The sequence below is a fragment of the Hydrogenophaga sp. genome, from assembly GCF_050182545.1.
Lineage (GTDB): Bacteria > Pseudomonadota > Gammaproteobacteria > Burkholderiales > Burkholderiaceae_C > Hydrogenophaga.
Genome location: NZ_JBFXCD010000013.1, coordinates 54,087 through 107,492 on the forward strand (window position 1 = coordinate 54,087; position 53,406 = coordinate 107,492).

The window sequence follows — 53,406 nt, forward strand, 5'->3', positions numbered from 1 at the left end:
GGAGATGGGTCCGTACAGCAACTGACCGGCCCCCAGCGACAGGAAGAAGGCGGTGAGCGTCCATTGCACGGCACCCACGCTGGCCCCCAGCGTGCTGCCGATGGCCGGCAGCGCGGGAAGGTACATGTCGATGGCGAAGGGGCCGATGGCCGAGAGCAGGCCCAGAATCAGCGCCAGTTTGAAGTAAGGGGTGAAGAACATCCGGCGATTGTCGCCAGACGGCAATGGCAGCGCTGGCGCGGGGTCGATGCCCTGGAAGCACGACACGCTGGCGTGCGTCACAATTTCGCCTCCCGGACCCCGCCCCATTTCACTGGAGAAACCCATGGCCGTTGAAGGCAGCGCAGGCGACCTGCTCAAAGTCGTGACCCTTCTTGGCGCCGCCGTGGTGGCCGTTCCCCTGTTCAAACGCCTGGGCCTGGGCTCGGTGCTGGGCTACCTGGCCGGCGGTCTGGTCATCGGCCCGTTCGGCATGGGCCTGATCAACGACCCGGCCACCATCCTGCACATCGCCGAGCTCGGCGTGGTGATGTACCTCTTCGTGATCGGGCTGGAGATGCAGCCCTCGCACCTGTGGAGCCTGCGCCGCGCCATCTTCGGCCTCGGCAGCCTGCAGGTGGTGGTCTGTGGCTTCCTGCTCACCGGCGTGGGCCTGGCCTTCGGCTTCCCGCTCGGGGTGTCCTTCGTCAGCGCCATGGGTTTCGTGCTCACCTCCACCGCCGTGGTGATGCAGGTGCTGGGCGAACGCGGCGACATGGCCCAGCCGCGCGGGCAGAAGATCGTCGCCATCCTGCTCTTCGAGGACCTGCTGATCGTGCCGCTGCTGGCGGTGGTGGCCTTCATGGCCGCGCACGAACCCGGCGCGCAGGCGGTGGCCGAACAGACCTCGCGCTGGGCCACCATCGGGCTGGCGCTGGGCTCGCTGGTGGCGCTGGTGGCCGTGGGCACCTGGCTGCTCAACCCGCTGTTCCGCGTGCTGGCCCGGTCCCGCGCGCGCGAGGTGATGACCGCCGCCGCCCTGCTGGTGGTGCTGGGCGCGGCGCTGCTGATGCAGCTCGGCGGCCTGTCCATGGCCATGGGCGCCTTCCTCGCGGGCGTGCTGCTGTCCGAATCGACCTTCCGCCACCAGCTGGAGGCCGACATCGAACCCTTCCGCGGGCTGCTGCTCGGCCTGTTCTTCCTCAGTGTGGGCATGTCGCTGGACCTGGCCGTGGTGGCGCGCAACTGGCCCCTGATTGTGGGCGGCGTGCTGGCCATGATGGTCGTCAAGGCGCTGTGCATCTACGCCGTGGCGCGCTTCGCGAAGAGCTCGCACACTGATGCGCTGGACCGCGCCGTGCTCATGGCCCAGGGCGGCGAATTCGCCTTCGTGCTGTTTTCGGCCGCGCTGGGCGCGCGCGTGATCGACGCCACCGTCAACGCCAACATGACGGCCATCGTCGTGCTGTCCATGGCGCTCACGCCATTGATGGTGCTGGTGCACAAGCGCTTCGCGCACAAGGACGCGGGCGTGTCCATGGACGGCATCGAGGCGGTGGACGGCCAGCACAGCGCCAGCGTGCTGGTGATCGGCTTCGGCCGCTTCGGCCAGATCGCCAGCCAGGGCGTGATCGCGCGCGGCGCGAGCATCACCATCATCGACAACGACGTGCAGATGATCCGCGACGCCGAGGCCTACGGCTTCAAGGTCTACTACGGCGACGGCTGCCGCTCCGACGTGCTGCACGCCGCGGGAGCCCACACCGCGCAGACGATCCTGGTGTGCCTGGACAACAAGGAGGCCGCCACCCGCATCGCCGCGCTGGCGAAGACCGAGTTCCCGCAGGCGCAACTGCTGGTGCGCGCCTTCGACCGCGAACACGTGCTGGACCTGCGCAAGGCCGGCGTGGACTACCTCGTGCGCGAGACCTTCGAGTCCGCCATGGCCATGGGCCACCAGGCCCTGCTGACCATGGGCGCCGAGCAAGAAGAAGCCAGCGCGGTCATGGAACACCTGCGCCAGCGCGACGCCGAGCGCATGGACCTGGAAGCGGCGGGCGGGATGTTCGCCGGGAGGGCACTGGTGCTGGGGAACCAGGTGAAGAAGGCCGCCGCGCAGCAGGAGGCGCAAGCGCCGGCTTGAAGTGTCAACGAAGAACGTTGTCAGGGCCGCCTGGGGCCTGTGGTGTGAATCGCCTCTATCTGGTGCGACTGGGCGTGGGTGATGCCGGCGTCCATGAGGACCTAAAACCGCGCTTCGTCATTCGCGTACCCGCCAGAAAGCGGCGCCCGGTGAGCTGCGCGGCCTGCGGGTCGACTGCGAGCTGGCCGAGCAGGTGGAATGGCGTCCTACTTGAAATCTCGAAGTCGCAGGATCGTTTCTGCTTCCAAGAAGGCTTCCAAATTTTCGAGTGTCTCGAAACAATGAGGTAATTCTGTTTGTGCGCCATTCACCGTTTCGAACAGGGTTAGCTGAAAGCAACCTTCGACGTTCCGAATTTCACCATCTACCCTGCACGATCGGTCCGCACTATCTATCACCACCGATGCGGTGATGGAACGCGATGCTACTAAGGGAGAGTATCTGTTGATTTTTCGCAATTTCTGGGCCTTTTGTTGTCTTGGGGCGTGAATGCCGAAAAGCACGCAGGTCGCGCCAAGAATGAGAACCCATCCGTAAACACCGCCACGGCGTCCGTTCATGTGCAAGGTAGTCATGAAATCGATGAATGTCTCAAGCATGACGAGTCCGCCTATGAAATACAGTCAACTGACGGTCCTCAGCACTGGCATCAAGATTCAGTCGGCGCATGCAATTGTGGTCAGCAGAATCAAATGGGCTGCTGAGGCGGTCATGGATTTCCCAGAGGGTAGAGAGTTGTTCTTTGGCTCTTTGCATCCCAAGAGAATCAGGCTGGAGTTGCCGAATCGGCCAGACCCCAAAACTTGTCAAGCAGCGACAAGTTGAATTGAATGTCCATAGGGCATGTTTCTGCCTTGAACAAGTTGGCCGCTTCGTTCGACCAAAAATTTGATGGGCCGAAGAAATATGGGCCGATCGCAAGCTCTAGGCCTCCCAAGAAGCCCTTTCCTCTATCGCTGGGCCCAATTGAGTATCGTATTACATGACGTCTGTCGATTAGAAACTCCCATGAGTACCACCCTTGACTCTGGTCAAGAGGCTTCGGGGTGATCGCGATATCGAACACCGATCTACCACGATCTTTGTAGTAGCGAAGAATAAGCACCCTTAGTTTTTCGAGATCTTCTCGTGAATTACTTAGCTGCATAAAATAATCCTTCACTTTCCTTGAAATTGAAGCCCTGCTCAATGAGATAATTGTACTCCTTTGAGCCAAAGGTACCTGTTGGAAACTTGGATGGATCGGAAGTGAATATGAAACTCTTGCTTTTCTGAATTTGTTGATCGAGGAAGGCCTTGTTGATTTTTCACATTTGACCTGAACCAATAATTCCGGAAACCTCATCCCAATCGGGCATTTGAAAGTAGGTGGCGCCCATTCGTTGTGCTACCTGCTCGTATGAATTGACATTGTCAGGCAGATAGCGGCCAAGAACCACCACCGAGCTATGGGCATTGTTGGTTGAATTTTTGGCCGCCTCCTGAAACATCCTGGAAACGTATTCAGGGTCGCCTCCGTCGCGGTAGACATTGTTCCGCATGACGGCTGCAATGAACTCTTCTGAAGGTTCTGCAAGCTTCCTGATTGCACCACCTGCCAGAGGCACCACGCCCACGGCCGCCCAGAAACGGCTGACCTCTTCACCGGTGAGCGTGCTCTTGCCGGTGATCAGTTGCGCAACCGACTCAGCACTGCCGTAGATTGGCAGCAATTCGGTGGTCAGTTGTGCAAACTGCTGGCCCTGTTCGGGTGTCAGCCCGCTGTGCCGTGCGATCTCGGCGAGGTTCCCCGCGCGCTCCAGCGTGGCCACCTGCTGGTCGATGCGGCGGAAGTCCTCCGCGGTGCAGGCTGCACCGCAGGCGTTGGTCAATCGCGCGTTCTCCTGGCTGACGAGCTGGCGCACCCGGGCATACGGGCTGTGGCTCACGTAGTTGAGCGCGGTCTGGTTGAGCGAGGCGGCTGTACCCGCCGTGCCACCCGTGGCCGAGCCCACAACCGCGCCCGCCACCTGCGTCAGGCCCTGGCGTACAGGCTCGGGCAAGTTCATGCCGGCGATGGCCTCGCCGATGGTGGGGATCACTGCCGCGCCGGCGCCCGCGCCGACGGCACCGGCCACGCCGCCACCGAGCGCGCCGATGGCTGTGTGCATGGCCACGCGGTATTCACCGCCTTCGTCCCACTTGCGGGCTTCGGCTTCGTTGCCTTGACGGCGCAGCTCAATGGCTTTTGAGTCCGCGAACTGCGCACCCGCCTTGACCGCCTGCTGCCCGAATGCCTTGGTGATGACGACCTGCGCCTGGACTTCGTCGCGCACCTTGTCCTTGTCGAAGATGGTGGCGATGCCGGTTTCGGCATCCCCGGTGCGCGCGGAGGTGTGGCCTGCGATGCCGGAGATGGCGGCGACTGTGGTGCTGCGGGTCGAGCCCTTGTCTGTGCCAACGCCCGCACCGCTGTTGCCCAGTTGGCTGCCCACACCAGCGCTCACGCTCACGCTGCTGGCCTCGAAGCGGGCGTTGTTCTGTACATCGGCGAGCGTCACGCCGCCCTCGCTCTCGAAGCGGTTGCGGTTGAGATCGACGGCCACCTGTGTGCTGGTGATGGCGCCGCCCTTGAGTTCGGTCTGGCCTGTGACCTCGACCTGGAAGCCGCCGTCGCCGGCGCGGATGCCGCTTTGCTGAGCGACCGAGCTGTGTTCGGCCTCGATCCTGGTGCGGCTCGCGTTTGCACTGGCACCGCCCGCGCTGCTGGCCGAGCCACCCTTTTGTGAGCTCGCTTCGCGCCACACGCTGGTGTCTTGCAGGCTCTGGATGCGCAGGTGGCCACCCACCGTCGCCTTGACCGTGTCCGCGGCCACCACCGCGCCGGCGAGGGCTGTGTCGCCACCGGATTCGAGCTGGACGAGTCGGCCCGCTTCGATGCGGGTGTTGTGGTGGCTGGCCTCTTGCCCGTCGCCCGCGCCTTGGCCCGACTGCGCGCTGGCGCTGAAGGACCAGCTGCCGTTGTAGGTCGCGCTCACGCTGGCGCTGCTGTGCTCGCTGCGGCTGCGTTCTTGCGCGGTGTTCCTCGCCGCGCTCAGATCGATGTCGCCGTCTGCGCTGAGGAGGACGGACTCAGCGGCCACTTCCGCCACTTTTTCTGAGCCAGGTGTCGCAGGGCGGCGGTGATGGTCACGTCGCCGCAGTTACGAAACTCTGTCAAGCAGTTCGTTGGCCTATCCAGATGACATTGACTATGGCAAGTAGGATCAAGCAAAGGGTAGCCAAGTATGTACGCGCGGCTTTATCACCACCAGCGGAGAAGTCGATTTTGTAGTTCATTGGAGGAAACATCCTTCTGCCATTGAGAAAAGCATAGAGGTTCCAGGTCAGATACATCGATACGCCAATAAATCCACACAGTTCATACTCGTTGGTCGATGGGAATAGTGCAACGGAAAGCATACTTATCACAGCAGCAAGCATGTACAGGTGCTTCATTTCTCTTCCTCCAATCGAAACAAATCTGCTTTTACGCGCTTCACAAACGCATCCCATCCACCGGCAAGTTCAATGAGAGCAACGGCTCGCGTAGCATCAGTTGTCGGATATTGCAGCACGTTCTCGAAGAACCATTGCCCACCACGCTGTGACAGTTCGCTCAGCGACTGGTCAGTCAGGGAACTGCCTGTAAGGGCTTCACCAGCACTGGCAATCAGCCCCACTCCTCCAAGCACCGCCCCGGCACCCCCACAGGCGTCACCAACGACCCCACCGTCGCCCCCTTGCCAATGTCCTTGAACACCTGTTTATCCAGCGCCTTTACATAAGCCTGCGACGACGGATCAGCCATGTCGAGGTTGGCGCCCGTACGAATGCAATCGGTGGTAGCACACGGGTGGTATTTCGGCTCATATACCTTGCCATCCAGCACCACCGTCTGGCTGTAGCGGCCCTGGTCATCCAGCGGCCGGCCCGTCAGGCGATCTCGCGGAATGTTCGGGTCGTTGGCGATGCCACCGCGTGATGGCGTGTACCAGTCATAGGTCTGACCGGTGTTCTGCCTGATGTAGACGACCAGTTCCGCATCGGGTTGTGGCGGGAGCACCTGCACCAGCGTGCCGCTTTCTCCCACCGTCCACACGGCGCCCTTGTCGTAGATGGCGTCTCGCTGCGCTGGGTCCACCACCATGCCGGCGACCACGCTTTCTCCGGTTTGGGTGTTGCCCGCGTTGCGCAGCGCATTTTCGATCTGCTCAGCCGTGTACCTGCCCTTGCTCTTCTCGGCCAACTCCTGGGCGAGCTTTCTCTCATCCGGATGCAGTTGCCGGTTGTTGGCATCGACCGATGCACCCGTCGCCGCGCCGGCTCCGCCACCGACGACAGCACCCATACCGGCGGCCGTGAGCGCGGTCGCGCCTTGCGCAATGCCCTTGGCCAGCGCGCTGTTGACGCCCAGGTCTTTCAAGCCTTGTTCGATGCCGTCCTGCAAATCCCCCAGCAGGTTGGCGCCTGCGCTGCTGGCGGCCGCACCCATCGCGCCACCGACGCCACCCACCAGCGCGCCGGCCACGGTATGCAAGGCCACGCGGTATTGCCCGCCTTCCTCCCACTTCGTGAGCTCGCTTTGCAGTTCGGCCCGCCTGGCCGGATCGGTTTCGGTTTCAAGTGCTTGCTTGATCGCCCGCTCCTGGCTGCCCGCGTAGCTGGCCACCGCTTTGGGTGCGGCCTGGGTGAAGGCCAGGGTGATGGCGACTTGTGCGTCGACCTCGGCCTTCACGCGCGCCTTGTCAAAGATGGGCAGCAGGCCGGTTTCGGCATCCCCGGTGCGCGCGGAGGTGTGGCCTGCGATGCCGGAGATGGCGGCGACTGTGGTGCTGCGGGTCGAGCCCTTGTCTGTGCCAACGCCCGCACCGCTGTTGCCCAGTTGGCTGCCCACACCAGCGCTCACGCTCACGCTGCTGGCCTCGAAGCGGGCGTTGTTCTGCACATCGGCGAGCGTCACGCCGCCCTCGCTCTCGAAGCGGTTGCGGTTGAGATCGACGGCCACCTGTGTGCTGGTGATGGCGCCGCCCTTGAGCTCGGTCTGGCCTGTGACCTCGACCTGGAAGCCGCCGTCGCCGGCGCGGATGCCGCTTTGCTCCCGGACCGAGCTGTGTTCGGCCTCGATCCTGGTGCGGCTCGCGCTCGCGCTGACCCGCCCGCGCTGCTGGCCGAACCACCCTTTTGTGAGCTCGCTTCGCGCCACACACTGGTGTCTTGCAGGCTCTGGATGCGCAGGTGGCCACCCACCCTCGCCTTGACCGTGTCCGCGGCCACCACCGCGCCGGCGAGGGCTGTGTCGCCACCGGATTCGAGCTGCACGAGTTGGCCCGCTTCGATGCGGGTGTTGTTGTGGCTGGCCTCTTGCCCGTCGCCCGCGCCTTTGCCCGCGCTGGCGCTGGCGCTGAAGGACCAGCTGCCGTTGTAGGTGGCGCTCACGCTGGCGCTGCTGTGCTCGCTGCGGCTGCGTTCTTGCGCGGTGTTTGTCGCCGCGCTCAGGTCGATGTCGCCGTCTGCGCTGAGGAGGACGGCCTCACCGGCCTTGACCTGGCTGCCGCGCACGAGGATGTCACCGGCCGCGGTGGGAGGCTCTTGGACAAGCTCAGGGTGAACGGTGGGTCCGCGGGCGATCAGGCGCACTTCGCCAGCGGCGCTCAGGGTCGATCCGCGGGCGTTGTCCTCCTCGCGCTCCAGCGTGTGCTGGCTGCTGCTCGAGCCGAGGGTGAAGGTGATGCCCACGGCGCTGCCGGGGTCGGCTGCGATGGCGGCCCCGGCGCTGTAGGCCTGCATGCCGGCGGCCGTGGCGCCCAGCGCTTTCATGCGGGTGCTCTCGGTCTTGTCGGTGGCCTCCAGCGTGTTGCCGACGCTTTGGACGGCCTCGACGAAGGCGCCGCCTGCGCCCACGCTGATGCCGCTCTGGCGGGCTTTGTCTTCCCGGCGGCTGCGCTCGCGGGTGCGAGCTTCGGTGATCTGGATGTGCTGCGCGCGGATGTCGATGTCGCCCTGCGGCGAGAGCACGTCCGAACCCACCTGCTGGTAGCGCTGGCCCGCGGCGATGCGCACGTCGCCCTCGATGGCGCCGACGGTGGATGCGGCCGCACCCAGCGCGCTGCGTTGCTGTTCGCTGCTGTGTTGCTGGCTGCCCAGCATGAAGCCGCCATCGGTGTCCATCAGGCCGCTGCTTTTCTGCTGCCGCAACTCCGTGCTGCTGGCCGTGGTGGGCGCGGCGCTGATGCGCACGTCGCCACCGGCTTGCAGGTACGTCCCTGCGTCGCTGATGACGTTCGAGCCGTGCACCGTGAGGTCTTGTGCGCCGCGGATGTCCACGGTGTGCCCACCGAGTTCGCTGGCGATGGCATCGCGGGTGTTGATGGTGCTGCGCGTGGTGAGGCTGCTGCTGGAGAGAAAGCCGCTGGAGCGCTTGTGGTGGGCGTCGGCGAAGTCCAGGGTCTGCTCACCCGCGCTCACCTGCACGTCGCGCCGCGCCTGCACCGTGAGGTTGCCTTCGCTTTGCACGTTCGCGGCGTGGGCGCTGAGGTCGCGCCCGGCCTGCAGTTGCAAGACCCCTGCGCTGTCAATGTGGGTGCCGACGTCCCCGGTGCGCGCGGTGCGCTGGCGGTTGTCCGGGTTCCAGTGCAACTCGTCGGTGGCGCGGGTGCGCACGGTGTCCAGACGGAGGTCGCGCTCCGCGATGAACCGGGTGCTGCCATCGCCCGCGTCGCTGGTGATCTGTGCGGCGGTGAGTGTGATGTCACGACCGGCCTGGGCGAGGAGGACGCCTGCATCTGCACTGACGTGCAGGCGGGCCACGCGCTCGATACCGGTGCGCTCGAAGGCGTTGACACCCACCTGCGTGGCTGTGGTGCGGGCCGTGCTGGCGACCTGCAGATCGCGCCCGGCCTGCAGCCCGATCGCGTCGCTCGCGCGAATCTCACCGCCCCGCACGCTCAGGTCGCGCCCGGCGCTCAGCAAGGCTGCGCCTTCGGTGGTGACGGTTCCTCCGTGGCCGATGTCGCCCCCGGCGTCGATCTGCACCAGTTGCCGCGCGCCCAGGGTGCCGCTGTTGAGCACGTCCCCGCTCACCTTGATGTGCAACGCCTGGCCGGCCATGAGCCCGCCGCCCGGCGCCAGGTCGCCCGCGCGGGGCGCGAGGTACACGCGCGGCACCAGGGCTTGCCGGGTGCCGCCGTCGGGCAGGGTGATGGTCTGCGTGACCAGCCAGACGATGTCGCTGGTGAGGGCGGCGACTTGTGCGCTCGAGAGCGCGATGCCCGGGCGCAGCTCATGGGTCTGGGCGAAGGTGGCGCCCGCGTTCATGAGGGCGAGGAACTGGGCTTCGTCGTCGTGGTACGCCCCCAGGAAGCGCCGCCCCGTGAGGCGGCCCACCTGCTCGCGGATGAGGCGCTGTTCGTAAAAGCCGTCGCCCAGGCGTTTGTGCACACTGCCCGGCTCCACGGCCAGGGCGTTGAGCAGGTAGTCCGAGCCGAGCCACTGGCGCAGGTCGGCAAAGCGCGGATCGGTCTCGATCAGGTAAGCCGACTGCGGGTCCGGGCTGGGCTGAAACAGGCCGGCGCTGTCCAGGGGCGCGATGGCCTGCCCGCCTGCGCTGCGCGCGACGTTGACGGGCTGGCCGCGCTCCTGCGCCGCCTGGTAGGGGCTGTGGTGATAGTGGCGGTCGTCATTGTTGAACAAGCCGTCGTCGTGGTATTGGCTGAGCACCGCCTGGCCGCTGAGTTCGGTGCGCGCGATGACGTCGCTGCCGCGGTTCTCCAGCGCCGCGCCCGAGACGTTCAAGGTGCCGCCGGCGAGGATCTCGCTGTTGTGGTTCACAAGCTCGGTGCCCACGCTCAGCCGCATGTCGCCACCGGAGACGATCTGCCCGGGCGCGCTGCTGACCACGTGAGGGATGTACTCGGTTCTTGTGGCGTCGATCACGACCCAGTCCCTGAGGGTTCGCGCGCGCACGCTGGCGTTGTAGGCCTCTATGCGCTGGTCCAGCGCGTTCTGCTGCTGGTATTTGTGCGCGTTGTACTGGGCCAGCTGGATTTGCCAGGCCGCGTATTCGGCCCATTGCGGGTGTGAGCAGCTGGCGTTTTCGTCGTTGCAGTCGGCTCCCGTGTACACCGGGGCCGAACCGGGCGGGGCCACGCCGAAGTGCTGCCAGATGGCGTGGCTGGGGGCGTAGGTGTCGCGCTCGACGGGGTTGCATTCGGAACAGGGTTGTTCCTGCGTGCGGCTGAGTTGGACTTCGAAGTGTTCAGCCCAGTTGCCTGCGGGCACGGCCCACAGACGGGCCAGCGCGGGGTAGTCGGCAAACGGGTAGTCGGCCGAGGGCAGCAGCACGCGCCAGCTGGCCACGTCGGCGTAGTGGTCCAGGCGGTCGAAGTTCAGGCCCAGCTCGTGCTGCTCGTAGTCCCTGCCACCGTGGCGCAGGCGCAGGTAGCGCTCACCGGGCTGGGCAACGAGTTCGGTCTGGAAGTGGTCGTTGGCATTGACGAGCACCGGGGTGGCGATCTCCAGCCCGCCCAGGGCTTCGATGCGCGCCGAGCGGTTCTCGATGCGCTCGCTCGCCAGCAGCTCCATGCCGCCCAGGCTCAGCAGTTCGGCGCCTTCGGTGTTGTGGATCTGCGTGGCGTCGATGGCCAGATGCTGGCGCGCGGCGATGACCGCGCCGTTCTCGTTGCGCACGCCCTGGGCTTGGAGGTGGATGTCATCGCCATAGACACGCGCGCCCGGGCCCTGGGTGAGCCAGCCATTGGTGTGCAGAAAGAGTTGCGTGTCGGCGGCGAGCGTGCCGGCGTTGTTCACCCCCAGCCCCGCTTCGCTGCCCACGAGGTGGATCTTGCCGGCGTACATGCCGCCCAGGGCCGCCACGTCGAGCATGAAGCTGGGTGCCGGGCCGGCGCCGGCGATGGGCGTGGGCTGGGGAACAACCGCACCCGCAGCGGCTGCAGCACCGGTGCTGGCCGCAACGCCATGGGCGCCCGCCACCACCGTCAGCGCCTGCGCCCAGATGCCGGCGTTGACCTGCACCGCGCGCGCCAGGATGCTGGTGTGTTCGGCCGTGTGCGTGTCCAGCCCCAGCCCCTCAATCCGCACCTGGCCGCGCTGCACCCGAAACGATTCCAGCGACCCGGCGTTCATCACCGGCGCGCCGGTGGTCAGCGTCACGCCGCTGGCGTTGATGAAGCCGCCGCCATTGACCTCGATGCCCGCCGGGTTGGCGATGACCACTTCGGCGCGCTGGCCACCCACTTCGACGTGCCCGCCAAGGTGGCTGGGCTGGCTGCTGTTGACCTCGTTGAGGATCACGCGCGCGCCGCCGGTGGCCAGCCAGGGATTGCCCTGCACCCAGCCGCCCAGCTGGGTGGCGGTGTCGGTGCGGCTGTTGTTGAGGACTGCCCCCTGGGCGTGCACGTCGAACTGGCTGTAGGTGTTGCGCGAGACGCCGGCGGCGCTGGGTGTGGTGATGTTGACCAGCGGCACACCGTTGGGCGCGGCCAGCACGGTGGGGCGTTGGGTGCCCGGGGCGCTCGGGTCGGCCACGATCTGGGCCATCAGCGGTGGGGTGAAGAAGCCCACGGCAGCGCAGACGGTGGTGGTGGTGGCTTTGCCGAACGAGCGCGCGCACTCGGCCACGGCCACGCGCAGCCCGCGCGCGGCGTTGAACACCACGCGGTGACGCTTTCTGTTCATGAAGAACTCCCTGGAGATTGTTGTGATCAGCGGGCATCACAACCGAGGCTCGGCCCCAGGGAAATACTTCACAAGCACTATATTTTTAGAAGCCCGGGACACCGTCTCGGGTTCAGGGGCCTAGGTCACATGCTCACAAGCATGATTTCAGCCGCTCCCTTCGCAGAAGGTTTATCCCCAGTCCTCAAACAAGGAAGCCGTGCCCGAAGGCCGTGCACCTTCGATCGCCAACATGCGCAGCTTGGTCGCCACACCGCCACCCGCAGAAAAGCCGCCCGCGCGGGCACCCGCCGCGAGCACCCGGTGGCACGGCACGATAGGTGCGAACGGGTTGTGGCCCAAGGCCTGCCCGACGGCGCGCGACAGGTTCGGGTCGCCGAGTTCGTGCGCCACCTCGCCGTAGGTGCGCGTCTGTCCGGGCGGTATGGCGCGGGCGATGGCATACACGGCGCGCTGGAACGGCGTGAGCTGGCGCATGTCGAGTTCGATCTCGCGCAGGTCGCTGCGCGAGTGGCCTGCCAGCAAGGCCTGCACGCCCTCGATGGCGGCCTGCACGGGCGCGGGCGGCCGGGCCACCTCGGGCAGCGGGGGCAGGCCTTTCAGCAGGCGCGCGCGGGTGCGGGGAGCGTCGGCCTCGGGCAGTTGCACCGCCACGATGCCGCGCGGCCCCCAGGCGATGCCGCAGTCGCCGATGGCGGTGGGGAACAGGGTGTGGCCGCCCTCGCCCATGGTCGTGTCATGCGCTGTTCAGGCGGCGCTCAAGCGGCGCGCAGGGCCGCCTTCAGGCCGATGCCGATTTCCGGTCGCTCCAGGAACGGGTCGGCCGGGTTGGTGATGTTGACGATGCCTTCCATGCGCGCGCGCACATTGCCCAGCGCGCGCGGGTGGCTGAAGATGTAGAAGCGGTCGGCGCTGATGGCGTCGAAGACGAGCTGCGCCACGTCGGCCGCCGAGACCTTGCCCGAGCTCACGGCCTTGTCGCTCATGGCCTGGCCGATCAGCTGGCTTTGCGTGGGCTTCTCGTCGGCCAGTTCGGCGGGCTTGTTGCGGTGGCTCTGGCTGATGCCCGTGGGCACGAAGTACGGGCAGAGCACGCTGGCGCTGAGCTGGTCGCTCACGAGCTTCAGGTCCTGGTACAGCGTTTCGGTCAGGCTGACCACGGCGTGCTTGCTCACGTTGTAGATGCCCATGTTGGGCGGCGTGAGCAGCCCGGCCATGCTGGCGGTGTTGACGATGTGGCCGCGCCAGGCGGGGTCCTTCTTCGCGGCCTCGAGCATCATGGGGGTGAACAGCCGCACGCCGTGCACCACGCCCCAGAGGTTCACGCCCAGCACCCATTCCCAGTCCTTGACCGAGTTCTCCCAGATCAGGCCGCCCGAGCCCACGCCGGCGTTGTTGAAGACGAAGTGCGGCGCGCCAAAGGTCTTCTGCACGTCGGTGGCCAGGGCCTCCATTTGCGCCTGGTTCGACACGTCCACCTTGCGCGAGAGCACGCGCACCCCCGCGGCCTCGATCTCGGCCGTGGCCTTGTCCAGCGCGTCCTGCTGGACGTCGACCAGCACGAGGTTCATGCCCCGTTGCGCGCCGATGCGCGCGCATTCGAGGCCGAAGCCCGATCCGGCGCCGGTGAGCACCGCCGTCTTGCCCTTGAAATCCTGAATCATCGGTGTCTCCTGTCGTTAAAAGTCATTCATGCCACGCGAGTGCGAACACCTTCCAGCGCACACCGCGGAACCGGCTTCGCCGGGCCCAGGTGTGGTCCCCCTGGGGGGAAGGCGCGAAGCGACGCAGGGGGGTGTCATTGCCTCACCATCTCGATGTGGTCGATGCCGTCTTCCAGATAGATCTCGCCGTCGGGCTCGAAGCCGTGCTGGCGGTAGAAGGCCTGCAGGCGCGCCTGCGCGCCGATGCGGATGGGCTGCACGCCCCACAGGCCATGCAGGGCCTGCACCGCCTCGCGCACCAGCACATGCCCCAGGCCTGTGCCGCGCGCGCGCGCGTCGGTGATCACGCGGCCGATGCTGGCCTCTGCGAACTTCAGGCCGGCAGGCACGAGGCGGGCATAGGCCATCAGCCCCTGCGCGCTCTCGCCGAGCAGGTGAAAGCACTGTGCGTCGGCACCGTCCATGTCCTGGAACAGACAACCCTGTTCCATCACGAACACCTGGGTGCGCAGTTGCAGCAGGGCATAGAGCGTGCGGGCATGCAGGGCATCGAAGGGCAGGCAGCGCCAGGTGATCGGACTCTCTGCAGGGCTCAAGCGCGCACTTCCCTCAACACGTAGCCGATGCGCGGGAAGTGCACGTGCAACAGGCCGGCGCGCTCGTCGGTGCGCTCCAGCGTGTAGCGGGTGCGCGTGGCCGCGCGCAGGATGCCCTCGGTCGGCTCCTGGCCGAACGACTCCGCCGCCACGGTGACGCGGCTGCCCAGCGCGATGTCGTGGTCGTCCTGGAAGGTGTCGTCGGTCAGTGCCGCGGGTTCGGCTTCCGCGGCGATGGCAATGGCCTCGGTGGCGCTGAGCTTGGCCATCCGCCCGTGGCCGATGGCGGCCATGCGGTCCATCCACTCGATCACGTGCGGCGTGGCGTCCAGGATGCCGGCCACGGCGGGATTGACCACGCGGCTGAACCACAGCGGGTGGTAGGCGGCGAAGTCGGCCACGCAGGGCGCATCGCCCAGCAGGAAGGGGTGCATCTCCACCATGGTGGAGAGCCGGCGCAGGTAGCTGCGGTAGGCCGAGGTGGCATCGCCGGCGCGCAGGCCGGTCATGCCTCCGCGCATGGCGCCGCGGTCGGCCGCGAAGGCCTGGGCCGCTTCGGGCGGCTGGCCGGCAAACATCGCGGCCGCGCCCTTGGGGCTGAGGTTGTAGCCCATGGCGGCCCAGAACAGGGTGCTGTCCGCCCACTGGGCGAGCACCCGCGCCATGCCCTTGAGGTGGGCCGGGTACAGCGTGGGCTCGGGCTGGCGGTGTTCAAGCACGTCGCAGATCAGCGCCGTGTCGCAATAGATGTCGGCGCCGACCTGCAGGAAAGGCGTGCGCCGGTAGCCACCGGTGAGCGCGACCACGTCCGGCTTGGGCATGATGCGCGGGATGTTCACGCTCTGCCAGGCCAGGCCTTTGTGGCCCAGGATCAGGCGCACCTTCTCCGAGAACGGCGAGGTGGCGTAGTGGTGCAGGATGAGGAGGGACATGCGGTCTCCGGTGTGCAGGTTCAGCGGTGTGCGGGGTCAGTGTGGCAGCGCACGCTGGATGATGGCGTCGAAATCGGCACCGGCGCCCAGCGAGCCGAAGCTGTGACCCCACTGCCCGCCCAGGCGCGAATCGCAGAAGGCGCCGAACACGGCCGCTGGCGCGGTCTGCGCCAGCAGCGCGGCCTGCACCGCCAGCGCCACGTCCTGCGCCAGGCGCCGGGCTTCCATCTCGGTGGCCATCTCTTCCACCCTCAGGGGCAGGCGCTCGGCCAGGTGGTCCAGTGCCGGGTGCATGCCGCGCGCGGGCGCGAGCTCATGGGCCAGCGCAGCGGCCACATCGGCCTTGCGCAGCGCGCGCAGCAAGTCCAGCGCCATGATGTTGCCCGCGCCTTCCCAGATCGAGTTGAGCGGCATCTCGCGGTAGATGCGCGCCATGATGCCCTCGCCACCCTCCTCCACATAGCCGTTGCCGCCCAGGCACTCCATGGCTTCCTGCGCGAAATGGCTGCCGCGTTTGCAGATCCAGAACTTGGCCACCGGGGTGAGCAGGCGCGTCATCACCTGCTCGTGCGGATCGCCCGCGCGGTCGAAGCTGCGCGCCAGCCGCAGGGCGAGCGCGGTGGCTGCCTCCGATTCCAGCGCGAGGTCGGCCAGCACGTTCTTCATCAGCGGCTGGTCGACGAGCAGCTTGCCAAAGGCCTTGCGCTGCGTGGTGTGGTTCAGCGCGATGGACAGCGCCTGGCGCATCAGGCCGCTGGTGCCGAGCGCGCAGTCCAGCCGCGTCATGGTGCCCATGGCCAGGATCTGCGGCACACCACGCCCCTCTTCGCCAACCAGCCAGGCGCTGGCGCCATGGAATTCGACCTCGGAACTGGCGTTGGCCTTGTTGCCCAGCTTGTCCTTGAGGCGCTGGATGCGGATGGCGTTGATCGTGCCGTCGGGCAGCACGCGCGGCAGGAACAGGCAGCTCAGGCCGCTGGCGGTCTGCGCCAGGATCAGGAAGGCGTCGCACATGGGCGCCGAGAAGAACCACTTGTGGCCGGTGACGCTGAAGCGCTGGCCCCAGGCGTCGGCCCCGGCGGGCTCGGCGCGCGTGGTGTTGGCCCGCACGTCCGAGCCGCCCTGCTTTTCCGTCATGCCCATACCCATGGTCAGGCCGGGTTTGTCGCGCCAGACCTTGAGCTCGGGGTCGTAGGCGCGGCTGGTCAGACCGGGCGCCCAGTCCTGGTAGATGGCCGGGTTGTCCTTGAGCGCGGGTGCGACCGCGTAGCTCATGGAAATGGGACAGAGGATGGAGGGCTCGAGCTCGGTGAAGAGCATGAAGCCGGCGGCACGAAGAACGTGCGGGCTCGGGGACCCCCCTCCCCAGGGCGTTCCATGCAGGCCCGCACCCACCGCCTCGTTCATCAGCGCGTGGTAGCTCGGGTGGAACTCCACCTGGTCAATGCGGTGACCGAAACGGCTGTGCGTTTTCAGTTGCGGCGTGTGCACATTGGCCAGCCGCGCGTGCACCTGCATGTCGCCACGCCCCACCACGGCGCCCAGCGCATGCAGCGGCGTGGTGTCCAGCGCGGGTGCGTTGAACGCCAGCGCCGCCTGCATCGCCCGGTTGGTGGCGAACAGGTTCACGTCCACCAGCGGCGCGGGTTGATTGAACACCTCGTGCGTGGTCGACATGGGCGCCTCCTGCGAAAACGTCAGATCAGTTTCACGAGCTGCTTGCCGAAGTTCTTTCCCTTGAGCAGACCGAGGAAGGCCTCGGGTGCGGACGCAATGCCCTGTGCGATGGTCTCGCGCGGGCGCAGCTTGCCCGTGCCCACCAGCGTGCCCAGCTCGGTCAGGGCCTCGGGCCAGACCTCCATGTGTTCGCTGACGATGAAGCCTTCGACCTTGAGGCGGTTCACCAGGATCAGCGCGGGGTTGGCCAGTGGCAGCGGCTGGCCGTCGTAGCCGGCGATCATGCCGCAGACGGCGATGCGGCCGAAGGCGTTCATGCGCAGCAGCACCGCGTCCAGGATCATGCCGCCGACGTTCTCGAAGTAGCCGTCGATGCCGCTGGGGCACGCTTCCTTGAGTGCCTTGGCCAGTGAGTACATGTCCTTGTGCACCTTGTAGTCGATGCAGGCGTCGAAACCGAGTTCCTCCACCGCATACTTGCATTTGTCGGGCCCGCCGGCGATACCCACCGCGCGGCAACCGCGCGCCTTGGCCAGCGCGCCAAAGGCGCTGCCCACCGCGCCCGTGGCGGCACTGATCACCACCGTGTCACCCGCCTTGGGGTTGATGATCTTCACCAGGCCGTACCAGGCCGTCACGCCGGGCATGCCGACCGCGCCCAGGTAGTGCGAGAGCGGCACGTGCGTGGTGTCCACCTTGCGCAGCGCGCCGGGTTGTCCGGCGTCGACCACGCTGTATTCCTGCCAGCCGCCCATGCCCACGACCTTGTCGCCGGCCTGGAATTTGGGGTGCTTCGACTCGACCACCTCGCCCACGGTGCCGCCAATCATCACCTCGCCCAACGGCTGCGAGGCGGCGTAGCTCTTGCTGTCGTTCATGCGCCCGCGCATGTACGGGTCCAGGCTCAGGTAATGGTGGCGCACCAGCACCTGGTTGTCGGCCAGGGCGGGCGTCTGGGTGGTGACCAGCTTGAAGTTGGCCACGGTGGCTTCGCCCTGCGGGCGGTTGTCGAGAAGGATCTGCTGGTTGGCGGGCATGGTGAGTCTCCGTTGGGAAAGAGGGTCAGTCGGTGGCAATGCGGTTGAGGGGCTGCGTGCTGCCCGGCCCGGTGGGCAGGCGCGGCACGAACTTGAAGGTGCCGGTGGCGTGGGCGCAGAGCTTGCCGGCCGCGTCGAAGAGGCTGGCCTCGGTGAAAGCCATGGTGGCGGTGCGGTGCAGGAGCTTTCCCCGGGCGGTGAGCGGTCCGCGCGCCGCGCGCATGAAGCTGGTCTTCATCTCGATGGTGACGCAGCCCATGTCGGTCTGCACCGATCGCGCCGCATGCGCCATGACCACGTCCAGCAAGGTCATGCTCGCGCCGCCGTGCACCACGTCAAAAGAATTCAGGTGTTCGCCCGTGGGCGTGAACGTGATCTCGGCCTCGCCCGCCTCCATGCGCTGCAGCTCGAAACCGAGCAGTTCGACAAACGGGATGCGGACGGAAAACTTCATGGATGGATCACCCTCCAGTGATGACCGAAACACCACCGTCCACGGCCAGCCACTGGCCGGTGATGTGCTTGCCCGCGTCGGAGGCGTAGAGCACGGTCAGGCCCTTGAGGTCTTCGTCATCGCCCAGGCGGCGCAGCGGCGCGTGGGCGGCGAGCTTGTCCTCGCCCATGGCCTTGAGCGTGCCCACCGTCATCTTGCTGGGGAAGAAGCCCGGGCAGATCGCGTTGACCGTGATGCCGTACTTGCCCCACTCGGCGGCCAGCGCGCGGGTGAAGTTGATCACCGCGCCCTTGGACGTGTTGTAGGCAATGGTGTTCATGCCCGACGGGTTGCCGCCCAGGCCGGCGATGGAGGCGGTGTTGATGATGCGGCCGCTCTTGCGCGCGATCATGCTGCGCCGGGCGATCACCTGGCTGAGGATGAAGTAGCTGCGCACGTTGAGGTTCATCACCTTGTCCCAGGCTTCCACCGGATGGTCCTCGGCCGGCGCGCCCCACGCGGCGCCTGCGTTGTTCACCAGGATGTCGATGTCGCCCAGGCGCTGCAGGCTCTCGTCGGCCAGGCGGTGGATGTCTTCCTCCTTGGAGCAGTCGGCGGCGAACCAGCGCGCGTCGATGCCGGCGGCCTGCAGTTCCTTCGTGGCGCTCTCCAGATCTTCGGCCTTGCGCGAGCTCACCAGCACGCGCGCGCCGGCCTCGCCCAGCGCATGGGCCATCTGCAGGCCCAGGCCGCGCGAGCCGCCGGTGATCAGGGCCGTCTTGCCCTTGAGGTCGAAGAGTTGGGGAATGGTTCGGGTCATGGGGTCTCCTGTGAAGTAGCTTGTGTGGTAACGAATCTAAACCACGCCGAAGCGCGGCCGGCAGCGCATGAGAGCGCGCCCACCAGGGGCATCAAGGGTCCGGCTCCGCCGGCCCAAGATGCCGTCCCCCTCCCAGCCGAAGGCGCCAGAGAGGGGGAAGCCGCGCAGCGGCGCAGGGGGTGCGTCATGTCTCGTAATCCATGCACTGGCGTTCCAGCACCACGGCACGCATGAACGGCTTGAGCGCCGCATGCGAGGGGTGGCCCTGGTAGGCGGCGAGCGCGTCGCGGTCGGTGAAGCTGCTGTTGAGCACCAGATCGTAGGTGCATTCCAGACCAGGCTGGGCCGTGGCCACCTCGAACTTCACGATGCCCGGCACGAGTTGTGCGCAGGCCTCGAGCAGGCTTCGGGCCTTGGCGATGTTGGCCTCGCGGCTGCTGCCGTCGGCGCCGGCCTTGATCTTCCACATCACGATGTGCTGCAGCATCAGAAGGCCTCCTCGGGCAGGGCCGCGCAGGTCTGGTCGCGGCTGCTCACCACCTGGAGCCAGGCGCCGATCTTCGGTAGCTCGTAGTGGAAGAAGAAGCGCATGGCGGCCAGGCGGCCAGCGCGCGCGGCGGATGCGGGCGCGACCTGCGCGGCCAGCGCCACGTCGAGCCAGATCCAGGCCAGCACGGTGTGGCCAAAGGCCTGCAGGTAAGGCACGGCGTTGGCCAGCGCGTCGGTCGGCTCGCCGGTGGCCCAGGCGGCCTTGGTGGCCGCACCGACCTGCGCGAGCGCCTGGCCCAGCGCATTGGCGTGCGCAGCCAGTTCGGGCTGCTGGATGGCGCGCTCGATGGTGGCGTTGATGCGCCCGGCCAGCAGGCTCAGGCCCTTGCCACCTTCCATCAGCACCTTGCGGCCCAGCAGGTCCATGGCCTGGATGCCATGCGTGCCTTCATGGATCATGTTCAGGCGGTTGTCGCGCCAGTACTGCTCCACCGGGAAGTCGCGCGTGTAGCCGTAACCGCCGTGAATCTGGATCGCCAGGCTGTTGGCTTCCAGGCACCACTCGCTGGGCCAGCTCTTGGCGATGGGCGTGAGCACCTCCAGCAGCAGGCGCGCGTCGTCTGCCGTGGCAGCATCGGCCGTGTGTTGCTCGTCCACCAGGCGCGCGCAATACAGTTCGAGCGCGAGCGCGCCTTCGCAGTAGCTCTTCTGCGCCAGCAGCATGCGCTTCACGTCGGCGTGCTCGATGATGCGCACCGGCGGCTGCGCCGGATCCTTGCCGGCGGGGCCCATGGGGCGGCCCTGCGGGCGGTTCTTCGCGTAGTCCAGGCTGGCGTGGTAGCCGGCCATGCCCAGCATGGTGGCCGCCATGCCCACGCCGATGCGGGCCTCGTTCATCATGTGGAACATGCAGTGCAGGCCCTTGCCGGGTTGTCCCACGAGGTAACCCACCGCGCCCGCCTCGCCGTTCACCGGGTACTTGCCCTCGCCAAAGTTGAGCAGCGTGTTGGTGGTGCCGCGCCAACCGCACTTGTGGTTCAGCCCCGCCAGCGCCACGTCGTTGCGTTCGCCGGTCAGCTCACCCTTCGTGTTCACCAGCTTCTTGGGCACGATGAAGAGTGAGATGCCACGTGTGCCCGGCACGAGCCTGCCGTTTTCATCGGGGATCTTGGCCAGCACCAGGTGGATGATGTTGTCGGTCAGCTCGTGCTCGCCGGCCGAGATCCACATCTTGTTGCCCTTGAGGCGGTAGCGCGGGCCCAGGGGGTCGTTCTGAAAGTCGGGACCGTCGGGCACGGCGCGCGTGGCCACGTCGCTCAGGCTCGAACCCGCCTGCGGTTCGCTCAGGCACATGGTGCCCGAGAAACGCCCGCTGAATTCGTTGAGCGCGAACACCTGCTTCTGCGCCTCGGTGCCGTGCACCATGAGCAGGTTGGCGTTCCCGGTGGTCAGCATGCCGCTGCCGATGCTGACCGATGCCATGGCAAAGAACGCGTTGGCCGCGGCCTCCACCGTGTAGGGCAGCTGCATGCCGCCCACGTCGTAGTCCTGCGCGGCGCTGAGCATGCCCGAGGCCGCGTAGGCCTTCTGCGCGTCGTGCGTGGCCTGCGGCAGGATCACGCGCTCGCCATCGAAATGCGGCTCCTGCGTGTCCACCACCCGGTTGAACGGTGCGTACTTCTCGCGCGCGATGCGCTCGCAGGTGTCGAGCACGGCGTCAAAGGTCTCGCGGCTGTGGTCGGCGAAGCGCTCGCGCGCGCTGAGCGAGGGTGCGTCAAGCCAGTCGTAGAGCAGGAAATCGACGGTGGGTCGCAATGACATGGAGACCTCAACTCAAAAAAGAACCGCTCCGGAACGAGAGAGCCGGTCCAGTGCTGAGGCGGAACCGGCTTCGCCGGGCCGCTTTCAGCGCCCCTTGAGGGGTGACGCCGAAGGCAGCGCGGGGGGGTGCTCTTTAGAGCACCTCGAATATTCCAGCGGCGCCCATGCCACCGCCGATGCACATGGTCACGCAGACGCGCTTGGCGCCGCGGCGCTTGCCTTCGATCAGCGCGTGACCGGTCAGGCGCTGGCCCGACACGCCATAGGGGTGGCCGACCGCGATCGCACCTCCGTTGACGTTGAGGCGGTCACCGGGAATGCCCAGCTTGTCGCGGCAGTAGATGACCTGCACCGCGAAAGCCTCGTTCAGCTCCCACAGATCGATGTCGTCCATCTTCAGGCCCAGGCGCGCGAGCACCTTGGGGATGGCGAACACCGGGCCGATGCCCATTTCGTCCGGCTCGCAGCCCGCGACCGCGAAGCCGAGGAAACGCCCCAGGGGCTTGAGGCCGCGCTTCTCGGCCAGTGTCTCGTTCATGATCACGCAGGCGCCGCCGCCGTCGCTGAACTGGCTGGCGTTGCCGGCCGAAATCACGCCACCGGGGATGGCCGGGCGTATACCGCTGATGCCGTCCTTGGTGGTGCCGGCGCGGATGCCCTCGTCGTTCTCCACGGTCACCTTCTTCGTGGTCAGGCCCATGACCTTGTCGGCCACGCCGGCGGTCACGGTGATGGGCGCGATCTCGGCCTTGAACAGGCCCGCTTCCAGCGCGGCCGTGGCCTTCTGCTGGCTGGCGGCACCGTATTCGTCCATGGCGTCGCGCGAGATGTTGTAGCGCTTGGCCACCTGTTCGGCGGTCTGCAGCATGTTCCAGTAGATCTCGGGCTTGTTCGCCACCAGCCAGGGGTCGGCCAGCATGTGGGTGTTCATTTCCTGCTGCACGCAGGAGATGCTTTCCACACCGCCGGCCACGTAGACGTCGCCCTCGCCCGCGATGATGCGTTGCGCGGCCATGGCGATGGTCTGCAGGCCGGACGAGCAGAAACGGTTGACGGTCATGCCCGAGGTGGTGATGGGCAGCCCGGCGCGCAGCGCGATCTGGCGCGCGATGTTGGCGCCGGTGGCGCCTTCGGGGTTGGCGCAGCCCATGATGACGTCGTCCACTTCGGCGGCTTCGATGCCGGCGCGCTGCACGGCGTGCTGCACCGCGTGGCCACCGAGCGTGGCGCCATGGGTCATGTTGAAGGCGCCCTTCCAGCTCTTGGCCAGGGGCGTGCGGGCGGTGGAAACGATGACGGCGTTGGTCATGAAAATTCTCCTGATGTGTTCGGGCGTTGGGCGATCAGTTGAAGGTCTTGCCTTCAGCGACCAGCCTGGCCAGCAGCGGTGCCGGCTCCCAGAATTTCGCGTCGTCCAGCGGGTTCTTCGCAAAGCGCTTCATGCTCTGCACCACGTTGAACAGGCCCACGGTGTCGGCGTAGATCATCGGTCCGCCGCGGTGCGCGGGGAAGCCGTAGCCAAAGATGTAGACCACATCGATGTCGCTGGCCTTGTTGGCGATGCCCTCCTCCAGGATGTGCGCGGCTTCGTTCACCAGCGCGTACACCAGGCGCTGCACGATCTCTTCGTCGGAGATCTTGCGCGGCGTGATGCCCAGGGACTTGCGGTGGTCCTCGATCATCTTCACGACCTCGGCGTTCGGGATCGCGTCGCGCTTGCCGGGCACATAGTCGTACCAGCCGGCGCCGGTCTTCTGGCCGAAGCGGCCCTTCTCGCACAGCAGGTCGGCGGTCTTGCTGTACTTCATGTCCGGCTTTTCCTGGTAGCGGCGTTTGCGGATCGCCCAGCCGATGTCGTTGCCGGCCAGGTCGCCCATGCGGAACGGGCCCATGGCCATGCCGAACTTTTCCATCGCCTTGTCCACCTGCTCGGGCGTGCAGCCTTCGTCGAGCAGGAAACCACCCTGGCGGCCGTACTGCTCGATCATGCGGTTGCCGATGAAGCCGTCGCACACGCCGGAGACCACCGCGGTCTTCTTGATCTTCTTGGCCACGGCCATCACGGTGGCCATCACGTCCTTGGCGGTCTTCTCGCCGCGCACGACTTCCAGCAGCTTCATCACGTTCGCTGGGCTGAAGAAGTGCAGGCCGACCACGTCCTGCGGGCGTTGGGTGAACGACGCGATCTTGTTCACGTCCAGCGTGGAGGTGTTGGACGCCAGGATCGCGCCCGGTTTCATCACGCGGTCGAGTTCCTTGAAGACCGCTTCCTTGACGCCGATGTCCTCGAACACGGCTTCGATCACCAGGTCGGCGTCCTTGAGGTCGTCGTAGCTCAGTGTGGTGCTCAGCAACGCCATGCGCTGCTCGTACTTGTCCTGCTTGAGCTTGCCTTTCTTGACCTGGGCTTCGTAATTCTTGCGGATGGTCGCGATGCCGCGGTCCAGCGCTTCCTGCTTCATCTCCAGGATCTTCACCGGGATGCCGGCGTTGAGGAAGTTCATGGAGATGCCGCCACCCATGGTGCCGGCACCGATCACCGCCACCGACGCGATCTCGCGCCTGGGCGTGTCTTCCGGCACGTCGGGAATCTTGCTCGCCGCGCGTTCGGCGGTGAACAGGTGGCGCAGTGCGCGGCACTCGGGCGTCCACATCAGGTTGATGAAGATCTCGCGCTCGAACACCATGCCGTCGTCGAACTTCTTCTTCGTCGCGGCCTCCACCGCGTCCACGCACTTGGCCGGCGCCGGGAAGTTCTTCGACATGCCCTTGACCATGTTGCGCGCGAACTGGAAGTAGGCGTCGCCCTGCGGGTGCTTGCACGGCAGGTTGCGCACCTTCGGGAACGCGCTGCCGTCGGCCGCGTGCTTCGCGGCCACTTCACGCGCCAGCGCCAGGGCCTCTTCGGCCAGGCTCTCGGGCGAAGCGGCCAGCTTGTTGAACAGCATCTGGCCCGGCAGCTGTGCCAGCATCTCGCTCTTGACCGGCTCGCCACTGACGATCATGTTCAGCGCGGCCTCCACGCCCAGGGCGCGCGGCAGGCGCTGCGTGCCGCCCGCACCGGGGATCAGGCCGAGCTTGACCTCGGGCAGCGCCACGTTGGTGCCGGGCGCGGCAATGCGGTAGTGGCAGCCCAGGGCCAGCTCCAGGCCGCCGCCCATGGCGACGCTGTGCATGGCGGCCACGACCGGCTTGGAGGCGTTTTCCACCGCGAGGATGACCGACAGCAGGTTGGGCTCGGCCAGCGCCTTGGGCGAACCGAATTCGCGAATGTCCGCGCCGCCCGAGAACGCCTTGCCCGCCCCGGTGAGCACGATGGCCTTGACGGCCGGGTCTGCCTCGGCCTGGGCCAGACCATCGGTGATGCCCTGGCGCGTGGAGAGCCCCAGACCGTTGACCGGCGGGTTGTTCATCGTGATGACGGCCACATCGCCGTGGACCTTGTACTCAGCGGTCATGAAAGCTCCTTCGTTATGGGGATCAGGCCAAGCCTGAGGACGTTGACTGTGACGCTCTTCATCAAAAAGAACGATCGTTCGATTTTAGAAAGATTGTGCACCGCCGCAAGAGGCAAGTGTCGCCGGCTTGTCTCAGGAGATTGCTCGCCCTCGGGGAAACCCGTGGAGGCTCCGGCGCACGTGCATTCCACCAGAGATGTCGAGGGTCCGGCTCCGCCGGCGCAAGACATCGCCCCCTTGGGGGGTGACGCCGCAGGCGGCGCGGGGGGGCTCAAACCTCCAGCCACTCCTTGCGGGTGTACGGATCGGCGCGCAGGCTGTCCGGCGTGCCCTGGAACACGATGCTGCCGTGTCCCATGACCAGCGCGCGGTCGGAAATCGACATGGCGATGGTGAGCTTCTGCTCGATCAGCAGCACGGAGACGCCGCGCGACTTGAGCGTCTTCAGGTACTCGCCCACCAGCTCCACGATCTTGGGGGCCAGGCCCTCGGTGGGCTCGTCGATGATGATCAGGTCCGGGTCGCCCATGAGCGTGCGGCACAGCGTGAGCATTTGCTGCTCCCCGCCGGAGAGCACGCCGGCTTCGGTGTGCTGGCGCTCCTTGAGGCGCGGGAACATGGTGTACATGTCGTCGAAGCTCCAGCGCGAGCCCTTGCCGCTGCCCTTTTGTCCCAGCATCAGGTTCTGATGCACGGTGATCTTGGGGAAGATGTCGCGGTTTTCGGGCACGTGGCCGATGCCCAGGTGCGCGATCTCGAACGACTTCTTGCCCTGGATATTCTGGCCCTTCCAGTTCACTTCGCCGGTGCTGTCGACCAGGCCCATGATGGCCTTGGCCGTGGTGGAGCGTCCCGATCCATTGCGGCCGAGCAGCGCCACGATCTCGCCCGGCTGCACCTGAAAGGAAACGCCGTGCAGCACGTGGCTTTTGCCGTAGTAGGCGTGCAGGTTCTGTATGTCAAGCATTGCGCATCCGTCCTTCAGTGTCCCGCGGCCTGCTGTTCGGCCTCGGTGCCCAGGTAGGCCTCCTGCACGCGCGGATTCGAGCGCACGGCGTCGGGTGTGTCGAAGGCAATCACTTCGCCATACACCACCACGGCGATGCGGTCGGCCAGGCCGAACACCACACCCATGTCGTGCTCCACGGTCAGCAGCGTCTTGCCCACCGTCACTTCACGGATCAGCTCGATGAAGCGGCCGGTTTCGCTCTTGCTCATGCCCGCGGTCGGCTCGTCCAGCAGCACCACGTGCGCGCCACCGCCGATGGTGATACCGATCTCGAGCGCGCGCTGCTCGGCGTAGGTCAGGTTCATGGCCAGCACATCGCGCTTGCGTTCCAGGTGGATCATCTGCATGAGCTGCTCGGCGCGCTCGTTGGCGTCGTCCAGGTCGGCCAGGAACTTGAACAGCGTGTACTTGTAGCCCAGGCTCCAGAGCACGCCGCAGCGCAGGTTCTCGAACACGCTGAGCTTGGGAAAGATGTTGGTGATCTGGAAGCTGCGCGAAAGGCCCAGGCGGTTGATCTCGTAGGGTTTCTTGCCGTTGATGCGCTGGCCCGCGAGCAGCACGTCGCCACTGGTGGGCTCGAATCGGCCCGAGATCAGGTTGAACAGCGTGGACTTGCCCGCGCCATTGGGGCCGATGATGGCGACCCGCTCGCCGGGCTGCACCACCAGGTTGGCGCCACGGATGATTTCGGTCTTGCCAAAGCTCTTGCGCAGGTTTCGCAGCTCCAGCGCTGGTGTGCTCGCGCTCATCGATGTGCTCTCGGGTTGTGCGGTGGCTGGTGCTTTCATGCAGCCTCCCGTCGCTTGATTTCGATTTCGATGTCGGTCTGGATCTGGTTCCACTCGCGCAGGAACTGGCGCCGCGTGAGCTCGAACAGGCCGAGGCCGGTGAGCATGACAAAGGCCGACCCGAACCAGCTGCCCGTGCTGCGCGCATTGAGCGTGGCGCCCAGGAATTTCAGTTCGTCGCCCAGTGCTGCGTTGAGTTGCAGGTGGTAGACCATCTCGATCATGGCGCCCGCGCCGACCAGCACGACCAGCGCCAGCAAGCCCAGCGCCAGGTAACTCGTCCAGACCCGGCGCAGCATGCCGTAGGCAGCCACACGCACGTTCATCATGATCAGGCTGGCCACGCCGCCCGGCGCGTACATCACCATGAAGAGGAAGATCAGACCCAGGTACAGCAGCCAGGCCTTGGTGAACTCCGAGAGCAGCACGAAGGCCAGCACCATGAGGATGGCGCCGATGATGGGGCCGAAGAAGAAGGTGGCGCCCCCCAGGAAGGTGAACAGCAGGTACGCGCCCGAGCGCGCCCCGCCCACCACCTCGGCGGTCACGATCTCGAAGTTCAGTGCCGCCAGGCCGCCCGACACCCCCGCGAAGAAGGCCGCGATCACGAACGCGAGGTAGCGCACCACCTGCGTGTTGTAGCCCACGAACTCGACGCGTTCCGGGTTGTCGCGCACGGCATTGAGCATGCGACCCAGCGGCGTGCGGGTGAACGCGAACATGAGGGCGGTGCAGACAAAGGTGTAGACCGCAATCAGGTAGTAGAGCTGGATCTGGGGCCCGAAGGTGATGCCCAGCGGCCGGCTGCCGGTCACGCGGTTGCCCGAAATGCCGCCTTCGCCGCCGAAGAACTCGGGGAACATCAGCGACATGGCGTAGACCAGTTCGCCGATACCCAGCGTGATCATGGCAAACGGGGTGGCGGCCTTCTTGGTCGTGACCCAGCCGAACACGATGGCGAAGGCCACGCCCGCCAGGCCACCGGCGATCGGCACCAGGCTGACGGGCAGAGGGAAGTGACCGTCGCTCACGACATTGAGCGTATGGATTGCGATGAAGGAGCCCAGCCCCGAGTACACCGCATGGCCGAAGCTGAGCATGCCGCCTTGCCCCAGCAGCATGTTGTAGGACAGGCAGACGATGATGGCGATGCCCATCTGGCTGAGCATGGTGTGGCTCAGGCTGCTGGTGAACACCATGGGCGCCACGAGCAGGATCAGGGCGAACAGGCTCCAGATGATCCAGCGGCCGACGTTGAGGGGCTTGAACCCGTAATGCGACTTGCTCGACATGTGCTCAACCCTCCCTGGTTCCGAGCAGGCCCTTGGGCCGGAAGATGAGGATCAGCACCAGGAACACGTAGGGCAGGATGGGCGCGATCTGGCTGATCTTGAGTTTCCAGAGCGCCCAGCCGAAGGTTTCCGGGGTGAGCGCGAGGCCGACCGCGCCGGCCAGGTCGACCAGCGCCTTGTCAATGCCCACGGCGAAGGTCTGGACGATGCCGATCAGCAGGGAGGCCGCGAAAGCACCGGACAGCGAGCCCATGCCGCCCACCACCACCACCACGAAAATCACCGAGCCCACGGTGGCGGCCATGCCGGGCTCGGTGACGAAGGCATTGCCCCCGATCACGCCGGCCAGGCCGGCCAGTGCCGCACCTCCGCCAAAGACGAGCATGAAGACACGGGGCACGTTGTGGCCCAGCGTCTCGACCGTTTCGGGGTGGGTCAGCGCGGCCTGGATCACCAGACCGATGCGCGTGCGCGTCAGCAGCAGCCAGATGGCGATGAGCATGAGCACGGCCACCAGCATCATGAAGCCTCGGTACATGGGGAACTGCGTGCCGTAGATGGTGAACAGCGGGCCGGACAGCAACTCCGGCACGCGGTAGTCCACAGAACTCGTGCCCCAGACCAGTTGCACCATCTCCAGGATGATGAAGCTCAGGCCGAAGGTGATGAGCAGCTCGGGCACATGCCCGAACTTGTGCACCCGCCTCAGGCAGTACTTCTCGAACACCGCGCCCAGCAAGCCCACCAGCAGCGGTGCGACCAACAGCGCCGGCCAGTAGCCAACCAGTTCGGTCGTGCTGTACGCGAAGTACGCGCCCAGCATGTAGAAGCTGGCGTGCGCAAAGTTGAGCACGCCCATCATGCTGAAGATCAGCGTGAGCCCCGAACTCAACATGAACAGCAGGAGCCCGTAGCTCAGGCCGTTGAGCAGGAAGATGGTGAAGAATTCCATGGAAGAAGCAGGCGGAAGAAACAGAAAAGCCCGTTCACCCTGAGCGAGTCGGAGGGAGAACGGGCCTCGACGGGGCCTGACCCAGGCCCGTCGAAGGACTCAGCCCGAACGGGGCACCACGCCCCGGGCTTCAGGACGGTCGCTTCATGTCGCAGCTGGTCGGGGTGCTGGCGACATAGGGCTCCATCTGCTTGACGGGCGCGAAGGTGAAACCGGTGTTTTCCACGCTGTAGGGGTTCTTGGCATCGGCCTTCTGCCACTTGGTCACGAACAGCGACTGCTGCAACTGATGGTCGGTCTTGCGCATCGTCACTTCGCCGGCGAAGCTCTTGAACGACAGGCCTTCCATGGCGGCGGCCACCTTGACCGGATCCGTGCTCTTGGCCTTGGCGATCGCGCCGCTCAGCAGGTTGATGCCGTTGTAGGTGGCATAGGTGTAGTAGTCGTCGTTGAACTTCTTCTTGAACTCGGCGGCCATCTTGCCGATCTCGCCACTGTGGTTGGCGTGGCCATAGGCAATCACGTAGACCTCACCCTCGCCGCCCGCGGCCAGCGCCGTCGGGGTGCCGGTGACGCTGGAGTAGTATGTGTACATCGGCAGCTTCAGGTCGGCGCCCCAGTTGCCGGTGACCACGGTGTCGGCGCCCGACTGCTTGATCTTGGCGACGTAGGGCGCGAAGTCCTTCACCTGGCCGATCGGGTGCAGGTCCTCGCCCACGATCTTCACGTCAGGCCGCTTGCGCTGGATGCCTTCCTTGAAGTACTTGGCGACCTGCTGGCCGTGCGAGTAGTTCTGGTTGATCAGGTAGACGTTCTTGACCTTGGGCTGGTCCTTCATGAAGGTGGTCAGCGCTTCCATCTTCATCGTGGTGTCGGCGTCCAGTCGGAAGTGCCAGTAGTCGCACTTCTCGTTGGTCAGCGCGGGGTCCACGGCGGCGTAGTTCAGATAGACCACTTCCTTGCCGGGATTGCGCGCGTTGTGCTTGCTCACCGCGTCCAGAATGGCGGCCGCCGCGCCGGAGCCATTGCCCTGCGTGACATAGCGGAAACCCTGGTCGATGGCGGCCTTGAGCGTGTTCAGGCTTTCCTGCGGGGAGCCCTTGTTGTCGAAGCCCACGACTTCGTACTTCACGCCCGCCGCGTTCTTGGCGCCAGACAGCGTTTCGGCGGCAAACTGCCAGCTCTTGAGCTGGTTCTGGCCCACGTTGGCGAAAGGCCCGGAGAGCGGGTCCATGAAGGCGATCCGGACGGTCTCGCCCTTCTGGGCGTGCGCCGTCAGTGCGCAGGCGATCAGGGAAGCGGCTGTCAGGCTCTTGATGGCGAAATTCATGCGTTGTCTCCAGTTGGTTGTGGGATCGGCTTGCAGCTTACAAGCCTGCTGCGGCGCAGCACTCAGGGATACCCCCTAGGGGCTATCGCACCGGCGACTGCGACGCCGGCTGGATGTCCGGTCGGTGACTGCGCCACCGACAAGACGTCATACTCAGACACCCGGCAGCACATAGTCCTTGAGCTGCTGGCGCAGGGTCATCTTCTGCATCTTTCCTGTGGCGCCCAGCGGGATCGCGTCGACAAACACCACGTCGTCCGGGATCTGCCACTTGGCGGTCTTGCCTTCGTAGAACGCCAGCAGCTCCTCGCGAGTGACGTCGGCGCCCGGCTTCTTCACCACCACCACGATGGGCCGCTCGTCCCACTTGGGGTGGCGCATGCCGATGCAGGCCGCCATGGCCACCGCCGGGTGGGCCATGGCGATGTTTTCCACGTCGATCGAGCTGATCCACTCGCCGCCGGACTTGATCACGTCCTTGCTGCGGTCGGTGATCTGCATGAAGCCGTCGGCATCGATGGTGGCCACGTCTCCGGTGGGGAACCAGCCCTGGCCCTGTTCGTCGTACTGCAGCGGGTCGCCGCCCTCGCCCTTGAAGTAGCTGGCAATGATCCAGGGGCCGCGCACCAGGAGATCGCCATAGGTCTTGCCATCCCAGGGCAGTTCCTTGCCCGCCTCGTCGACGATCTTCATGTCCACCCCGAACACCGCGCGGCCCTGCTTGAGCCGCACCTTCAGCTGATCTGCCGCGGGCAATGCAAGTTGCGCGTTCTTCAGGGTGCAGACCGTGCCCAACGGCGACATTTCGGTCATGCCCCAGGCGTGCAACACTTCGACGCCGTAGGTGTCGTTGAAGGCGTTGATCATGGCGGGCGGGCAGGCTGAGCCACCGATCACGGTGCGTTTGAGCGTGCTGAACTTCAGGCCGCCGGCCTGCATATGGCCCAGCAGCATCTGCCACACGGTGGGCACCCCTGCGGCCATGGTCACTTTCTCAGCTTCAATGAGTTCGTAGACCGACTTGCCGTCCAGGGCGGGACCCGGGAACACCAGCTTGCACCCGACGGCGGCGGCCGAATACGGCAGACCCCAGGCGTTGACGTGGAACATCGGCACCACCGGCAGGATGCTGTCGCGGGCCGAGCAGCCCAGCGCGTCGGGCAGCGCAGCGCCATACGCATGCAGCAGCGTGGAGCGGTGCGAGTACAGCGCTGCCTTGGGGTTGCCCGTGGTGCCGCTCGTGTAGCACATGCTCGAAGCCGAGTTCTCGTCGAAAGTCGGCCATTCGTAGGCGGTGGGCTGCTGGCCCATCCAGGCCTCGTAGCTCAGCAGACCGGGAATGCCGCTGTCAGTCGGCAGCTTGTCGGCGTCGCACAGCGCGATCCAGTGCTTCACGGTCGTGCACTTTGCGGCCACCGCCTTGACCAGCGGCAGAAAGGTCATGTCGAAGCAGACCGCCTTGTCCTCGGCGTGGTTGACGATCCAGACCAGCTGCTCGGGATGCAGGCGCGGGTTGAGCGTGTGCAGCACACGCCCGGTGCCACTGACGCCGAAATACAGCTCCAGATGGCGATAACCGTTCCAGGCCAGCGTGGCCACGCGATCGCCCATGGGGAGCCCCAGCCCATCGAGCGCATGCGCCACCTGGCGCGAGCGGCGGGCGATTTCACCCCAGTTGCTGCGGTGGAGGTCCCCCTCGACACGGCGGGAGACGATCTCGGTGCTGGCGTGGTGCCGTTCGGCGTGCACGATCAGCGAGGAAATCAAGAGGGGTTGGCTCTGCATCTGGCCCAGCATGGGGTGTCTCCTGTCAATGAAGGGAAGGGTATCGGCATGGATCGTAGCGGGTTGCACCGCACGACCGTCCCTGGGAAATCCAGGGGTGATGCCCATGATGTCCATTGCGGGACACAAGCTACCTGCCTTCATCGACGCGGCACCGTCTCAGTGCATGCCATGCCGGGGGTTTGTGATCATCTTGTCTTGTCTCCTGTCCTGTTGTTCAAGCGGAATACCTCTTGCGCCACGGGCTGAAATCCCGTTGAATTCCGGAACTCCCGCGACGCCCATCGATCCGGAAATTCTAGAAGCGGGTGCGCGATGCACCGCTATCGCAACACGGCCAATCGAGTGACTTCACAACGCCAAACCCACACCCAAAGGACCAGCTCGGCCACCTGGGTCAAATGCCTTGCGAACATGTTCGCGTCCCAGGGTCTGGATGCCCCGCGGCTGCTGTGCGCCGCGGGTATCGACCTGGCGTCGCTCGAAGACCCGGACGCCCGGGTCGAGGTCGACACCATCAGCCGCTTGTGGGAACTGGCCGTGGCCTGGTCGGGCAATCCGGCCCTGGGCATGGAACGCGAACTGCCGGCCCGCTACGTCGATTTCGACACGGTCGGCTACGTGATGATGGCCAGCCAGACGCTCAAGGCGGGCCTGACCAACCTGTCGCGCTACTACGCCGTCATATCCGATGCCATCACGCTCGATTTCGAACCCCAGGGCGATCACTGCTGGCTGGTGCTGGGACTCATCGGGAACACGCGCCCGCTGCCACGCCAGCGCCTGGAATACAGCCTGCTGACGGTGGCAAGCCTGTGCCAGTGGATCACGCGGCGCGAGGTGCGGGCGGTGGCCGTGGAATTCCCCGAGCCCGAACCCGAGGACACCGGGCCTTACCTGAGGGCTTTCGGTTGTCCTGTTCGTTTTGGCCAACCCGCCATCCGCCTGCTGCTGACCCAGGCGGACCTCGACATGCCCCTGCTCTCCTGCAACCCCTTGCTGTTTGATATGCACCAGCGCGTGGTCGAGGCACGCCTCCAGCGCTTGGGCAGCCCCAGCACCGCGCGCCGCGTGACCGGTGAAATCATTTGCCGGCTGCATCGGGGCGAACCGCGCCGCGAGGACATTGCCCGCAGCCTCGCCATGGCCGATCGCACGCTGCAGCGCCGCCTGCACGAGGAACGCACCAGTTTCCAGCAACTGCTCGATGACGCGCGGCGCGACCTTGCGCGCAAATACCTGGCCGAGCCAAGCCACACACTGGGCGAGGTGGCCGAGCTGCTGGGTTTTGCCGACCCCAGCAACTTCTTCCGCGCCACCCGGCGCTGGTTCGGCGTGCCGCCAGGCCAGTACCGCGCGCGGCTGCGGGTCGGCGAACCGATGGCCCTCGCGGATTGACCCTGCGCCGTGCCATGTCGGGCCCGATGGCGACAATGGCAGGCATGAACCGACCTGTCGACACGGCGCCCGAACTGGCGCCCGGCCTGGATCTCGACCTGAGCTGGCGCAACCGTTTCGCCGAACTGGGCGATGCCTTCTTCACGCGCCTGCAGCCCACGCCACTGCCCGCCCCGCACTGGGTCGGCACGAGCCCTGCGGTGGCGGACTTGCTGGGCCTGGACCGCGCGTGGCTGGCCTCGCCAGCCGCGCTCGACGCGTTCACCGGCAACCTGCCCATCGCCGGCACGCAGCCGCTGGCCAGCGTCTACAGCGGGCACCAGTTCGGCCACTGGGCCGGACAACTGGGCGACGGCCGCGCCATCCTGCTGGGCGAGGTGGACACGCCTGCGGGCCCGCAAGAGGTGCAGCTCAAGGGCGCTGGCCTAACGCCCTATTCCCGCATGGGTGACGGGCGCGCGGTGCTGCGCAGCTCGATCCGTGAATTTCTCTGCAGCGAGGCCATGCACGCGCTGGGCATTCCCACCAGCCGTGCCCTGTGCGTCACCGGGTCGCCCGCGCCGGTGCGGCGCGAAGAGATCGAAACGGCGGCTGTCGTCACGCGCGTGGCACCCAGCTTCATCCGTTTCGGTCACTTCGAGCACTTCTCGCACAACGGTCTGCACGGTGAGTTGCGTCACCTGGCCAGTTTCGTCATCGACCGCTTCTACCCCGCCTGTCGCGCCGCGCCGGGTAACCCGTACGCGGCCTTGCTTGAGGCCGTGAGCGCGCGCACGGCGGAGATGGTCGCGCAGTGGCAGGCCGTGGGCTTTTGCCACGGCGTGATGAACACCGACAACATGAGCATCCTGGGCCTGACCATCGACTACGGCCCCTTCCAGTTCCTCGATGCCTTCAACCCCGGACACATCTGCAACCACTCCGACAGCGGCGGGCGCTACGCCTACAACCGCCAGCCCAACATCGCCTACTGGAACCTGTTTGCGCTGGGACAGGCCTTGCTGCCCCTGATGGACGATCAGCAGCAGGCGCTGGACGCCCTGGAACCTTACAAGGCCTTGATGCCGGCCGCGTTGCAGCGGCACATGAATGCCAAGCTGGGTCTGGAACGTGTGGAGGAAGGCGACGCGGAACTGACCGACACCCTGATGAAGCTCATGGCCGCCGACGCGGTGGACTTCACCATCTTCTGGCGCCGCCTGAGTGAGGCGGCCGATGGCGCGGTCGATCCCGTGCGCGACCTCTTCCTGCAGCGCGAAGCCTTCGACGCCTGGGCCCTGCGCTGGCGCGAGCGGCTGTGCGCACAACCCGGCTTCGTCGCTGGCGCCACACGGGACCGGATGCTGCGCACCAACCCGCGGGTGGTGCTGCGCAACCACCTGGGCGAGCTGGCCATCCAGCGGGCGAAAGCGGGCGATTTCAGCGAACTTGCGCGCCTGCAGCTCGCGCTCGAACATCCGTTCGACGATCTTCCCGGCCAGGACGATCTGGCCGCATTTCCGCCCGACTGGGCGAGCCAGATCGAGATCAGCTGTTCTTCATGAGCCCCCACCCAGAGAGGATCCACATGAGCTTTCCCATCCAGAAAACCGAAGCCGAATGGCGCGAACTGCTCGCCGCCAAAGGCGCGGAACCGCGCGCCTTCGACATCACGCGACACGCGCACACCGAGCGCCCCTACAGCGGCAAGTACGAACACGTCTGGGCGGACGGCAGCTACCACTGCATCTGTTGCGGCAACACCCTGTTCGACGCCGGCACCAAGTTCGATGCGGGTTGCGGCTGGCCCAGCTTTTCGCAGGCCGTGCCGGGCGCCATCACCGAGATCACCGACCGCAGCCACGGCATGGTGCGCGTGGAAACGGTGTGCAGCCAGTGCGGCGCCCACCTGGGCCATGTGTTCGAGGACGGCCCGCAACCCACCGGTCTGCGCTACTGCATGAACTCCGCCTCGCTCGAACATCAACCGAAGAAGGACACCGCATGAAGGCCGACAACATTCTCCAGACCATCGGCGGTACGCCTCACATCCGCCTCCAGCGCCTGTTCGCCGGGGCCTCGCAGCCGGTGTGGGTCAAATCCGAGCGAAGCAACCCGGGCGGCTCCATCAAGGACCGCATCGCCCTGGCCATGGTGGAGGACGCCGAGCGCTCGGGCGCCCTCAAGCCGGGAGGCACCATCGTGGAGCCCACCTCCGGCAACACCGGCATCGGCCTGGCCATGGTCGCCGCCGTGAAAGGCTACAAGCTCATCCTGGTCATGCCCGACAGCATGTCGGTCGAACGCCGCCGCCTGATGCTCGCGTATGGCGCGAGCTTCGACCTGACCCCGCGTGAAAAAGGCATGAAGGGTTCCATCGCCCGCGCCGAGGAAATTGTGGCGAGCACCCCCGGTGCCTGGATGCCCCAGCAATTCAACAACCCGGCCAACGTGGAGGTGCACGCGCGCACCACCGCCGAGGAGATTGCCGCCGACTTCCCCGAGGGCGTCGACGTCCTCATCACCGGCGTGGGCACCGGTGGCCACATCACCGGGGTGGCGCGCGTGCTCAAAGCCCGCTGGCCCCGCCTCAAGGTGTTCGCGGTGGAGCCTGCGGCCTCGCCGGTCATCTCCGGTGGCCAGCCCTCGCCCCACCCCATCCAGGGCATCGGCGCGGGCTTCGTGCCGAACAACCTGGACACCAGCCTGCTCGATGGCGTGATCCAGGTCGACGCGGAACCGGCGCGCGAGATGGCCCGCCGTTGCGCGCGCGAGGAAGGCATCCTGGTCGGCATCTCCTCCGGCGCGACCCTGGCGGCCATCGCGCAGAAGCTGCCCGAATTGCCTGCCGGGGCCACGGTGCTCGGCTTCAACTACGACACGGGTGAACGCTACCTCTCGATCGAAGGATTCCTCCCGGCATGAAACCTCTGCACGACATCCGCCTGTCCATGCTCGACCTGGTGGCCGTGCGCGAGGGCGGCACGGTGGCCGACGCGCTGGCCATTGCCTTGCGCACTGCGCAGCACGCCGAGTCACTCGGCTTCACACGCTACTGGCTCGCCGAGCACCACAACATGAGTGGCATCGCCAGCTCGGCCACCGCCGTGCTGATCGGCCACATCGCGGGTGGCACCCAGCGCATGCGCATCGGCTCGGGCGGCGTCATGCTGCCCAACCACGCGCCGCTGGTGGTGGCCGAGGCCTTCGGCACCCTGGCCGAGCTTTACCCGGGCCGCATCGACCTGGGCCTGGGCCGCGCGCCCGGCACCGATCCGCACACCATGCGCGCGCTGCGGCGCGACCGGGTGGAGACCGAGGCCGACTTCCCGCGCGACGTGGCCGAGCTGCAGCACCTGCTGGGCCCGGCCTCGCCCGGCCAGAGGCTGGTGGCCAACCCCGGCGCGGGCACCAATGTGCCGATCTGGTTGCTCGGGTCGAGCCTGTTTTCCGCCCAGTTGGCGGCTGAACGCGGCCTGCCCTACGCCTTCGCCTCGCATTTCGCGCCGCGCCTGTTGCTGCAGGCCCTGGACGTGTACCGCACGCATTTCAAACCCTCGGCCACGCTGGCCGAGCCCTACGCCATCGTCGGCGTGCCGCTGATCGCCGCCCCGACGGACGACGAGGCCGAGTACCTGGCCAGCAGCACCTACCAGCGCGTGCTGGGCATCCTCACCGGCAAGCGCGGTCAGTTGCCGCCGCCGGTGCAGGACTTCATGCAGGGCCTGCACCCGCAGGAACGGGCGGCGATTGCCGACTTTCTCGCCGTGGCCGTGATCGGCGGGCCCGATACCGTTCGCGAGGGCCTGCAGTCATTGGCCCAGGTCACCCGGGCCGACGAGTTCATGATCGTGAGCGATGTGTTCGACCCGTCGCTGCGCCTGCGCTCGATGACCCTCACCGCCGAGGCGATGGCGGTGCAACAGCCGATCACAGCCCCCGCCTGACCAGAGCACCCGCGGAACCGCCCTTCGACATGCTCAGGCCGGGCCGCAGGTTGCGCCCCCTTGGGGTGGCGCGAAGCGCCGCAGGGTGGCTCCTATTGCCGCACCATTTGCATGATCTGCCCGGCGTCCAGGGTCGCGGCCTTTTGCTGGATCTGCGGCAGGTACTGCGCCTGCATCTGCCTGGCGGGACCGAGCAAATCCTGGAACGTCTGCTTGAGCAAATGGGTGCTCATCACGCGGCCGCCCGCGTAGTAGCGCTTGGCAACCTGCCCCAGCGCGTAGGTGGAGGCAAACGAGAACGCCATGCCGGTGGCCGCGCCACCGATGCGCCCCACCGTGCGCCCAGCGGCCTTGCCCAGCAGACCGCCGAGCAGCTTGCGGCCGAACTGCTCCAGGTACTGCGAGGTCAGCCCCACGCCCACCGCCGCGATGAATTCGCGGATGTGCCCCTGGTCCAGCTCGACACCGTGCGCCTTGCCAATGCCATAGACCATCTTCACCTGCAACGGGATGATGGCCATCGAGGCCCAGGACTGGGGCAGAAGCTCCAGCGCGCCGTTGAGCAGCGCGTAGTTCAGGATCGATTTGTCGAGGTCGACACCGGGATCGGCGGTAGCCGTCACGGGCGGGGGCGCCGCGACGGGCGAGACCGCGACCGGCACAGCCTTGTCCACCGCGTCCACCATCGCCGCCTCCTGCCGTTCAAAGGCAGTTGCTTCCTCAGGGTCCAGCTTCAGACGGGTCTTCAAGTCGACCAGAAACGCCCGCTCGGCATCGCTCTGGCGGCCGTCGGCATCGCACACGCAAACCGCCATTTCATAGGCCAGCTGTCGCTGCCCGGCGTCCTGCAAGCCAGCGACGGCGTCGGCCAGCGACACACGTTTGAGCAATACATCCTGATACAGATGCGCCAGGCCCATCCCGCCCGCCACAGGCCCCAGGGACTCGGCCAGCCGCCGGATCGATTCGCGTTCGGTGTCGGCCTTGTGGCCATCGGCGAACGCGGCCAGCAGGGCAATGGTGAGGATGGATTGTTGTTCCTTTGGGCTCATACGCGGCGGACTCCTGATGTAGATGAATCGGTTTGTGCAACACGATAGAGAGCCTCTGTCGCCGCGCGAGTTCCTCTGGCGCCACCAAAGCCTCGCCTCAGAAAGCCACACGACCAGGCCCGATAATCCCGTCATGCGTTTTCTCATCGATTTCTTTCCCATCGCCCTGTTCGTTCTGGCCTACAAGATGGCCGACATCTACACGGCCACCGGCGTGCTGATGCTCGCCACGGTGCTGCAGACCGGACTCATCTACGCGATTGATCGCAAGCTGCAGACGCTGCACAAGGTCACGCTGGTGCTGGTGCTGGTGTTCGGCGCGCTCACGCTCTTGCTGCAGGACGAGCGCTTCATCAAGTGGAAGCCCACGGTGCTCTACGCGAGCATGGCCATCGTGCTCGCCGCCGCGCTGTGGATCTGGAAGAAGAACTTCCTGCAGATCCTGCTGGGCAGCCAGCTCGATCTGCCCACAGCCGTCTGGGCAAGGCTGACCGTGGCATGGATCGCGTACTTCCTCTTCATGGCCGGCATCAACGCCTACGTCGCCGCGTACTTCTCGACCGAGTTCTGGGTGAACTTCAAGCTCTGGGGCTATGTGTTTCCCGTGGTCTTCATCGTCGGCCAGGGCCTTTACATTGCGCGCTATCTGAAAGACGACACCGTGGAGAAGAAGCCATGACCGGCAACGTCCCCACCGCCGTGGCGATCCAGGCGTGCCTGCGTGAAAAGCTGGCGCCGAGCGTGCTGGAAGTGCTCGACGAAAGCGCCGCGCACGCGGGCCATGCGGGCGCCAACGGGCTGGGCTACGGCACCCATTTCCGCGTGCGCATCGGCGGGCCCGCGTTCGTCGGCAAGAGTCGCGTGGCGCAGCACCGCCTTGTGTATGATGCGCTGCAAAAATTCACCGACGCGGGCCTGCACGCCCTGGCGATCGAAATCAAGGCCTGACGGCCACCCCCCTCCCCCTTCAGCCTGCTACGTTCTGATACCTGTTTGCTGAAACCCCGCCCCCGGCGGTGGCTCCAACCTTTTTTCATTCCGAGGAACACCATGAAATTTCCCCTGACGGCCCTCGCGACGGCGGCGCTCATCACGGTCGCCCCCTGGGCGCTCGCCCAGAACGTGGCCATCGTCAACGGCAAGGCCGTGCCCACGTCGCGCCTGGCGGTGCTCGAGCAGCAATTCGCGGCCTCGGGCCAGCCGGTGGACGACGCCGCACGCGCGCGCCTTAAGGAAGAGGTGGTGCTGCGCGAAATCTTCATGCAGGAAGCCGACAAGCGCGGCATTGCGGCCACCGACGAGTACAAGAACCAGATGGAACTGGCGCGCCAGACCATCATGATCGGCTCGCTGTTTGCGGACTACCAGAAAACGAACCCGGTGACGGACGCCGACATGAAGGCCGAGTACGACAAGTTCGTCGCAGCCAACAGCGGCAAGGAATACCGCGCGCGCCACATCCTGGTCGAAAAAGAAGACGAGGCCAAGGCCATCATCGCGCGCCTCAAGAAAGGCGCGAAATTCGAGGACATCGCCAAGAAGCAGTCCAAGGACCCGGGCTCCGGCGCCAACGGCGGCGACCTGGACTGGGCGGCCGCGGCCAGCTATGTGCCCGAGTTCTCCGAGGCCATGGTCAAGCTGGAAAAGGGCCAGCTGACGCAGGCGCCGGTGAAAACCCAGTTCGGTTGGCACGTGATCCGCGTGGACGACGTGCGCAGCGCCGAGCTGCCCAAGTTCGAGGACATCAAACCGCAGATCGCCCAGCAGATGCAGCAGCAGAAACTGGCCGACTTCCAGAAGACCCTGCGCGACAAGGCCAAGGTCGAATAAGCGCTCCTTTGACCCATCGAAAAAGCGCGGCCATGCCGCGCTTTTTTTTGTTTCCATCCCGGACGGGATCAGAACACCTGCAGTCCCAGCCAGATCAGTGCCATCAGCACCGGCTGGTGCACAAGGTAGTAACTCAGGCTCCAGCGGCCCAGCGAGACGAGCACCCGCCGCGCACCGCCGGCGGCGTCGTCGGAGGCGCCCAGCCAGTGCGGTTTGTGGCGCAGCGCCCATTGCCCGGCGGCCATGCCCCACCACATCGCGCCCAGCCAGGGCACCAGGGGCACGTAGTCCTCGGTGATGGGCTTGCGGCTGATCAGGCCAAGCGCGTTCAGAGGGGCCGAGTTGAGCACGTCCAGCGCGGACCAGGCGGTGATGGCCAGGGGTGCGGCGAACTTCAGGGCGATGGCGCCGGCGCCCAGCCACCACAGCCAGGCACCCCACCCGGCGGTGGCACGCACGACGATGAGCATGAGCGCGATGCCGTGCAGCACGCCGAAGTAGATGAAGCTCTGCGGAAACACCAGCAGCGAGCCGGCCGTCACCAGCAGCGCCGCGCCCGCCACCTGCCTCCAGCGTCGCCAGAAACGCGCCCAGGTCTGGCCCTGGTGCGTGGCGATGGCCTGGGAGAGGCCCGCAGTGAACAGGAACAAGCTCACGATGGCGGTGCGCTGCCAGGTCCAGAATGGGTCGCGGTAGAAGTCCTCGCGAATCAGGCCGAAGAAATTGAGGTCGAAGCAGAAGTGGTAGGCCGTCATCCACAGCATGGCCACCGCGCGCAGCAGGTCGATGCGGTCCAGGCGTTGTGCCATGTCTTGTGTGTCAGATCGATGCGCGGTGAATGCCCAGCAGCAGTCCGGCCAGCCCCGCCGGGTCGCTCACCATCGGGTCGTGACCGGTGGCCATCTCCAGCACCTTCCAGCCGGGTTCGGCCCGCACGCGCACGCGCGCCGGCGCGATGGTGGGCAACGCAGGCGATGTGCAGTCGATGAAGCTGCGGGGCACGGCGGCGACGCGCTCGCCATCGAAGTCCAGCGGCTGCTGATAGAGGCGAAACGGCTGCGGTGTCTGGCGACGGTTGACCCAGTCGCGGTCCGCGCCTTCCAGACCGAAGACACTGGCGTCTGGCGGCGGAAAGCTCAGGCCGCCGCTGGGCTTCGAGGCATCGATGCGGGCCTGCTTCGTCTCGGCCGAATGGTGGCTGCTCCAGCTGTCGCCGGGGTACGGCACGGCCGCGTCCAGGTACACCAGATGCGCCAGCGCGCCGGGGCGCTCGCGCTGGAGGCGGTCGGCCACGCCGGTGATCACCATGCCGGCGTAGCTGTGCCCGACCAGCACCAGGCGTTGCAGTTCCTCGGCCTCGATCAGGCCGATCACGTCCTGGATGTGGGTCTGCAGGTTGATGTCGGGCGACATCAGATGGGCGCGCTCGCCAACGCCGGTGAGCGTGACGGCATGCGTGTCCACGCCGGCGCCGCGCAGCAACGGCAACACGCGGCGCCAGCACCAGGCGCCGTGCCAGGAACCGTGCACGAGCACGATGGCGGTGGCAGCGTGGGTGGGGACGGGGCTTGGGGACATGGGCGTTCTCCGGAACAGCATCGGTTGTTGGCTGGTCCGATTCTGCACGCTCGCGGCCGCACCGCCGCCCCCTTGGCCCCGAGGGGTGCGCCCCTCAGATGTAGGCGTTGACCGGCGGCGCGTGCCGCAGGTGCAGCGACAGTCCCAGCGCGGCCATGTGGTTGCCGTTGCGCCCCAGGATGGTCTGGGAGAGCGGCAGGAATTCAGTTTCCTCGAAGGCCGCGTGCGCGAGGTAGCTGCTCACCAGTGTGTGCAGCTCGCCCACATCCAGTTGTGAGTCCTGTCCCCTCGCAACCCGCTTGAGGTCCTTCTCCAGCCCCTGCCAGAGCGCTTCGATGACGCGGTGCTCCTGCGTGAGGCGATCCACCATGGCCTGCACCCGCGCGCGCTCGTCGCCGGCTTGCGCGCTGGCGAGCACCGCCGGAAACAGGTCACGCTCCTCGTCCAGGTGGTGTTCGAAGATCGCTTCGCGGAAGAAGGCCAGCGACTGCGCGGCGATCTGGCGGGCCTGCGCGGCGGGTTCGATCAGCGCGGGCAACTGGTCCAGCGCCTGCAACCGGCGCAGGATGCCAACATGGCAGTCGGCAAAGCCCTGTACCGGGGTGTTGTCCACTTCGGCGGGGTTCTCGGGGGTCAGGGTGTTCACGGCAGCTCCTTGATACCCGACGGCATGCTGGCCGGGTTGTCGAAGCAGTCTAGGTCGGCGCGCGCGTGAGGCCTTGACCCAGGTCAAGGGTTGATCAGCGGTGGGCCACCAGTTCGAACAGATCTCGCTCGGCCTCGGTGCCCGAGGCGTAGAGCACGCGGCGCTGCATCTTCACGTACCGCTTGACCGTCGGCGCGTACCAGATCAGGTAGTGGATGCGCACCGGTTCCATGTTGGCCATGGTCGGGCCGCCACTGGGGCTGCGGCTGCTCCAGACCTCCACCTTGTGCGCCTGGAAACGGCCGGCCGGCACGGTGACGCTCTCCTGCCCCACCACCTTCGCCTCGGAGTACCACTGCGACCAGTTGGGCAGCACATCCGGCGTAGAGAAGCCGCGCAGCGTGCCCAGGCGGTCCAGGTCGGCGTAGGCGCCCAGGTAGGGGCTGAACTCGTTGCCGATCTCGCTCCAGCTCATGAACATGGGCCGCGCGCCCGCGGAGCGGCGCACGTCGCTGGCCAGTCCCTCGGCGCGCAAGCCCTCGGTGATCACGTCGTTGGCCACCGACTGCACCGCGATGACGATGCTGCGCTTCGGGCTCGTCGGCCATTTGCCGCTGGTGCGGTAGGTCCAGCTTTCGCCCACCCGGGGCTTGCCGGCATCCGCCGCGCTGGCGGCGGTCTCCGGGGCGGGCACTGCGGGCGGCCTCGCCGCGACCTCGGGAGCGGGTGTGGTGGCGGGCAACCTGCGCGCCGGCACCGTGAGCGTCTTGCGCACCGTCGCTTCCGCGTTGCGCGCGGTCAGCGTGAAGGTCGTCGTCTCGTCCAGCGCCACGCTGACACAGTCCTTGGCCACGCGCGCGCCGACCGGCAGCGCGCCCGGCCGAGGCGCCAACGTGAGCTGATCCACCAGAGTGACCGAGTAGCACAGGCGCACGCCAGCGGGGTCGGCCTGGGCCTGGAACGCGCGGATGGAAGGCGGTTCGGGCCTGGGAGCTGGAGCTGGTGCTGGTGCTGGTGCAGCGGCCGGTGCAGGCGTTGGCCCCTGTGGGCGTGCGGTGGTGGCCGCTACCGGCGCTGCGGCGGCGTGCTCTGGCGGTGCTTCTGCCGTCAACAAGGTTTCGCGCGAGGCCTGGGTCGACCGGTCGTCTCCGCCACGCCCGGCGAGCAGCCACCAGGTGGCGCCGAGCACGCACAGCGAGGCCCCCGCCAGGGTGGCCGGGCGCCGCCAGCGCTGCCACCAACCGGGATCGCCATCGGGTGGTTCGGGCGGGTCTGGCGACGGCACGGGCACTGCCGCGCCGTTCGACAGAATGCCCTCAAGCGCCTGAATCAGCTGTGCGGTGGTCGCCTCCCACTGCTTGTGGCTGATTTCAATGGCCTGGCGGCGTGCCAGGGGTTTGAGGTCTTCGGGGAGTTCCTCGGCGCGCGGCATGAGGGCACCACCCACCAGCACCGGCACCACACGAATACCCCTCTGCAGCGCGGTGACAGTTTCCAGCCGGATGAAATCGTGTGGATCGTCCAGGCGCCGCCGGCCCGCGGCATCGGTGGTGGTCAGCCACTCGTCACCGATGATGACGACGAGCACGCGGCAGGAGCCCACCGCCTCTTCGATTGCGGTGACGAAATCCGTCCCGAGCTCAATGCCTTCGACGTCCATGAAGACGCGGTGGGCGCCGAAATGGGGAACGAGGCGGTCATAGAGACGCCCGGCGTAGCCCGCCGAATCGTCGCGCCGGTAGCTGATGAAGATGCCATCCATGCGGCCAGACCCCCTTCACACCGCCGCCGCATGGGCCCCATGCGGAGTGGCCGGGTCATTCTACGGCGCGTGCACCGCAAGGCACCACCCCCACCGCGGGGATGGGCCAGGCCATCAGTGCGGTGCGGGCTGGCCGCGCAGACGCGCGATCAGACCCACGGCGAGCAGCACCAGACCACCGGCCAGCAGGCCCACGACGGCCCCGGCCAGGCTGAAGAGCACCGATCCGATCCAGCCCAGCGTGGCGGCGAAAGCTTCAACGCCGTGGCCGAGCGCTGGCACACCGTGCAGCAGGATGCCGCCCCCCACGAGGAACATGGCGGCCGTGCCCACCACCGACAGGGTCTTCATGAGCCAGGGGGCGGCCGCGAGAATGCCGCGCCCTATCGCTTGCTTCCAGGTCGCCTGCTGCCGGTTGAGGTGCAGCCCGAGGTCGTCGAGCTTGACGATGCCGGCCACCAGGCCATAGACGCCCACGGTCATGAGCAGCGAGATGCCCACCAGCACGGCCACGCGCAGGCCCATGCTGGCCGTGGCCACGGTGCCCAGCGTGATCACGATGATCTCGGCGGAGAGGATGAAGTCCGTGCGCACGGCACCCTTGATCTTGTCCTTCTCGAAGGCCACAAGGTCGACGTTCTCGTCGGCCACCGCGGCGACCAGTTCCTGGTGGTGCACCGCGTCCTCCGACTTGCGCGAGCCAAAGGCATGCCAGAGTTTCTCGGCACCCTCGAAGCACAGGAACAGGCCGCCGAGCATGAGCAGCGGCGTGATGGCCCAGGGCGCAAAAGCGCTGATCAGCAGCGCCGCGGGCACGAGGATCGCCTTGTTGAGCATCGACCCCTTGGCGACCGCCCAGACCACGGGCAACTCGCGATCGGCCTTCACGCCGGTAACCTGCTGCGCGTTGAGCGCGAGGTCGTCGCCCAGCACGCCAGCGGTCTTCTTCGCCGCGAGCTGGGTCATGCCGGCCACGTCGTCCGCGACGGCCATGCTCTTGCGTGCCGCCACCTTGGTCATCACTGCCACGTCGTCAAGCAAGGTGGCGATGTCATCGATCAGCGCAAGCAGGCTGGTTCCGGCCATGACGGGCGTCCTTCCAGGTGTAAACAGTCAGGGATGGGGCAAGATCGGTGGGAACAGCGAGATGTCCGGATCGTCAGGACTTCCTGCTGGATTTTTCGCGCCGGCGCCAGTAGGTGAAGGCCTCTTCGTGGATCTCGATGTCGATCTCCGAGATGCGCATCTGCAGGCGTTCCTGCACCTCGGCCACGGCCTGGTTGTAGACCACCGGGCCGATCTCTTCGAGGAAGAAGGCAAGCAGGCCACCGGCGGCGATGTTGCCGATGCGCTCGTCCATGTTCTCGTCGAAGTAGCGCTGAATCGAGGCGATGGCCTCGGTGCGAGCGTCCTTCGGGATTTCGACGGTCATGTGCGCATGCTCCTGGAAGAAGTCACCCCACCCAACGGCGCGCATTGCGCCAGAGCTGCATCCATGCACTGTGGGCAGACGGGTCCTGGTCGGTCCAGCTCATCTGGATGTTGCGGAAGACGCGCTCGGGGTGCGGCATCATGGCCGTGAAGCGGCCGTCGGCCGTCGTCACCGCCGTCAGGCCACCCGGGCTGCCGTTCGGATTGAAGGGATAGGCCTCGGTGGCCGCGCCGGTGTGGTCGGTGTAGCGCATGGCCGCAATGGCCTTCGACGCATCGCCCCGGTGACGGAAATTGGCGTAGCCCTCGCCATGCGCAACGGCAATCGGCAGGCGGCTGCCCGCCATGCCTTGCAGGAACAGGCTGGGCGAATCGAGCACCTCCACCATCGACAGGCGCGCCTCGAAGCGCTCGCTCTGGTTGGTGGTGAAACGCGGCCAGGCCTCGGCGCCGGGGATGATGTCGGCCAGCTCAGCGAACATCTGGCAGCCGTTGCACACGCCCAGGCCAAAGGTGTCTTTGCGCGCGAAGAATGCCTGGAACTGCTCGGACAAAGCTGGGTTGAAGGTGATGCTGCGGGCCCAGCCGATGCCCGCGCCCAGCGTGTCGCCGTAGCTGAAGCCGCCGCAGGCGACCACGCCCTGGAAGTCGGCGAGCTTCGCGCGGCCGCCCTGCAGGTCGGTCATGTGCACGTCGAAGGCCTCGAAGCCCGCCTGGGTAAAGGCGTAGGCCATCTCCACATGGGAATTCACGCCCTGCTCGCGCAGAATCGCGACCTTGGGTCGGGTGAGCAAAAGTCCCGCCCGGGCTGGGCTTGTCGATGTCGCCGGGTCTGGATGCCCTTCAACCAGCTCAGGGCGAACGGCTGTTTCTGCACCCGGGTCGAAGGTCAGATGCACATGCAGGCCCGGGTCTTCCGGTCGGCCGGCCGCGGCGTGCTCGGCGTTGGCGCAGGCCGGGTTGTCACGCTGCAGGTTGATCTTCCAGCTCACGCTGTCCCAGACCTGGTGCAGGTCGAACAGGCTGCCGGAGAACACGGCCTTCGTGTCGCGCCAGACCTGCAACTGGCCTTTGCCCGCGTCCATGGCGGACGACGCCGGCCGCGTCTTGCCGACGAAGTGGCTGTGCTTGCTCAGGCCATGCTCGCGCAGGGTCTGCATCACCGCGTTGCGGTCTTCGGTTCGCACCTGCAGCAGCACGCCCAGTTCTTCGCTGAACAGGGCCTTGAGTGTGAGTTCCTCGCGGCGGGCGCTGACCTGGCCGGCCCAGTTCTTGGCGTCGCCCATCTCGGCGCGGCTGTCGCTGATGCCATCGCCCTCGGTGACGAGCAGGTCCACGTTGAGCGCCACGCCCACATGGCCGGCAAACGCCATCTCCGCGGCCGCCGCCAGCAGGCCGCCGTCGCTGCGGTCGTGGTAAGCCAGCAGCTTGCCGTCGGCGCGCAGTGCGTTCACCGCGTTGACCAAGCGCACCAGGTCCTGCGTCTCGTCCAGGTCGGGCACCTCACCACCGCCCTGCCCGAGCACCTGGGCCAGCACGCTGCCACCCATGCGGTGGCGGCCTTTGCCCAGGTCGATCAACACCAGCGTGGTGTCCTCCAGCGCATTGTTCAACTGCGGTGTCAGCGTGCCCCGCACGTCGGGCAGCGTGGCGAAGGCGCTCACGATCAGGCTCACTGGCGAGCTCACCTTCTTCGTCTCGCCACCTTCGTTCCATTGCGTGCGCATGGACAGGCTATCCTTGCCCACGGGGATGGAAATGCCCAGCGCCGGGCAGAGTTCCATACCCACGGCTTTCACCGTCTCGTACAGCGCGGCGTCTTCGCCAGGTTCGCCGCAGGCGGCCATCCAGTTGGCCGAGAGCTTCACGCGCGGCAGCTCGATGGGCGCGGCCAGCAGGTTGGTGATGGCTTCGGCCACCGCCATACGGCCGGACGCAGGCGCATCCAGCGCGGCCAGCGGCGTGCGCTCGCCCATGGCCATGGCCTCGCCGGCGAAGCCCTTGAAGTCGGCCAGAGTGACGGCGCAGTCGGCCACCGGCACCTGCCAGGGGCCGACCATCTGGTCGCGGTGCGAGAGACCACCCACGGTGCGGTCACCAATGGTGATGAGGAAGCGCTTGGAGGCCACGGTCGGGTGGCTCAGCACATCGATCACGGCCTTCTGCAGGTCCACGCCGGTGAGGTCGAGTGGGGCAGGTGCGCGTGCGACGGTCTTCACGTCCCGGTGCATCTTGGGGGGCTTGCCCAGCAGCACGTTCATCGGCATGTCGACCGGACTTTGCTGGCCTTCGTCGGCCAGAACCAGCTGGCGCTCCTCGGTGGCCACGCCAATCACGGCGAAGGGGCAGCGCTCGCGCTCGCAGAACGCCTTGAAGGTCTCCAGCGACTCTGGCGCGATCGCCAGCACGTAGCGCTCCTGGCTTTCGTTGCACCAGATTTCCTTCGGCGCCAGGCCGCTTTCTTCCAGCGGCACCGCGCGCAGGTCGAAGCGCGCGCCGCGGCCCGCGTCGTTGGTGAGTTCCGGGAAGGCGTTGGAGAGGCCGCCCGCACCCACGTCGTGGATCGCCAGGATGGGGTTGTTCGCGCCCTGCTGCCAGCAGTGGTTGATGACCTCCTGCGCGCGGCGCTCGATCTCGGGGTTGCCGCGCTGCACGGAGTCGAAGTCGAGCGAGGCCGCGTTGGTGCCCGTGGCCATGGAACTGGCCGCGCTGCCACCCATGCCGATCTTCATGCCCGGGCCACCGAGCTGGATCAGCAGCGAACCGGCGGGGAATTCGATCTTCTTCGTCTGCGCCGCGTCGATCACGCCCACGCCGCCGGCGATCATGATGGGCTTGTGGTAGCCGCGCTGCACGCCGTCCACCTGCAGTTCGTACTCGCGGAAGTAGCCCAGCAGGTTGGGCCGGCCGAATTCGTTGTTGAAGGCCGCGCCGCCCAGCGGGCCCTCGGTCATGATCTGCAGCGGGCTGGCAATGTGCCCGGGCTTGCCACCGGGCTGGTCGCTCAAGCCGCCCCAGAGCTTGCCGACGGTGAAACCGGTCAGGCCCGCCTTGGGCTTCGAGCCACGGCCGGTGGCGCCCTCGTCGCGGATCTCCCCGCCCGCGCCGGTGGAGGCACCGGGGAACGGCGAGATGGCGGTCGGGTGGTTGTGGGTTTCCACCTTCATCAGCACATGGTGAGTCGCCGCTTCCGCCGCGTAGGCGGGCGATGCGTCACCGCTGGCGCGCGCCACGAAGCGCTCGACCTCGCTGCCCTCCATGATGGACGCGTTGTCCGAGTAGGCCACCACGGTGTGCTGGGGTGCGAGCTGGTGGGTGTGCCGGATCATGCCGAACAGGCTCTTGTCCTGCGCCACGCCGTCGATGGTGAACTGCGCGTTGAAGATCTTGTGGCGGCAGTGTTCGCTGTTGGCCTGCGCGAACATCATGAGTTCGACGTCGGTCGGGTTGCGTTTCAAGCCGTTGAACGCATGGACCAGGTAGTCGATCTCGTCCTCGGCCAGGGCCAGGCCCCAGTCGGCGTTGGCTTGTTCCAGCGCCTGCCGGCCGCCGCAGAGCACGTCCACCTGCTCCATGGGCGCGGGGTGCAGCTCCGTGAACAGGGCCTGTGCCTGCGCGCGGTCGAGCGAGACGTTCTCCGTCATGCGGTCGTGCAGCAGCTCGGCCACGGCGCGCAACTGGTCATGGGACAAGGTGGCCTTCTTGCCCAGCAGGCCGGCCTTGAGCTCGACCCGGTACTCGATCAGCCTTTCCACCCGGTGCAACGCCAGACCGCAGTTGTGGGCGATGTCGGTGGCCTTGGAGGCCCACGGCGAGACCGTGCCCAGGCGCGGCATGACCAGCAGCGCCGGGGCGTCGACCGCTTCCAGCTGGACATGGACTGGTGTGGGAGGTTCGCCGTAGGTGAGCAGCTCGCCCACGCGCTGCAGCGTGGTGGCGTCGGGTTCGCCGTCGAAGCCCGCGAGGTGCACGAAGCGGGCCGAGAGGCCGGTGATCTTTTCGGAAATGCCCGCGAGGCGGGGCAGAAGCTGCTGGACTTTGAAGTCGCTGACGGCGTTGCCGCCTTCAAAAAAGCGCAGGTGCAGGGACACGTTGGGAGCCTGAGGTGCGTTGACCCAGAGACCTGGGCGGGAAAACCCGGAATTTTACCCGCCCACCCCCATGGCCTTGGCCCCTGGAGGCCCTGCCAGCCGGGCCCCGATGGGATAATCGCGCCCCATGAGCATCACCTACAAAGACGAAGCCGGCATCGCGGGCATGCGCACGGCCTGCCGCCTCGCATCCGAAGTGCTGGACTACCTCACGCCGCTGATCCAGCCCGGCGTCACCACGCTCGAAATCGACCGTCTCGCGGCCGACTACATGAAGCAGCAGGGCACGGTGTCGGCCACCATCGGCTACCAGCCCAGCGGCTACCCGCCCTACCCCGGCCACCTGTGCACCTCCATCAACCACGTGGTCTGCCATGGCATCCCGAACGAGAAGGCGCTGAAGAAGGGCGACATCCTCAACGTGGACGTGACCGTCATCACCCCCGAGGGCTGGTACGGCGACAACAGCCGCATGTACCTGATCGGTGGCGAGGCGGCCTGCTCGGTGCAGGCGCGCCGGCTCTCCCAGGTGACCTTCGAGGCCATGTGGAAGGGCATCGTGATGGTGCGCCCCGGCATCCGGCTGGGCGACATCGGCCACGCCATCCAGACTTACGCCGAGGGCAACGGCTTCTCGGTGGTGCGCGAGTTCTGCGGCCACGGCATCGGCCAGCGTTTTCATGAAGACCCGCAGGTGCTGCACTACGGCCGCCCCGGCACACTGGAAGAGCTCAAGCCCGGCATGACCTTCACCATCGAACCCATGATCAACGCCGGCAAGCGCGACATCAAGGAAATGGGCGACGGCTGGACCATCGTCACGCGCGACCGCTCGCTCTCGGCGCAATGGGAGCATACGGTTCTGGTGACGGAAACCGGGTACGAGGTGCTCACGCTCTCCGCCGGCAGCCCGGCCGCGCCCGCCTTCGTGACGCCGCCGTCGGCCGCCGCCCTTGCCTGAGGCCATGGCGCAGGCGCCCGCGGCCGCCGTGCCCGACCTCGGCGCCCTGCGGCTGCAGTACCGCAATGACAAGGCCGAACTGCTGGCCCGCCTTGGCGTGCAGGGCTCGTCCACGCGGGGGGTGCGCAAGGCCCTGCAACAGCTGTCCAGACTGACCGACCAGACCCTGCGTGAACTCTGGTCGCTCGCCGGGCTCGGCCCGGGTTTCTCACTGGTCGCGGTCGGGGGCTTCGGCCGTGGCGAGTTGTTTCCGTTCTCCGACATCGATGTGCTGGTGCTGCTGCCCGACGGCAGCGAGCCCGAGCAGGACGCGGCGCTCAAGGCCCGTCTGGAATCCTTCATCGGCGCCTGCTGGGACCTCGGCCTGGAAATCGGTTCGAGCGTGCGCACCATCGCCGACTGCGTTGAGGAAGCCGCCAGGGACGTGACGGTACAGACCTCGCTGCTGGAATGCCGGCTCATCTGCGGCAGCAAGAACGCCTTCGCCGACCTCGTGAGCCAGCTCGCCCAGGCGATGGATCCCAAGGCCTTCTTTGTGGCCAAGACGCTGGAGATGCGCCAACGCCACCACAAATTCGAGAACACGCCATATTCGCTCGAACCCAACTGCAAGGAGTCGCCCGGCGGCTTGCGCGACCTGCAGATCATCCTGTGGGTGGCCAAGGCCGCCGGCCTGGGTCGCAGCTGGGACGAGCTCGCGCGCAAAGGGCTGGCCACGCCGCTCGAAGCGCGCCAGATCAAGGCCAACGAAGCCCTGCTGAGCCTGATCCGTGCGCGCCTGCACCTGCTGGCCCACCGGCGCGAGGACCGGCTGGTGTTCGACCTGCAGACATCGGTGGCCGAATCGTTCGGCTACAAGGCGCAGGTGCCAGCCGTCACCACACCCATCGCACCGGGCGAGCACGGCGCGCCCAACGCGCGTGGCACCCGCCGCGCCAGCGAAGCGCTCATGAAGCGCTACTACTGGGCCGCCAAGGCCGTGACCCAGCTCAACCAGATCCTGTTGCTCAACATCCAGGAACGCCTGCAGAGCGACGTGGCCGGCGTGGACCGCCTGCGCCCGCTCAACGAGCGCTTCTTCGACAAGGGCGGCATGCTCGAAGTGGCGAGCGACAACCTGTACGTGCAACACCCGCACGCGATCCTGGAGACCTTTCACCTCTACCAGACCACGGTGGGTATCAAGGGTCTGTCGGCGCGCACGCTGCGTGCGCTCTACAACGCGCGCCCGGTGATGAACGCGCGCTTCCGGGCCGACCCGGTCAACCGCGCACGCTTCCTGCAGATCCTGCAGGAACCCGAAGGCATCACGCACGCCATGCGGCTGATGAACCAGACCTCGGTGCTCGGGCGCTACCTCTGGGTGTTCCGCCACATCGTCGGCCAGATGCAGCACGACCTGTTCCACGTGTACACGGTGGACCAGCACATCCTGATGGTGTTGCGCAACATGCGCCGCTTCTTCATTGCCGAGCACTCGCACGAATACCCGTTCTGCTCACAGCTGGCCGCCGGCTGGGACAAGCCCTGGATCCTCTACATCGCGGCGATCTTCCACGACATCGCCAAGGGCCGCGGCGGCGACCACTCCGACCTGGGCGCGCGCGACGTGCGCACCTTCTGCCACCAGCACGGCATCGGGCGCGAGGACACGAAGCTGATCCAGTTCCTCGTGGCCGAGCACCTCACCATGAGCCGCATGGCGCAGAAGGAAGACCTGAGCGACCCCGACGTGATCGCCGCGTTCGCGAAACGCGTGGGCAACGAGCGCTACCTCACCGCCCTGTACCTGCTCACCGTGGCCGACATCCGCGGCACCAGCCCCAAGGTGTGGAACGCCTGGAAGGGCAAGCTGCTGGAAGACCTCTACCGCTACACGCTGCGCGCGCTGGGCGGCCGCGCACCCGACCCGGGGGCCGTGATCGAAGGGCGCAAGCGCGAGGCGCTGTCCATGCTGGCGCTGCACGCCCTGCCCCACATGGCGCACAAGGCGCTGTGGGACACCCTGGACGTGAGCTACTTCATGCGCCACCAGGCCGACGAGATCGCCTGGCACACGCGGGTGCTCTCGCGCCAGATCGCGCGCCAGGCCAGCGCAAAGCCCGCGTCAGGAGCCGCTGCAGACACCGTCGTGCCGGAGAAGTGCATCGTGCGCGCGCGCATCTCGCCCGACGTGGAAGGCCTGCAGGTGCTGGTCTACGCGAGCGACCAGAGTGACCTGTTCGCCCGCATCTGCGGCTACTTCGACAGCTCACACTTCAGCATCCTGGACGCCCGCGTGCACACCACACGCACCGGCCACGCGCTGGACACCTTCCAGGTGGTCGCGCCCGACATGTCGGAGCACTACCGCGAACTCATCGCGATGGTGGAAAACAACCTCGCCCGAACCATCGACGATCGCGGCCCACTGCCCGTGCCCACAAAGGGGCGCTTGTCGCGCCGCGTGCGGAGCTTCCCGGTGACGCCGCGCGTGGACCTGCGCCCCGACGACAAGGCCCAGCGCTGGCTACTGTCGGTGTCCGCGAGTGACCGCGCCGGCCTGCTCTACGGCATCACGCGCGTGCTGGCGCGCAACGACATCAGCGTGCAACTCGCCAAGATCACCACGCTGGGCGAGCGGGTGGAGGACACCTTCCTCATCAGCGGGCCGCAGCTGCAGATGAACAAGCGGCAGATCGAGATCGAGACGGAGTTGCTGGAGACGCTGGAGGGCTGAGTTGCGCTCCGGCTGCTCCGGTCATCGGCGGCCACGGGGCACGGCTCCGCGGCTGTGCCCCGCCCAAGTCTGCGCCCAGGGCACCGCCTATAT

At 66.7% G+C, this 53,406-nt stretch carries 44 protein-coding genes (1 of these 44 cut by a window edge); 11 read left to right on the forward strand and 33 right to left on the reverse strand.

From position 1 onward, the window contains the following. On the reverse strand, window positions 1–201 hold the beginning of the coding sequence (locus AB7P10_RS14180) for a multidrug effflux MFS transporter (RefSeq protein ID WP_428294489.1). 1,017 nt of this gene lie to the left of the window's left edge; only the first 201 of its 1,218 coding nucleotides appear in the window; it begins with the start codon at window positions 199–201; the stop codon falls past the left edge of the window. Between the two features lie 124 nt (window positions 202–325). Here AB7P10_RS14180 and AB7P10_RS14185 point away from each other — a divergent pair, with 124 nt between their 5' ends. Continuing rightward, the gene (locus AB7P10_RS14185) at window positions 326–2,122 is read left to right on the forward strand and encodes a monovalent cation:proton antiporter-2 (CPA2) family protein (RefSeq protein ID WP_428294490.1); all 1,797 of its coding nucleotides are present in this window, start codon (window positions 326–328) and stop codon (window positions 2,120–2,122) included. A gap of 206 nt (window positions 2,123–2,328) precedes the next feature. On the opposite strand, the gene AB7P10_RS14190 is transcribed toward AB7P10_RS14185, so the two are convergent. The 24 genes from AB7P10_RS14190 to AB7P10_RS14305 all read right to left on the reverse strand — a co-directional run bounded on the left by AB7P10_RS14190 (window position 2,329) and on the right by AB7P10_RS14305 (window position 31,931). After that, on the reverse strand, window positions 2,329–2,721 hold the full coding sequence (locus AB7P10_RS14190; protein ID WP_428294491.1) for a hypothetical protein: 393 nt from the start codon (window positions 2,719–2,721) through the stop codon (window positions 2,329–2,331). Window positions 2,722–3,429: 708 nt separating this feature from the next. Then, the gene (locus tag AB7P10_RS14195; protein ID WP_428294492.1) at window positions 3,430–5,244 is read right to left on the reverse strand and encodes a hemagglutinin repeat-containing protein; all 1,815 of its coding nucleotides are present in this window, start codon (window positions 5,242–5,244) and stop codon (window positions 3,430–3,432) included. Between the two features lie 73 nt (window positions 5,245–5,317). Beyond that, on the reverse strand, window positions 5,318–5,599 hold the full coding sequence (locus AB7P10_RS14200) for a hypothetical protein (RefSeq protein WP_428294493.1): 282 nt from the start codon (window positions 5,597–5,599) through the stop codon (window positions 5,318–5,320). Further along, window positions 5,596–5,823: a hypothetical protein gene (locus AB7P10_RS14205; RefSeq protein ID WP_428294494.1), complete on the reverse strand. Its 228-nt coding sequence runs from the start codon at window positions 5,821–5,823 to the stop codon at window positions 5,596–5,598. Before AB7P10_RS14205 ends, AB7P10_RS14200 begins: the two co-directional genes overlap by 4 nt. Further along, window positions 5,814–7,148 carry a hypothetical protein gene (locus AB7P10_RS14210; RefSeq protein WP_428294495.1) on the reverse strand — a complete coding sequence of 445 codons (1,335 nt, stop codon included), beginning with the start codon at window positions 7,146–7,148 and terminating at the stop codon, window positions 5,814–5,816. Before AB7P10_RS14210 ends, AB7P10_RS14205 begins: the two co-directional genes overlap by 10 nt. After that, complete coding sequence (locus AB7P10_RS14215; protein ID WP_428294496.1) at window positions 7,100–11,836, reverse strand: hemagglutinin repeat-containing protein; 4,737 nt, start codon at window positions 11,834–11,836, stop codon at window positions 7,100–7,102. Before AB7P10_RS14215 ends, AB7P10_RS14210 begins: the two co-directional genes overlap by 49 nt. Before the next feature lie 171 nt (window positions 11,837–12,007). Beyond that, window positions 12,008–12,565: a methylated-DNA--[protein]-cysteine S-methyltransferase gene (locus AB7P10_RS14220; RefSeq protein ID WP_428294497.1), complete on the reverse strand. Its 558-nt coding sequence runs from the start codon at window positions 12,563–12,565 to the stop codon at window positions 12,008–12,010. 29 nt (window positions 12,566–12,594) lie between these two features. Further along, complete coding sequence (locus tag AB7P10_RS14225; RefSeq protein WP_428294498.1) at window positions 12,595–13,500, reverse strand: SDR family oxidoreductase; 906 nt, start codon at window positions 13,498–13,500, stop codon at window positions 12,595–12,597. Window positions 13,501–13,634: 134 nt separating this feature from the next. Then, window positions 13,635–14,096: a GNAT family N-acetyltransferase gene (locus AB7P10_RS14230; RefSeq protein ID WP_428294499.1), complete on the reverse strand. Its 462-nt coding sequence runs from the start codon at window positions 14,094–14,096 to the stop codon at window positions 13,635–13,637. Then, the gene (locus AB7P10_RS14235; RefSeq protein ID WP_428294500.1) at window positions 14,093–15,028 is read right to left on the reverse strand and encodes a glutathione S-transferase family protein; all 936 of its coding nucleotides are present in this window, start codon (window positions 15,026–15,028) and stop codon (window positions 14,093–14,095) included. Before AB7P10_RS14235 ends, AB7P10_RS14230 begins: the two co-directional genes overlap by 4 nt. 36 nt (window positions 15,029–15,064) lie before the next feature. Beyond that, window positions 15,065–16,705, reverse strand: a complete 1,641-nt coding sequence (locus tag AB7P10_RS14240) for an isovaleryl-CoA dehydrogenase (RefSeq protein WP_428294501.1) — start codon at window positions 16,703–16,705, stop codon at window positions 15,065–15,067. Between the two features lie 20 nt (window positions 16,706–16,725). After that, the gene (locus AB7P10_RS14245; RefSeq protein ID WP_428294502.1) at window positions 16,726–17,742 is read right to left on the reverse strand and encodes an NADP-dependent oxidoreductase; all 1,017 of its coding nucleotides are present in this window, start codon (window positions 17,740–17,742) and stop codon (window positions 16,726–16,728) included. A 25-nt stretch (window positions 17,743–17,767) separates the two neighbouring features. Further along, complete coding sequence (locus tag AB7P10_RS14250) at window positions 17,768–18,196, reverse strand: PaaI family thioesterase (RefSeq protein WP_428294503.1); 429 nt, start codon at window positions 18,194–18,196, stop codon at window positions 17,768–17,770. A 7-nt stretch (window positions 18,197–18,203) separates the two neighbouring features. After that, window positions 18,204–18,995, reverse strand: coding sequence for an SDR family oxidoreductase (locus AB7P10_RS14255; protein ID WP_428294504.1), 792 nt, complete (start codon window positions 18,993–18,995; stop codon window positions 18,204–18,206). A 184-nt stretch (window positions 18,996–19,179) separates the two neighbouring features. Next, entirely contained in the window at window positions 19,180–19,482 is a 303-nt protein-coding gene (locus tag AB7P10_RS14260) for a Dabb family protein (protein ID WP_428294505.1), read from the reverse strand. Continuing rightward, complete coding sequence (locus tag AB7P10_RS14265) at window positions 19,482–21,305, reverse strand: acyl-CoA dehydrogenase (protein WP_428294506.1); 1,824 nt, start codon at window positions 21,303–21,305, stop codon at window positions 19,482–19,484. Before AB7P10_RS14265 ends, AB7P10_RS14260 begins: the two co-directional genes overlap by 1 nt. A gap of 133 nt (window positions 21,306–21,438) precedes the next feature. Continuing rightward, a complete protein-coding gene (locus AB7P10_RS14270; RefSeq protein ID WP_428294507.1) occupies window positions 21,439–22,614 on the reverse strand; it encodes an acetyl-CoA C-acyltransferase in 1,176 nt (391 codons plus the stop codon). A 34-nt stretch (window positions 22,615–22,648) separates the two neighbouring features. After that, a complete protein-coding gene (locus AB7P10_RS14275; RefSeq protein WP_428294508.1) occupies window positions 22,649–24,763 on the reverse strand; it encodes a 3-hydroxyacyl-CoA dehydrogenase NAD-binding domain-containing protein in 2,115 nt (704 codons plus the stop codon). A gap of 271 nt (window positions 24,764–25,034) precedes the next feature. After that, window positions 25,035–25,730, reverse strand: a complete 696-nt coding sequence (locus tag AB7P10_RS14280; RefSeq protein WP_428294509.1) for an ABC transporter ATP-binding protein — start codon at window positions 25,728–25,730, stop codon at window positions 25,035–25,037. A 14-nt stretch (window positions 25,731–25,744) separates the two neighbouring features. After that, a complete protein-coding gene (locus AB7P10_RS14285; RefSeq protein WP_428294533.1) occupies window positions 25,745–26,521 on the reverse strand; it encodes an ABC transporter ATP-binding protein in 777 nt (258 codons plus the stop codon). A 35-nt stretch (window positions 26,522–26,556) separates the two neighbouring features. After that, window positions 26,557–27,852 (reverse strand): branched-chain amino acid ABC transporter permease, encoded by a 1,296-nt coding sequence (locus tag AB7P10_RS14290; protein WP_428294510.1) that lies wholly within the window; start codon window positions 27,850–27,852, stop codon window positions 26,557–26,559. A 4-nt stretch (window positions 27,853–27,856) separates the two neighbouring features. After that, complete coding sequence (locus tag AB7P10_RS14295) at window positions 27,857–28,804, reverse strand: branched-chain amino acid ABC transporter permease (protein ID WP_428294511.1); 948 nt, start codon at window positions 28,802–28,804, stop codon at window positions 27,857–27,859. A 130-nt stretch (window positions 28,805–28,934) separates the two neighbouring features. Next, on the reverse strand, window positions 28,935–30,134 hold the full coding sequence (locus AB7P10_RS14300; protein WP_428294512.1) for a branched-chain amino acid ABC transporter substrate-binding protein: 1,200 nt from the start codon (window positions 30,132–30,134) through the stop codon (window positions 28,935–28,937). Window positions 30,135–30,287: 153 nt separating this feature from the next. Further along, complete coding sequence (locus AB7P10_RS14305) at window positions 30,288–31,931, reverse strand: 3-(methylthio)propionyl-CoA ligase (protein ID WP_428294513.1); 1,644 nt, start codon at window positions 31,929–31,931, stop codon at window positions 30,288–30,290. Between the two features lie 402 nt (window positions 31,932–32,333). Between AB7P10_RS14305 and AB7P10_RS14310 the strand changes: the two genes are divergently transcribed. Genes AB7P10_RS14310 through AB7P10_RS14330 form a run of 5 tightly spaced genes read left to right on the forward strand, consistent with a single transcriptional unit; the run spans window position 32,334 to window position 37,243 of the window. Then, window positions 32,334–33,317, forward strand: coding sequence for an AraC family transcriptional regulator (locus tag AB7P10_RS14310; RefSeq protein WP_428294514.1), 984 nt, complete (start codon window positions 32,334–32,336; stop codon window positions 33,315–33,317). Window positions 33,318–33,361: 44 nt separating this feature from the next. Then, window positions 33,362–34,861, forward strand: coding sequence for a protein adenylyltransferase SelO (locus AB7P10_RS14315; RefSeq protein ID WP_428294515.1), 1,500 nt, complete (start codon window positions 33,362–33,364; stop codon window positions 34,859–34,861). A gap of 23 nt (window positions 34,862–34,884) precedes the next feature. After that, complete coding sequence (gene msrB, locus AB7P10_RS14320; RefSeq protein ID WP_428294516.1) at window positions 34,885–35,304, forward strand: peptide-methionine (R)-S-oxide reductase MsrB; 420 nt, start codon at window positions 34,885–34,887, stop codon at window positions 35,302–35,304. Further along, entirely contained in the window at window positions 35,301–36,221 is a 921-nt protein-coding gene (cysK, locus tag AB7P10_RS14325; RefSeq protein WP_428294517.1) for a cysteine synthase A, read from the forward strand. The genes msrB and cysK overlap by 4 nt, the downstream gene beginning before the upstream one ends. Next, complete coding sequence (locus tag AB7P10_RS14330) at window positions 36,218–37,243, forward strand: LLM class flavin-dependent oxidoreductase (protein ID WP_428294518.1); 1,026 nt, start codon at window positions 36,218–36,220, stop codon at window positions 37,241–37,243. Before cysK ends, AB7P10_RS14330 begins: the two co-directional genes overlap by 4 nt. 92 nt (window positions 37,244–37,335) lie before the next feature. On the opposite strand, the gene AB7P10_RS14335 is transcribed toward AB7P10_RS14330, so the two are convergent. Further along, complete coding sequence (locus AB7P10_RS14335; RefSeq protein ID WP_428294519.1) at window positions 37,336–38,457, reverse strand: YcjF family protein; 1,122 nt, start codon at window positions 38,455–38,457, stop codon at window positions 37,336–37,338. Between AB7P10_RS14335 and AB7P10_RS14340 the strand changes: the two genes are divergently transcribed. From AB7P10_RS14340 to AB7P10_RS14350, 3 genes are all read left to right on the forward strand, one after another. Then, the gene (locus AB7P10_RS14340; protein WP_428294520.1) at window positions 38,429–38,974 is read left to right on the forward strand and encodes a septation protein A; all 546 of its coding nucleotides are present in this window, start codon (window positions 38,429–38,431) and stop codon (window positions 38,972–38,974) included. The two genes, AB7P10_RS14335 and AB7P10_RS14340, sit on opposite strands and share 29 nt — an antisense overlap. Then, a complete protein-coding gene (locus AB7P10_RS14345; protein ID WP_428294521.1) occupies window positions 38,971–39,243 on the forward strand; it encodes a BolA family protein in 273 nt (90 codons plus the stop codon). Before AB7P10_RS14340 ends, AB7P10_RS14345 begins: the two co-directional genes overlap by 4 nt. A 102-nt stretch (window positions 39,244–39,345) precedes the next feature. Continuing rightward, window positions 39,346–40,125 carry a foldase protein PrsA gene (locus AB7P10_RS14350; RefSeq protein ID WP_428294522.1) on the forward strand — a complete coding sequence of 260 codons (780 nt, stop codon included), beginning with the start codon at window positions 39,346–39,348 and terminating at the stop codon, window positions 40,123–40,125. A 68-nt stretch (window positions 40,126–40,193) separates the two neighbouring features. Here AB7P10_RS14350 and AB7P10_RS14355 read toward each other — a convergent pair whose 3' ends face one another. The 7 genes from AB7P10_RS14355 to purL all read right to left on the reverse strand — a co-directional run bounded on the left by AB7P10_RS14355 (window position 40,194) and on the right by purL (window position 49,633). Continuing rightward, on the reverse strand, window positions 40,194–40,934 hold the full coding sequence (locus AB7P10_RS14355; RefSeq protein WP_428294523.1) for a heparan-alpha-glucosaminide N-acetyltransferase: 741 nt from the start codon (window positions 40,932–40,934) through the stop codon (window positions 40,194–40,196). Between the two features lie 10 nt (window positions 40,935–40,944). Further along, window positions 40,945–41,703 (reverse strand): alpha/beta fold hydrolase, encoded by a 759-nt coding sequence (locus AB7P10_RS14360; RefSeq protein ID WP_428294524.1) that lies wholly within the window; start codon window positions 41,701–41,703, stop codon window positions 40,945–40,947. A gap of 94 nt (window positions 41,704–41,797) precedes the next feature. After that, window positions 41,798–42,349: a hemerythrin domain-containing protein gene (locus AB7P10_RS14365; RefSeq protein ID WP_428294525.1), complete on the reverse strand. Its 552-nt coding sequence runs from the start codon at window positions 42,347–42,349 to the stop codon at window positions 41,798–41,800. Window positions 42,350–42,443: 94 nt separating this feature from the next. Continuing rightward, complete coding sequence (locus tag AB7P10_RS14370; RefSeq protein ID WP_428294526.1) at window positions 42,444–44,111, reverse strand: toll/interleukin-1 receptor domain-containing protein; 1,668 nt, start codon at window positions 44,109–44,111, stop codon at window positions 42,444–42,446. Between the two features lie 114 nt (window positions 44,112–44,225). After that, window positions 44,226–45,197 (reverse strand): DUF808 domain-containing protein, encoded by a 972-nt coding sequence (locus tag AB7P10_RS14375; protein WP_428294527.1) that lies wholly within the window; start codon window positions 45,195–45,197, stop codon window positions 44,226–44,228. Window positions 45,198–45,270: 73 nt separating this feature from the next. Further along, window positions 45,271–45,543 (reverse strand): DUF2164 domain-containing protein, encoded by a 273-nt coding sequence (locus AB7P10_RS14380; protein WP_428294528.1) that lies wholly within the window; start codon window positions 45,541–45,543, stop codon window positions 45,271–45,273. A 22-nt stretch (window positions 45,544–45,565) separates the two neighbouring features. After that, window positions 45,566–49,633 (reverse strand): phosphoribosylformylglycinamidine synthase, encoded by a 4,068-nt coding sequence (gene purL / locus AB7P10_RS14385; protein WP_428294529.1) that lies wholly within the window; start codon window positions 49,631–49,633, stop codon window positions 45,566–45,568. A 127-nt stretch (window positions 49,634–49,760) separates the two neighbouring features. Here purL and map point away from each other — a divergent pair, with 127 nt between their 5' ends. Together map and AB7P10_RS14395 are read left to right on the forward strand one after the other, a co-directional pair. Beyond that, entirely contained in the window at window positions 49,761–50,594 is an 834-nt protein-coding gene (gene map / locus AB7P10_RS14390; RefSeq protein WP_428294530.1) for a type I methionyl aminopeptidase, read from the forward strand. A 4-nt stretch (window positions 50,595–50,598) separates the two neighbouring features. Next, window positions 50,599–53,313, forward strand: coding sequence for a [protein-PII] uridylyltransferase (locus tag AB7P10_RS14395; protein WP_428294531.1), 2,715 nt, complete (start codon window positions 50,599–50,601; stop codon window positions 53,311–53,313). Window positions 53,314–53,406: the final 93 nt, after the last annotated feature.

Coding starts and splice junctions, on each gene's coding strand:
- AB7P10_RS14185 (WP_428294490.1), top strand. CDS start 326: ATGGCCGTTGAAGGCAGCGCAGGCGACCTGCTCAAAGTCGTGACCCTT.
- AB7P10_RS14190 (WP_428294491.1), bottom strand. CDS start 2,721: ATGCTTGAGACATTCATCGATTTCATGACTACCTTGCACATGAACGGA.
- AB7P10_RS14200 (WP_428294493.1), bottom strand. CDS start 5,599: ATGAAGCACCTGTACATGCTTGCTGCTGTGATAAGTATGCTTTCCGTT.
- AB7P10_RS14215 (WP_428294496.1), bottom strand. CDS start 11,836: ATGAACAGAAAGCGTCACCGCGTGGTGTTCAACGCCGCGCGCGGGCTG.
- AB7P10_RS14220 (WP_428294497.1), bottom strand. CDS start 12,565: ATGGGCGAGGGCGGCCACACCCTGTTCCCCACCGCCATCGGCGACTGC.
- AB7P10_RS14225 (WP_428294498.1), bottom strand. CDS start 13,500: ATGATTCAGGATTTCAAGGGCAAGACGGCGGTGCTCACCGGCGCCGGA.
- AB7P10_RS14235 (WP_428294500.1), bottom strand. CDS start 15,028: ATGTCCCTCCTCATCCTGCACCACTACGCCACCTCGCCGTTCTCGGAG.
- AB7P10_RS14240 (WP_428294501.1), bottom strand. CDS start 16,705: ATGTCGACCACGCACGAGGTGTTCAATCAACCCGCGCCGCTGGTGGAC.
- AB7P10_RS14245 (WP_428294502.1), bottom strand. CDS start 17,742: ATGCCCGCCAACCAGCAGATCCTTCTCGACAACCGCCCGCAGGGCGAA.
- AB7P10_RS14250 (WP_428294503.1), bottom strand. CDS start 18,196: ATGAAGTTTTCCGTCCGCATCCCGTTTGTCGAACTGCTCGGTTTCGAG.
- AB7P10_RS14255 (WP_428294504.1), bottom strand. CDS start 18,995: ATGACCCGAACCATTCCCCAACTCTTCGACCTCAAGGGCAAGACGGCC.
- AB7P10_RS14260 (WP_428294505.1), bottom strand. CDS start 19,482: ATGCTGCAGCACATCGTGATGTGGAAGATCAAGGCCGGCGCCGACGGC.
- AB7P10_RS14265 (WP_428294506.1), bottom strand. CDS start 21,305: ATGTCATTGCGACCCACCGTCGATTTCCTGCTCTACGACTGGCTTGAC.
- AB7P10_RS14270 (WP_428294507.1), bottom strand. CDS start 22,614: ATGACCAACGCCGTCATCGTTTCCACCGCCCGCACGCCCCTGGCCAAG.
- AB7P10_RS14275 (WP_428294508.1), bottom strand. CDS start 24,763: ATGACCGCTGAGTACAAGGTCCACGGCGATGTGGCCGTCATCACGATG.
- AB7P10_RS14280 (WP_428294509.1), bottom strand. CDS start 25,730: ATGCTTGACATACAGAACCTGCACGCCTACTACGGCAAAAGCCACGTG.
- AB7P10_RS14285 (WP_428294533.1), bottom strand. CDS start 26,521: ATGAGCGCGAGCACACCAGCGCTGGAGCTGCGAAACCTGCGCAAGAGC.
- AB7P10_RS14290 (WP_428294510.1), bottom strand. CDS start 27,852: ATGTCGAGCAAGTCGCATTACGGGTTCAAGCCCCTCAACGTCGGCCGC.
- AB7P10_RS14295 (WP_428294511.1), bottom strand. CDS start 28,804: ATGGAATTCTTCACCATCTTCCTGCTCAACGGCCTGAGCTACGGGCTC.
- AB7P10_RS14300 (WP_428294512.1), bottom strand. CDS start 30,134: ATGAATTTCGCCATCAAGAGCCTGACAGCCGCTTCCCTGATCGCCTGC.
- AB7P10_RS14305 (WP_428294513.1), bottom strand. CDS start 31,931: ATGCTGGGCCAGATGCAGAGCCAACCCCTCTTGATTTCCTCGCTGATC.
- AB7P10_RS14310 (WP_428294514.1), top strand. CDS start 32,334: ATGTTCGCGTCCCAGGGTCTGGATGCCCCGCGGCTGCTGTGCGCCGCG.
- AB7P10_RS14315 (WP_428294515.1), top strand. CDS start 33,362: ATGAACCGACCTGTCGACACGGCGCCCGAACTGGCGCCCGGCCTGGAT.
- msrB (WP_428294516.1), top strand. CDS start 34,885: ATGAGCTTTCCCATCCAGAAAACCGAAGCCGAATGGCGCGAACTGCTC.
- cysK (WP_428294517.1), top strand. CDS start 35,301: ATGAAGGCCGACAACATTCTCCAGACCATCGGCGGTACGCCTCACATC.
- AB7P10_RS14330 (WP_428294518.1), top strand. CDS start 36,218: ATGAAACCTCTGCACGACATCCGCCTGTCCATGCTCGACCTGGTGGCC.
- AB7P10_RS14340 (WP_428294520.1), top strand. CDS start 38,429: ATGCGTTTTCTCATCGATTTCTTTCCCATCGCCCTGTTCGTTCTGGCC.
- AB7P10_RS14335 (WP_428294519.1), bottom strand. CDS start 38,457: ATGGGAAAGAAATCGATGAGAAAACGCATGACGGGATTATCGGGCCTG.
- AB7P10_RS14345 (WP_428294521.1), top strand. CDS start 38,971: ATGACCGGCAACGTCCCCACCGCCGTGGCGATCCAGGCGTGCCTGCGT.
- AB7P10_RS14350 (WP_428294522.1), top strand. CDS start 39,346: ATGAAATTTCCCCTGACGGCCCTCGCGACGGCGGCGCTCATCACGGTC.
- AB7P10_RS14355 (WP_428294523.1), bottom strand. CDS start 40,934: ATGGCACAACGCCTGGACCGCATCGACCTGCTGCGCGCGGTGGCCATG.
- AB7P10_RS14360 (WP_428294524.1), bottom strand. CDS start 41,703: ATGTCCCCAAGCCCCGTCCCCACCCACGCTGCCACCGCCATCGTGCTC.
- AB7P10_RS14370 (WP_428294526.1), bottom strand. CDS start 44,111: ATGGATGGCATCTTCATCAGCTACCGGCGCGACGATTCGGCGGGCTAC.
- AB7P10_RS14375 (WP_428294527.1), bottom strand. CDS start 45,197: ATGGCCGGAACCAGCCTGCTTGCGCTGATCGATGACATCGCCACCTTG.
- AB7P10_RS14380 (WP_428294528.1), bottom strand. CDS start 45,543: ATGACCGTCGAAATCCCGAAGGACGCTCGCACCGAGGCCATCGCCTCG.
- map (WP_428294530.1), top strand. CDS start 49,761: ATGAGCATCACCTACAAAGACGAAGCCGGCATCGCGGGCATGCGCACG.
- AB7P10_RS14395 (WP_428294531.1), top strand. CDS start 50,599: ATGGCGCAGGCGCCCGCGGCCGCCGTGCCCGACCTCGGCGCCCTGCGG.